The sequence below is a fragment of the Pseudoxanthomonas sp. genome, from assembly GCF_036845285.1.
Classification (GTDB): domain Bacteria; phylum Pseudomonadota; class Gammaproteobacteria; order Xanthomonadales; family Xanthomonadaceae; genus Pseudoxanthomonas_A.
The window spans coordinates 1-55467 of the sequence record NZ_DAIUEE010000012.1 but is presented as its reverse complement, the minus strand read 5'-3'; the positions used below and the strand labels follow the sequence as shown (position 1 = coordinate 55467).

The window sequence follows — 55467 nt, the reverse complement described above, 5'->3', positions numbered from 1 at the left end:
AGCGAACGCGTCCGCAGCTGGCTGAGAAACAATGGTGCCGGTTTGCTGGGAGGCGTAGTCCTTGGCCTGGGTGTCATCTTCGGCTGGCAGTGGTGGCAGAAGGATCAGGCGGGGAAGAAGGAACAGGCCTACCTGAGCTACCAGACAGCGGTCGAAGGCCTCGCCAGCGGCGACCTGAAGCAGACGCAGGGCGCGGTCGACGCGCTGGTGAAGGAGGACGAGCTTTACGCCGACGTCGCCGGCCTGCAGCTCGCCAAGGCGCAATTGCAGGCTGGAGAACGCGATGCCGCCATCGCCACACTGCGAGCGCTTACGCCCGATGACGCACTCCGGCCGCTGGTCAATCTCCGTCTGGCGCGCCTGTTGATCGATGCAGGCAAGCACGATGAAGCCCTGAAGGTGCTGGACAAGGCGACCGATGCGTCCAGCCTGGAGGTTCGTGGCGATGCGTTGCTCGCGACCGGCAAGGCCAAGGAAGCGCAGGAAGCCTACACCCGTGCACTGGCCACGCTGGATGCGGTGTCGCCGCAGCGCCGGCTGGTGGAATTGAAACTGATCGATGCGGGCGGAACTCCGCCGAAGGCCGGAGGTGCCGCATGACGCGTGCCATGACACCCGTTGTCCGCGTGGCCGCGACTGTCGCGATCATCGTTGCCCTTGGCGGTTGCAGCACCGTGAAAGGCTGGTTCTCCGGCAAGGGCAAGGAGGGCGAGAAGCCGGTCGATCCGGCCGAACTCGTCGACATAACGCCGTCGGCGTCCGTCGCCAAACTGTGGAGTGCCAACGTCGGCAAGGGCGAGAAGCGCCTTGGCCTGCAGCAGGTGCCGGTGGTCGAGGATGGCCGCGTCTATGCTGCAGCGGTCGAAGGTGGCGTGCGTGCATACGACCTGCAGACGGGCAAGCAGGTGTGGCAGTACAAGTCCGACCTGCGCCTTTCGGGTGGGCCGGGAGTGGGTCAGGGGCTGGTGGCCGTGGGTACGCTCGACGGGCTGGTCATCGTGCTGGACGCTGCAACCGGAGCGGAAAAGTGGCAGGCCAAGGTGCCCAACGAGGTCATCGCGGCGCCGGCCATCGGCCAGGGCATGGTCTATGTCCGCACCAACGATGGACGAGTGACGGCGTTGTCGTCGGACAACGGCGAGCGTCGCTGGTTCTGGAACAACGAACTCCCCAGCCTGACCGTGCGTGGCAACGCGCCGGTCGTCCTGGGTCCGGGTGTGGTGTTCGCCGGCAGCGACGACGGAACGGTCACCGCGCTGGCGGCCAACGACGGCCGTCCCATGTGGACGCAGGCGGTCGGCATGCCCGAGGGCCGGAGTGAGCTGGAGCGCATGGCCGACGTCGACGGCGCCCCCGTGCTCGAGGGGACGACGCTGTACGCCACGAGCTTCAAGAAGGAAACGGTCGCCCTCGAAGGTCCGTCCGGCCGTCCACTCTGGACGCGCGACAATGGCGGCGCGGGTGGCCTGGGCGTGACCAGCAGTGCCGTCATCGTGTCCGACCCGGCAGGTACGGTGTGGGGGCTGGACAAGTACAACGGCGGCGCACTGTGGTCGAACACCACGCTTGCCCGCCGCTCGCTGACTGCGCCGACGATCCATGGCGACTACGCCGTGGTGGGCGACTTCGATGGGTACCTGCACTGGCTGAAGACGGACAACGGCGAGGTGGCCGCCCGTGCACGCGTCGGCGGCAAGGCCATCCGTGGCAAGCCGGTCGTGGCCGACGGCATCCTGCTGGTCCAGGACGTGGAAGGCGGACTGACCGCATTCGGCTTCAAGTGACCTGACACGGAGGGCGTGGCCGCGCCACGCCTTCCTAGTCCCGGAAAGGGCCGCATTGCGGCCCTTTTTCGCGGAAGGGGGCGTATTCCGATACCATGGCGGCCCTTTCGGCCGACCGGAGCAGCCGCGCGAACCGCGTGGCGACCCGCCTCCGGCGACCCTCCTCTATACGGTTGCCCTCTGCATGCTGCCCCTCGTCGCCCTGGTGGGCCGTCCCAACGTCGGCAAGTCCACCCTGTTCAACGCACTGACCCGCAGTCGTGACGCCCTGGTGCACGACCAGCCGGGCGTGACCCGCGACCGCAATTACGGGGTCTGCCGCCTGGACGAGGAAGATCCGTTCCTGGTGGTCGATACCGGCGGCATCGCCGGTGAAGAGGAAGGACTCGCGGGCGCGACCGCGCGCCAGGCACGTGCCGCCGCCGAAGAGGCCGACCTGGTGCTGTTCATCGTGGACGGCCGCGAAGGCGCCTCCGCGCTCGACGACGAGATCCTGGCCTGGCTGCGCAAGGCCGCGCGCCCCACGCTGCTGGTGATCAACAAGATCGACGGCATCAACGAGACCACGGCGATCGCGGACTTCGCACGCTATGGTTTCGCGGACGTCATCACCATCTCGGCCTCGCATCGCCAGGGCATCGACGACCTGCTGGAAGAAGTGCACCAGCGCCTGCCGGAAGAGGGAGCGACCGCCGGCCTGGACAACGATCCCAACCGCATGCGCGTTGCGTTCGTCGGTCGCCCCAACGTGGGCAAGTCCACGCTGGTGAACCGCCTGCTGGGCGAGGAGCGCATGATCGCGTCCGAAGTACCCGGCACCACGCGCGACTCGATCGCCGTGGACATGGAGCGCGATGGCCGCCAGTACCGCCTGATCGATACCGCCGGCCTGCGCCGCAAGGGCAAGGTGGAAGAGGCGGTCGAGAAGTTCAGCGTGGTCAAGACGCTGCAGGCCATCGAGCAATGCCAGGTGGCCGTGTTGCTGCTGGACGCCACCGAGGGCGTGACCGACCAGGACGCGAGCGTGCTGGGTGCCGTGCTCGATGCCGGACGTGCGCTGGTGGTCGCGATCAACAAGTGGGACGGGCTGACCACCTACCAGCGCGAACAGGCCGAAGCCCTGCTGGCCCGAAAGCTGGGCTTCGTCGAGTGGGCCGAGGTCGTGCGCATTTCCGCGCTGCATGGCTCCGGCCTGCGCGAGCTGTTCAAGGCGATCCACCGCGCGCACGCCTCTGCAACCAGGGAATTCGGTACCAGCGAGGTCAACAAGGCGCTGGAGGTCGCGTACGAAACCAACCCGCCGCCGAGCATCCGCGGCCACGTCTCCAAGTTGCGTTACGTGCATCCAGGCGGCGCCAATCCGCCGACGTTCATCGTCCACGGCACGCGCCTGAAAGTGCTGCCGGAGTCGTACAAGCGCTACCTGGAAAACTTCTTCCGCAAGCGCTTCAAGCTGGTCGGTACGCCGGTACGTTTCATCTTCCGCGAGGGCGCCAATCCCTACGAAGGCAAGAAGAACGTGCTGACCGAGAAGCAGATCGCGAAGAAGCGCCGCCTGATCCGGCACGTCAAGCGCGGCAAGTGACGGGTTACCCGACCCGCATCGAATTCGCCACCGCCGCAGAGATCATCCGCGACGTCGCGGGCAAGCGGATGTTGAAGGCCGAGCGCGTGCCGGTCACCCGCGCCAGCGGTCGCGTGCTGGCCGAGGCGATCACCTCGCCGATCGCCCTGCCGCCCTTCGACAACAGCCGCATGGACGGCTTCGCCTTCGCGCATGGCAGTCTTTCGGCGGAGGGGCCGATGGCCCTGCGACTCGCGGGAGAACAGTTCGCCGGTCTCCTGCAGGACCTGGACGTGGCGCCGGGTGAATGCGTCCGCATCACCACCGGCGCACCGCTGCCGCGCGGTACGGACACGGTCGCCATCAAGGAGGACTGCGTCGAGGAGGGCGTCGTCGTCCGCGTACCGGCGGGTATCGCCGCCGGAGCGGATGTCCGCCGCCGTGGCGAGGATGTGCGTGCCGGCGTTCTGGTACTCGAGGAAGGTTGCCTGCTGACGCCGGCGCGCGCGTCGCTCGCCGCAGCCCTGGGGGTCGCATCGCTGGCCGTCACGCAGCGTCCGACCGTCGCCGTATTCACCACCGGTGACGAACTGGTGGAACCGGGGCTGCCACTGGCGCCTGGCCAGATCTACAACAGCAACCGCGAGTTGTTGATGGCGCTGCTGCGCGCGGAAGGCCTGGAGCCGACCGCGTGGCCCAGCCTGCCCGACGATCCGGAGCGCATGACGACCATGCTCACCGATGCCGCCACGGCGTTCGATGTGGTCATCACCTGCGGTGGCGTCTCGGCGGGAGAGAAGGACCATCTGCCCGGCCTGCTGGCGGAGCACGGCCGCATCCATTTCTGGAAGGTGCGGATGAAGCCCGGCATGCCGGTGCTGTTCGGCGAGATGGATCGTGCCCTGTTCCTGGGCCTGCCCGGCAATCCGGTCTCCGTGCTGGCGACCTTCCTGACGCTGGGACGTGAACTGCTGGACGGACTGCAGCGCCGGCGTGAGCCACGCCCGCAATGGAAGGCCGTGCTCGGCGCCCCGTGGAAGAAACAGCACGAGCGTCTTGAGTTCCTGCGTGGCCGGTTGGACAGCACGCCCGACGGACGACTTCAGGCGATGCCAAACACCGCCGATGCGTCGCACCAACTGCGTGCCGCGGCGGACAGCAATGCGCTGATCGTTTTTCCCGAAGGCGCGCACGACTACCGTGCCGGCGATGTGGTGGACGTGATCGGCTGCTGAGCCAGCTCGCGCCGCGACTTGCGCGATAATCGCCGCATGGCCATCCGCGAAATCGATCCCCGTGACGTTGCCGCGCTGCTCGCGCAGGGCAGCGTGTTCATCGACGTGCGCGAGGAGCACGAACGCGTCGGCGGTCAGGCCGAAGGTGCGCGCGGCATCGCCAAGGGCGAGCTGGAACGCGATCCGGTGACCCATCTGCCGGATCGAGACGCCAGCATCGTGCTGATCTGCCAGAAGGGCGGCCGGTCGATGGATGCGGCCCGCGTGCTGGAAGCCGCCGGCTACCGCCGCCTGGCGTCCGTCGCGGGCGGCACCTCGCGCTGGATCGAGGAGCAACGTCCGATCGTGATGCCGGCGATGTCTGACGACACCCGTGACTTCAACGAGCGTTACTCGCGCCACCTGCTGCTGCCCGAAGTGGGCGTCGCTGGCCAGCAACGCCTTCAGCAGTCCCGCGTATTGATGATCGGCGCGGGCGGACTGGGTTCGCCGGCCGGCTTCTACCTGGCGGCCGCCGGGGTAGGGCAGTTGCGCATCGCGGACGACGACATCGTCGATCGCAGCAACCTGCAGCGCCAGATCCTGCATACCGAAGCCCGCATCGGTACGCCGAAGGTGGCGTCGGCGCAGGCGACGCTGGCGGCGCTCAATCCACGCACGCAGGTGGAAGCGGTCGCCGAACGCGTCACGGCGGAGAATGTCGAGCGCCTGCTGGAAGGCGTGGACGTGGTGCTGGATGGCGCCGACAACTTTCCGGCCCGCTACCTGCTCAATGACGCCTGCGTGAAGCTCGGCACGCCGCTGGTGTACGGCGCCGTGCAACGTTTCGAAGGCCAGGTGAGTGTGTTCGATGCGGGACGCCATCGCGGCGTGCAGCCGTGCTACCGGTGCCTGTTCCCGGAGCCGCCGCCACCGGAATTCGCCCCCAACTGCGCCGAGGCCGGCGTACTCGGCGTGCTGCCCGGCGTGATCGGCCTGTTGCAGGCCACCGAAGTGATCAAACTGCTGCTGGGTGTCGGTGAAACGCTCGCCGGCCGCTTGCTGCATTTCGATGCGCTGGCCATGCGCTTCCGGGAAACGCGCCTGCGCCATGATCCGGACTGCCCGGTCTGCGCTGCCGGTCGGCCGTTCCCGGGCTACATCGACTACGCCGCGTTCTGCCGCCCGTCCTGATCAATACACCGCGCGCATGCGCAACCCCTCGCGGAACTGGCGCGGGGTGATGCCGGTGTCGCGCTTGAACGCGGCGCTGAGGTGGCTGTGGCTGGCGAAGCCGCAGTCGAACGCGATGTCCGCGATGTCGGCGTTGCCATTGAGCAGGTGCCAGCGGGCGCGGCGAAGGCGGTGCGCCAGGACGTACTGCGCCGGCGTGGTGCCGAAGTTGCGCCGGAAGGCGATCAGCAACTGGTGCACGCTCATGTCGACCAGGGCGGCCAGCTCCGCGAGGGTGATGCGCTGGTCCAGCCGGCTTTCGATGTGGTCGCACAAGCGACGCGCCGCGGACACCGTCAGCGAGGCCGACGCCGGCCGGGTCACCACGGGCAACCGGTAGCCGTCGTACAGATGCTGGCGCAGCACCCACTGCAGGCGCTCGGCCATCATCACCGACAGGTCGTCGCCGTTCCGGCTGAGCCGGCCCAGTCGCGCGACGCTGTAGTGCAGGAACTCGTCGCGGTGGCCGAGGCGGGGCATCAGGTCTTCCAGCGGAACGCATGCCTCCCGGCCCACATCCACGTCGGCGGCCGGCGACAGGCGCAGTTCGGCGTAGGTGATGATCTGTCCGCAGGCTTGGCTGGCGTAGCGACGCCTGGCGGGCACCAGCCAGATGTCGCCGGGGGAGGGCGGGGCATGGGTCGATCCCGCGCCGTCGATCTCGGTTTCCAGCTCGCGCATCGTGCCACCGAGATGGACGATGACGGTGTGGCGGGGCTGGTCGATGGCCCACAGCGTCCGCTGGCGGATGTCCTCGCGGCAGACCAGCAGTTCAACGCCCGGCCAGTTGGCCTGCGCCAGCACGGTATAGGGCGGCATTCCGGCGTCCGCCGCCGCGGTAGCCTCGCGCGAAGACTCCCATCCATCGTGCGCCGGAGAATTTGACAGCGGATCGGACATCGTGAAAGCCGGGCGGACTGCTTCGCACGCATCTTAGGACCGTTCCGCAGGGTTGCCTACACGCCGCCCGCACCGGAGCTTCCCCTTCCTGTCCCTGTAGGAGCGTTGCATGACCGACCATTCCATTCGCGGCAAAGTCGCACTGATCGCCGGAGGCGCCAAGAACCTGGGCGGCCTGATCGCCCGCGATCTGGCGCAGCAGGGCGCTGCCGCCATCGCGATCCACTACAACAGCGCCGCCAGCCAGGCCGACGCCGAGGCGACCGTCGCCGCCATCCAGGCCGCCGGTACGAAGGCGGTCGCGTTGCAGGGCGACCTGACCAGTGCCGCCGCGATGGAGCGCCTGTTTACCGACACCATCGCCGCGGTCGGCCGCCCCGACATCGCCATCAATACGGTCGGCAAGGTGCTGAAAAAGCCGATCACCGAGATCTCCGAAGCCGAGTACGACGAGATGTCCGCGGTCAATGCCAAGGCCGCGTTCTTCTTCCTCAAGGAGGCCGGCCGGCACGTCAACGACAACGGCAAGGTGGTCACGCTGGTCACCTCGCTGCTGGGCGCATTCACGCCGTTTTACGCCTCGTACGCCGGCACCAAGGCGCCGGTGGAGCACTTCACCCGCGCCGCGGCCAAGGAGTTCGGCGCGCGCGGCATTTCGGTGACCGCCATCGGTCCGGGCCCGATGGACACGTCCTTCTTCTATCCGGCCGAGGGCGCGGATGCCGTCGCGTACCACAGGACCGCCGCCGCGCTGTCGCCCCACAGCAAGACCGGCCTGACCGACATCGAGGACGTGGTGCCCTTCATCCGCCATCTGGTCAGCGATGGCTGGTGGATCACCGGGCAGACCATCCTGATCAATGGCGGTTACACCACCAAGTGATCCCTGCGGGTGGGAGGCGAAGCGCCGCCCGCCCCATGTCGCGCGACGCGCCCTTGCGATAACGTGGGGAGGTCGCACCACCACCATCGAAGAGGACTTCCATGCGTACCTTGATCTTCATCGCCGTCGGCCTGCTGCTGGTGGGTATCGCGATGTCGCTGGCCAGTCCCGGCAAGCGTCGCACCGTGATGGTGGTCCTCAGCGTCGGCTGGCTGGCGGCCGTGCTGTGGAACCTGCGCACGGGCATGTCGCACGGCTACTCGCTGCAGGAAGAGCTGCCCATCCAGGCGGGAATCTACCTGGTGCCGGTCGCGGCAGGGTGGTGGTGGGCGTGGAAGACGAGGCAGCGCTGACACCATCGGACCTTCCGGAGCCACCGTCGTGACGAACCCCGCACATCCGCTCCTGCGTCCCGCCGGGCAGCCCGCCCGCGTGGCCAATGTCGAGCTGTTCTTCGACCTGGTCTACGTCTTCGCCATCACCCAGCTGTCGCACCATCTGCTTGAGCACCTGACCTGGCTGGGCGTGGTGCAGACGGCGACGCTGTGGTTCGCGGTCTGGCTGGGCTGGCAGTACACGGCCTGGGTCAGCAACTGGTTCAATCCGGAGCACCTGGTCATCCGCACCATGCTGATGGTGCTGATGGGGTTGGCCCTGCTGGTGTCCGCCGCCATTCCAGAGGCGTTCGGCGAGCGCGGGCTGCTGTTCGCCTGCAGCTTCGCCGCCATCCAGGTGGGGCGGACGCTCTTCGTGCTGTACAGCCTCGGCCGCAGGCACCTGCTGACGCCCAACTTCCTGCGCATCCTGTGCTGGTTGCTGGTATCGGCCACGCTGTGGATCGCGGGCGGCCTGAACGAGGGAAGCACGCGCCTGGCGCTGTGGTTGCTGGCGGTGGGCTGCGAGTACCTGTCGCCGATGGCGGGCTTTCCGGTCCCGGGACTCGGGCGCTCGCAGACGTCCGACTGGACCATCGATGGGGGACACCTGGCGGAACGCTGCCAATTGTTCGTCATCATCGCGCTGGGCGAATCCGTGCTGGCGACCGGCGCGTCATTCGGGCATGCGGCGCACCCGGGTACGGCGGTGTGGGTCGCCTTCCTGGTGTCGTTCGTCGGTTGCGTCGCCATGTGGTGGATGTATTTCGACACTTCCAGCGGCGACGCGGCGCATGTGATCGAGCATTCGAAAGACCCTGGCCGGCTGGGCGCCTACTTCCATTACGTCCACGTGCTGCTGATCGCCGGCGTCATCGTCTGCGCCGTGGCCGACGACCTGGTGGTCGCCCACCCGCTGGACCCGGTGAAGGGCGCATACGCCGCAGTGCTCGTGAGTGGCCCGATGATCTACCTGCTGGGCAATGCGCTGTTCAAGCGCGTGGTGTACGGGCGCCTGCCGCTGTCGCATGTCATCGGCATCGCGGCACTGCTCGCGCTCTGGCCATGGCTGCCGCGGGTCAACCTGCTGGCTGCGGGCACACTGACCACGGGGGTGATGGTGCTGGTCACGGTGTGGGCTGCGTACTACCGGCGACGTGGGGACGCCGTCGCGCACGCGCATACCGCAGGCTAGGAGCGGCATCGCTGGACCATCCGGTAGACTGCCGGCATGAGTGCAGAATCCGGTGCCAGCCAGCTGGTCAGTGTCGTCGCCCTGCTGGGTGCCGCCGTCGTTGCCGTTCCGATCTTCCGGCGTCTGGGCCTGGGATCGGTCCTGGGTTACCTGGCCGCCGGCCTCGCGATCGGCCCCTTCGGCCTGAAATGGTTTTCCGATCCGCAGTCCATCCTGCACGTCGCCGAGCTCGGCGTGGTGATGTTCCTGTTCGTCATCGGCCTGGAGATGCGGCCCAGCCACCTGTGGAGCCTGCGCAAGCAGATCTTCGGGCTTGGGGCACTGCAGATCGCGGTGTGTACGCTGCTGTTGACCGGCGTCGGCCTGCTGTTCGGCTATCCGCTGCCGGTGTCGTTCGTCGGCGGCATGGGCTTCGTGCTGACCTCCACGGCAGTGGTGATGCAGTTGCTGGCCGAACGCGGCGACGTGGCCCTGCCGAACGGACAGAAGGTGGTCTCGATCCTGCTGTTCGAAGACCTGCTGATCGTGCCGCTGCTGGTGCTGGTGGCCTTCATGTCGCCACAGGTCGTGCAGCCGCAGGAAGGCTCGAGCTGGGCGGCGATCGGCATCGGCGTGGCGTCGCTGGCAGGCCTGATCGCGGCGGGCATCTGGCTGCTCAATCCATTCTTCCGCATTCTCGCCGCCGCCAAGGCACGCGAAGTGATGACCGCCGCCGCCCTGCTGGTGGTGCTGGGTGCAGCGCTGTTGATGCAGCTGGGCGGCCTGTCGATGGCGATGGGCGCCTTCCTGGCCGGCGTACTGCTGTCAGAGTCGACCTTCCGCCACCAGATCGAAGCCGATATCGAGCCGTTCCGCGGCATCCTGCTGGGCCTGTTCTTCCTCGGCGTCGGCATGGCGCTGGACCTGGCCGTGGTGGCCGCGAACTGGCCGCTGATCGTCAGCGCCGTACTGGCGATGATGGTGGTCAAGGCCGTCTGCATCTATGTGGTCGCGCGCATCACCCGCAGCGGACATGCCGAATCGCTCGACCGCGCGGTGCTGATGGCGCAGGGTGGCGAGTTCGCCTTCGTGCTGTTCGCCGCTGCCGCGTCGGCAGGCATCATCGACGCGACCGTCAACGCCAACCTGACCGCCATCGTCGTGCTGTCGATGGCGCTGACGCCGTTGTTCGTCCTGTTGCTGCGCCGCTTCACGCATCCCGAGAAGCCGTCGATGGAAGGCATCGAGGAGGCCAAGGGACTCAGCGGCAGCGTGCTGATCATCGGCTTCGGCCGTTTCGGCCAGGTGATGAGCCAGTCGCTGCTCGCCCGCGACGTGGACGTGACCATCATCGACACCGACATCGAGATGATCCGCAGCGCCGAAGAATTCGGCTTCAAGATCTACTATGGCGACGGCACCCGTCTGGATGTCCTGCGTGCCTGCGGCGCGCAGACCGCGCAGTCCATCGCCATCTGCATCGACGACAAGGACGCTGCCAGCCGTATCGTGGAACTGGTCAGGCACGAGTTTGCGCAGGCGCAGGTCCTGGTGCGCTCCTTCGACCGCGAGCACTCGCTCGCGCTGATCGCAGCGGGCGTGGATTTCCAGATCCGCGAGACATTCGAATCCGCCGTGGAGTTCGGACAGGCCGTGTTGATGAGCGTCGGCACGTCGCGCGAGGAGGCCGAAGCCATCGCGCTGGAGATCCGGCGCCGTGATGCGGAGCGCTTCGAACTCGAGATCGCAGGCGGCGGAGACCTCAAGTCCGGAATTCCCGCGCTCTACGGCAACAACCGGCCGGTCAAACCCACGCCGACACCGTTCACCAAGCCCAAGCGCGAAGCAAAGGCGCTGAACGAGGAAGCCGCCGAGATCATCGGTGAGGAAGAAGAGGAATAGTCCGCGGTATCAATCGGTATCGCGGGCCAGGAAGTTCCTGATCGCCGGCCAATAGGCCGGATCGGCCGACAGGTCGTCATGGCTCGCGTGCGGGAAATCGACCACCCGCGCCGGCCGTTTGAATACCGCCAGCAATCGGTCCGTATGCGGCGGCGGTACCACGGCATCCCGGCCTGACCGCAAGACCAGCAGCCTGCCGCGATGGTGCGGTAGCCGGGCGACGGAATCGTAGCGGTCCCGCAGCAGCAGGCGCACGGGGAACACCGGATAGTGCGACTGGGCGACCGCCGCCAGGCTGTCGAACGGCGTGATGAGCACCAGGTTCCCGACCTCTCGCTGCGCTGCCACGTGCGTCGCCACGCCGCTGCCCAGGCTGCGGCCGACGACGGCGATATCGCCTAGCGGATGACGTTTCGCGACTTCGTCGTACACCGCGAGCGCGTCGGCCAGCAGCGCCGCTTCGGAAGGTTCGCCATCGCTCGCACCGTATCCCCGGTATGCGACCAGGTACGCCGCGTGCGAGAGCAACCACTGCGCGAAGGCCTCACGATTGGCGTCCACGGATTCGGCATTGCCACCGAAATACAGCACGGCGTCCTGTTGCCCGGGATTGACGACCCAGCCGCGCAGCACGGCATCGGGGCGGGTGATCGCGAGGTCGGTGTGTTCCGGCGCTGCCTGCGTGAACTGCGGGTAATAGATCAGGCGGCGCTGCTGGACATAGAGCAGGGCGCACAGCGCCAGATAGACGGCCGCGACGGCGATGGCGGCCCAGGCAAGCATGCGACGGATGCGCCGCTCAGGCATGCCGCTCCTGCGCGGCCTTGAAGGCGGCCAGTTGCTGGGGCGTGGCCTCGCGCTGGTGCTGCGCCTTCCATTGCGCGAACGGCATGCCATAGACGTGCTCGCGTGCCTGCTCCTTGTCCATGGCAATGCCCGCGTCCTGCGCGGCATCCCTATACCAGTCCGCCAGGCAGTTGCGGCAGAAGCCCGCGAGGATCATCAGGTCGATGTTCTGCACATCGGTGCGGTCGTCGTTGAGGTGGTTAAGCAGGCGGCGGAACGCGGCGGCTTCGAGGGCAGTGGTGTCGGTCATCAGGGCGATCCGTAGAACGGTGGAGGCGTGGGTGGTGTCGGTCGCGGATCAGGGCGATGAAGCGGTCATGTCGTCGCGACTGACGTCGCTCCCACAGACACCCATGCCGGAATCGGGGACAATACGCACCGACTCTACACCGCACCTCCCCATGACTGCCCGAATCCTGGACGGCCGCCGCATCGCCGAGAACCTGCTGGACCAACTCAAGGTCCGGGTCGATGTGCGCCTGGCGGCGGGACAGGGCCGGCCGGGCCTGGCCGTGGTGCTGGTCGGCGGCGATCCGGCCTCGACGGTCTACGTGCGCAACAAGCGCCGCGCGGCCGAGAAGGTCGGCATCGAGGCCTTCGACCACGACCTGCCGGCCGGTACCACCGAGGCACAACTGCTGGCGCTGATCGACCAGCTGAATGCCGATCCGAAGATCCACGGCATCCTGGTGCAGTTGCCGTTGCCGGGCATCCCGGACGCGACGCGCCTGATCGAGCGCATCGACCCGCGCAAGGACGTCGATGGCTTCCATCCCGCCAACGTCGGCCATCTGGCGCTGCGGCAGTTCGGCCTGCGGCCGTGCACGCCGCGCGGCATCACCACGTTGCTGGGCTATACCGACCAGCCGGTGCGTGGCCGCAATGCCACCATCGTCGGTGTCAGCAACCACGTGGGCCGCCCGATGGCGCTGGAGCTGCTGATCGCGGGTTGCACGGTCACCAGTTGCCACAAATTCACGCCGCGGGATGTCCTGCAGGCCCGGGTCGGTGATGCCGACATCCTTGTGGTCGCGGCAGGCAAGCCGGGGCTGATCCCGGGCGAGTGGGTCAAGCCAGGCGCCGTGGTCATCGACGTCGGCATCAACCGGCTGGACGACGGACGACTGGTGGGCGATGTCGGCTTCGAGGCTGCGTTCGAGCGGGCGAGCTGGATTACCCCTGTCCCCGGCGGCGTCGGCCCGATGACCGTGGCCACGTTGATGCAGAACACCTTGGAAGCGGCGGAAGCCGCCGTCCCCTGATCCCGGCCGGGCTGTTGTGGGAGCGACGTAAGTCGCGATGGACTGCCGGGCAAGCCTCATCGCGACTTACGTCGCTCCCACAGACAGGGTCCGCAGCGACCCGCATCGGCAGCAGCGCCGGGAATGCATCGTTCCGCCTGAAGCACCCGCCGGAAGACCCACCAATCAGGCTATAATGCCGCGCTTCCCCAACTCTCCCGGGCCCGCCGATGCTGCGCATCCAGGCTGAAGCACTGACGTACGACGACGTCTCCCTCGTCCCCGCCCATTCCACCGTCCTGCCCAAGGATGTCAGCCTGGAAACGCGCCTGACGCGCGACCTGCGGCTGAAGCTGCCGATCGTCTCGGCCGCCATGGATACGGTCACCGAAGCCCGCCTCGCCATCGCCATGGCCCAGCTGGGCGGCATCGGCATCCTGCACAAGAACCTGACCGTCGAACAGCAGGCCGCCGAAGTGGCCAAGGTCAAGAAGTTCGAGGCCGGCGTCATCAAGGAACCCTTCACCGTCGGACCCGAGACGACGATTGCCGAGGTGCTCAAGCTGACCCGCGCGCGCAACATCTCCGGCGTGCCGGTGGTCGACGGCGGCCAGCTGGTCGGCATCGTCACCAGCCGCGACATGCGCTTCGAAACCAAGCTCGACGATCCGGTCCGCCACATCATGACCAAGAAGGATCGCCTGATCACCGTGCGCGAAGGCGCCAGCGACGGCGAAGTGCTGCAACTGCTGCACAAGCACCGCATCGAGAAGGTGCTGGTGGTCAACGACGCGTTCGACCTGCGCGGCCTGATCACCGTCAAGGACATCCAGAAGAAGACCGACAACCCCAACGCCGCCAAGGACAGCGCCAGCCGCCTGGTCGTCGGCGCCGCGGTGGGCGTGGGCGGCGATACCGACCAGCGCGTGGAAGCGCTGGTGGCCGCGGGCGTGGACGTCATCATCGTCGACACCGCGCACGGGCATTCGCAGGGCGTGCTGGACCGCGTCAGCTGGGTCAAGAAGCGCTTCCCGCAACTGCAGGTCATCGGTGGCAACATCGTCACCGGCGATGCCGCGCTGGCGCTGATGGACGCCGGGGCCGACGCGGTGAAGGTCGGTGTCGGCCCGGGTTCCATCTGCACCACGCGCATGGTCGCCGGCGTCGGCGTGCCGCAGATCACCGCGATCGACATGGTCGCCGAGGCGCTGCAGGACCGTATCCCGCTGATCGCCGATGGCGGCATCCGCTACTCGGGCGACATCGGCAAGGCGATCGCCGCCGGCGCTTCGACGGTGATGATCGGCGGCCTGTTCGCCGGCACCGAGGAAGCCCCGGGCGAAGTCGAGCTGTTCCAGGGCCGCAGCTACAAGAGCTACCGCGGCATGGGCAGCCTGGGTGCGATGGAGAAGGGGTCCAAGGACCGTTACTTCCAGGATGCCAGCGACGCCGACAAGCTGGTGCCGGAAGGCATCGAAGGCCGCGTGCCGTATCGCGGGTCGGTCGGCGGCATCATCCACCAGCTCGTCGGTGGCCTGCGCGCCACGATGGGCTACGTCGGCTGCGCGACCATCGAAGAGATGCGCAGCAAGCCGAAGTTCGTCGTCATCACCGGCGCCGGCCAGCGCGAGAGCCACGTGCACGACGTGCAGATCACCAAAGAGCCGCCGAACTACCGGATGGGCTGATGCCCATCCGGCGTGATGGGTGATGGGTGATTCGTTAGAGATCAAAGCGGAGCAGAGAACACATGTCGGGTGCCAACGAATCACGAATCACCAATCCCGAATCACGGCTTCACGACGACAAGATCCTCATCCTCGACTTCGGCGCGCAGTACACGCAGCTGATCGCCCGCCGCATCCGCGAGATCGGCGTCTACTGCGAAATCTGGGCGTGGGACCACGACCCGGAGGAGATCGCGAAGTTCGGCGCCAAGGGCATCATCCTGTCGGGCGGTCCGGAATCCACCACGCAGCATGGCGCCCCCGCCGCGCCGCAGCAGGTGTTCGACAGCGGCCTGCCGATCCTCGGCATCTGCTACGGCATGCAGACGCTGGCCGCGCAGCTGGGCGGTGCGACCGAAGCCGCCGACGCGCGCGAGTTCGGCCATGCCGAAGTGCAACTGGTCGCGCATGACGCGCTGCTGGGCGGCCTCAGTGATCACCAGGGCGAGCCGCGCATCGACGTGTGGATGAGCCATGGCGACCATGTCGCCAAAGCGCCGCCGGGCTGGACGGTCACCGCCACCACCGACCGCATTCCCGTCGCCGCGATGGCGCTGGAAGAGAAGCACTGGTACGGCGTGCAGTTCCATCCGGAAGTGACGCACACCAAGCAGGGCCAGACGCTGCTGCGCCGTTTCGTCGCGGACATCTGCGGCTGCAAGACGCTGTGGACCGCCGCCAACATCATTGATGACCAGATCGCGCGCGTGCGCGAGCAGGTTGGCACGGACGAGGTGATCCTCGGCCTGTCCGGCGGCGTGGATTCGTCGGTCGTCGCCGCGCTGCTGCACAAGGCCATCGGCGAGCAGCTGACCTGCGTGTTCGTCGACACCGGCCTGTTGCGCTGGCAGGAAGGCGACCAGGTGATGGCGATGTTCGCCAACGAAGCCGATAAGGGCGGCATGGGCGTCAAGGTCGTGCGCGTGAATGCCGCCGAACGTTACTTCAGGGCGTTGGAAGGGGTTGCCGATCCGGAAGCCAAGCGCAAGATCATCGGCAACCTGTTCGTCGAGATCTTCGAGGAAGAATCGAACAAGCTGAAGAACGCCAAGTGGCTGGCGCAGGGCACGATCTACCCGGACGTGATCGAGTCCGCCGGCAGCAAGACCGGCAAGGCGCACGTCATCAAGAGCCACCACAATGTCGGCGGCCTGCCCGAGCACATGAAGCTCGGCCTGGTCGAGCCGCTGCGCGAACTGTTCAAGGACGAGGTGCGCCGCCTCGGCGTCGAACTCGGCCTGCCGCGCACGATGGTCTATCGCCATCCGTTCCCGGGGCCTGGCCTGGGCGTGCGCATCCTCGGCGAAGTGAAGCCGGAGTACGCCGAACTGCTGGCCAAGGCCGATGCGATCTTCATCGACGAGCTGCGCAAGGCCGACCTGTACGACAAGACGTCGCAAGCGTTCGCGGTGTTCCTGCCGGTCAAGTCGGTCGGCGTGGTGGGCGATGCGCGCGCCTATGAATGGGTCATCGCACTGCGCGCGGTCGAGACGATCGACTTCATGACCGCGCATTGGGCGCATCTGCCGTACGATTTCCTCGGCACCGTGTCGAACCGCATCATCAACGAACTGCGCGGCGTTTCGCGCGTGGTCTACGACATCTCCGGCAAGCCGCCGGCGACGATCGAGTGGGAATAAGCCGACAGGCATAGCATCAGGCGCCCCTCCACCGGGCGGGACGCCAGTCCAGGAACCACGAGAAGGAAGCATGCCGATGTCCGAAGAGTCGTGGGATCGCGTGCCGATCGATCCCCAGAGCATCGATGCGCCGCTGTCGCAGGCGGCGGTGTTCCTGGTAGTGACCGTCGACGTGGAGGCGGCTGCGCTGGCGCAGGTTTGCACCGTGCTCGACGGACTGGACGATCTGGTCAAGACCGTCGGATTCCGCGACCTGTCCGCACGACTGTCCTGCATCGCCGGTATCGGGCGCGGCCTGTGGGATCGCCTGGACGATACGCAGAGGCCCGCGGAACTCAAGCCGTTCCAGCCGATCCAGGGCGCGGTACACCACGCGCCTTCCACGCCAGGCGATCTGCTGTTCCACATCCGGTCCGAGCGTCAGGACCTGTGCTTCGAGTTCGAGCGCCTGCTGCTGGATGCGCTGCGTGGCGCCGTGTCGGTGGTCGACGAAGTGAGCGGCTTCCGCTATTTCGACGCACGCGATCTGCTGGGCTTCGTGGATGGCACGGCCAACCCGACCGGGGTCGATCTGCCGGCCTCCTCACTGGTCGGCGCAGAGGACGCGGCGTATCGCGGTGGCAGCTATGTCGTGGTGCAGAAATATCTCCATGATCTGGGTGCCTGGTCCAAGGTGCCGACCGATGTGCAGGAGGCGATCATCGGACGTACCAAGGTGGACAACGTCGAGATCGACGATGACGACGCCCCGCGGAAGTCGCACAAGTCCCTGGCGACGATCGTCGATGCCGAGGGCAACGAACACGACATCCTGCGCGACAACATGCCGTTCGGACGTCCGGGCCAGGACGAGTTCGGGACATACTTCATCGGTTACTCCCGTCACCTGTGGGTGATCGAGAAGATGCTGCAGCGCATGTACGTGGGCGACCCGCCGGGGGCCTACGACCGGCTGCTGGATTTCTCGGTGGCCAGGACGGGGGCCACGTTCTTTGCGCCGACGCGCAGCACGCTGCAGGCGCTGGTGCGGCGCGTATCCGCTGGATGAGTTCGATGGTTGTCGATACCGTGCCTGCTGCACCCGACGATGCATCCTGGATGCGCCATGCTTTCGCGCTGGCCGACCGGGCCGAACGCGAGTTCGACGAGATCCCCGTCGGTGCGGTGCTGGTGGGCGCGGACGGCCAGGTGCTGGGCGAAGGCTGGAACCGCAACATCCTCGACCACGATCCCAGCGCGCATGCCGAGATCGTCGCGATGCGGGAGGCGGGCAGGGCACTCGGCAACCATCGGCTGGTCGGCTGCACCCTGTACGTCACGCTGGAGCCCTGCGCGATGTGCGCGATGGCGCTGGTGCACGCGCGCGTGGCCCGGGTCGTGTTTGGCGCCGCCGATCCGAAAACGGGCGCATGCGGCGGCGTGTTCGACCTGATCGCGGATCCGCGGCACAACCACCGCATCGAGGTGCAGAGTGGGGTGCTGGGCGACGAGGCCGGTCGCCGCCTCACCAACTACTTCCGCGCCAAGCGCGGAAGGCCGCTGGTCTAGGGCGTCGGGAACTTCCGCTTCACCTTGCGGTGGTCCATCTCTTCGTTGATGGCGGTGACGGCGAGCGTGGATTCGCGCGCGAGCAGCAGGCTGGCTGCCAGCATCGCGACTACGCCCAGGGCGGCGAGCCAGGTCGGCAGCGATCCCAGGCGATGGCCGGTGAACGTATCCACTGCGACCGCGAGACTGGTGCCGACGAAGCAGCTGATCGCGGCGTAAAGCAGTTGTCCAGCGCGCAGGATGATCAGGCTGCGCAGGCGCTGCAGGGCGATGCGCCTCTCCAGCAACGTCCGTTCCGCATCCTCTTCGGCTTCCGCCAGTTCGCGCAGCAACGTGCGGGCGCGATCGATGATGCGTGCGAGCCGGTTGTTGGCCGACAGCAGCAGCGATGCGGTCGCGGTCAGGAAGAACGCCGGCGCCAGCATCGCGGTGAGCACGGCATGGTCGGTGGAGGGGTTCATGGGCCGGTCGCCGGAGTGGTCTGCGTTATGATGACACGATGCGGCATGTCCGCATGTCCGCATGACCGGCGTGGACTGGCCGGACCTTCTTCCCGTCACGGACCGCCGATGGCCTCGAACAACGCGCACACCGACCGCCTGATCTGGATCGACCTGGAAATGACCGGGCTGGATACCGATCGCGATTCCATCCTGGAAATCGCCACGGTGGTCACCGATTCGAAGTTGAACCTGCTGGCGGAAGGCCCCGAGTTCGCGATCGCCCACCCGGTATCCGTGCTCGAGGCGATGGACGAGTGGAACCGCAACCAGCATGGCCGGTCGGGCCTGTGGAAGCGGGTGGTGGAGAGCCAGGTGTCGCTGGGCCAGGCCGAGGCGCAGACCGTGGCGTTCCTCAGCGAGTGGCTGCCTGCGGGCGCATCGCCGATGTGCGGCAACTCGATCTGCCAGGACCGCCGTTTCCTTCACCGGCTGATGCCGCGGCTGGAGAAATACTTCCACTACCGCAATCTCGACGTCAGCACGTTGAAGGAACTCGCGCGCCGCTGGGCGCCGCAGGTGCTGGAAGGCGTACGCAAGCAGTCCAGCCATACCGCGCTGAGCGATGTCCGCGATTCCATCGAAGAACTGCGCCACTACCGCAAGCACATGGCCGCGCTCGCCGAGTGACGTAGCGTGCGCCATGCGCACGACCCTTGGGAGTCATCATCTCGCGTCGTGCGCGCGGCGCACGCTACGCGGGCGGTTTCGCCATGTCGCCGTCGTCGGCGACGCCCTTGGTGATGATGTCCGTCAGCGGCGTGCCGTCGCTGTTGTGATGGTACACGTGCAGGTCGCGCTGCGGGTACGGGATGTTGAGGCCGTTGCCGATGATTTCGGTGCGCACCGCTTCGGTCAGGTCGCTCTTCGCTTCGCCGAAATCCCGGGTGTTCGACCAGGCGTGCAGGACGAGGTCGACGCTGCTCTCGCTCAGCTTCGACACGACCACGCTGGGTGCGGGATCGTGCAGGACAAGGGGGTGGTCCGCGGCGATCTGCAACAGGATCTGCTTGGCGCGCTTCAGGTCGTCGTCGTAGCCCACGCCGACGGCGATATCGATCCGCCGACGCGGCTTGGCGGTGAAATTGATGATCGGCGCCGTTGTGATCAAGCTGTTCGGCAGGACGATCAGGCGGTTGTCGGCCGTGCGCATGCGGGTCTGGAAGATGCGCACTTCCTCGATGGTCCCTTCCAGGCCGGCGGCAAGGACGACGTCGCCGTCGCGGAACGGGCGTAGCACGATCAGCATCACGCCGGAGGCGATGTTCGAAAGGGAATCCTTCAGTGCCAGACCGACGGCGAGGCCGGCGGCGCCGAGCACGGCGAGCATCGAGGTCGGGTTCACGCCCATGGAGGTGAGCGCAGTGATGATCACCAGCACCATCATCGCGGCGTAGCTGGCGCGGCGCAGGAAGCCACCGAGCGTGGCATCCGCATGCGTGCGGCCCAGGACGCGCTCCAGCCCCAGGCTCAACCGCCTGGCCAGCCACATGCCGATCAGGAAGATGAGGGCGGCGGCCAGCAGCTTCAGGCCCCAGGTTTCCAGCAATTGCAGCCAGTCGATGCCGCGCAGTTCGCGCATCAGCGCGGCCGGTTCGGTGGGAATGTCGGCGAGGGCGGGCGCGGTGGCCGTTGCGGCGTGGGTGGGCATGGGCATTCCTGAAATGCAGCACGCCCCATCAGGGGCGTGCCGGGTGTACAGGGTGATGGTAACCGCGTTTGCGTGAAGAACGCGGCGGCCGGCGTCAGCCGGCCTTGGTCTTCGCCAGCCGCAGCCAGGTGTCGACCACCGTGTCCGGATTCAGCGACACCGATTCGATGCCCTCGGCCATCAGCCACTCGGCCAGGTCCGGATGGTCGCTGGGACCCTGGCCGCAGATGCCGACGTACTTGCCCTTGGCGCGCGCGGCCTTGATCGCCATCGACAGCATCTTCTTGACCGCGGGATTCCGCTCGTCGAACAGGTTGGCGACGATGCTGGAATCGCGGTCCAGGCCCAGCGTCAGCTGGGTCAGGTCGTTCGAACCGATCGAGAAACCGTCGAAGATGTCGAGGAACTCCTCGGCGAGCAGTGCGTTCGACGGCACTTCGCACATCATGATGATCTTCAGTCCGTTCTCGCCCTGGCGCAGGCCGTGCTTCGACAGCACCTCGACGACCTTGCGCCCCTCTTCCAGCGTACGGACGAACGGGATCATCACCCACAGGTTGTCCAGGCCCATCTCGTCGCGAACGCGGCGGACCGCCTGGCATTCCAGCGCGAACGCCGGCTCGAACGACGGATCGACATAACGGCTGGCGCCGCGGAAGCCGATCATCGGATTCTCTTCGTGCGGCTCGTAGCGCGTGCCGCCGATGAGATTGGCGTACTCGTTGGACTTGAAGTCCGACAGGCGCACGATCACCGGATGCGGCGCGACCGAGGCGGTGATCGTCGCGATGCCCTCCGCCAACCGGTCCACGTAGAAGCTGACCGGGTCGGCATAGCCGGCGGTCTTGGCGTCGATCTTCCTGCGGACGTCGAGGTCCTGGCGGTCGTATTCCAGCAGCGCCAGCGGATGCACGCCGATGTGGCTGGCGATGATCATCTCCAGGCGCGCCAGGCCGATGCCGGCGTTCGGCAACTGGCCAAAATCGAACGCGCGCTCCGGGTTGGCGACGTTCATCATGATCTTCAGCGGTGCTGGCGGCATGGCGGCGAGGTCGGTCGTCGTGCGCTCGAAGGGCAGGGCGCCGGCATAGATGAAGCCGGTGTCGCCTTCGGCGCAGCTGACGGTGACTTCGACGCCGTCCGCGACCAGGTCCAGTGCGTTGCCGGTGCCGACCACGGCGGGTACGCCCAGCTCGCGCGCGATGATGGCGGCATGGCAGGTACGCCCACCACGGTTGGTGACGATGGCACTGGCGCGCTTCATCACCGGCTCCCAGTCGGGGTCGGTCATGTCGGCCACCAGCACGTCGCCGGGCTGCACGCGCGCCATGTCGTCCAGCGAGCGCACCACGCGGGCGACACCGCTGCCGATCTTCTGGCCGATCGCGCGACCTTCGGCAATCACCTCGCCGCGCTTCTCCAGCGCGTAGCGTTCGATCTGCGTGGCCTTGGCGCGCGACTTCACGGTTTCCGGGCGCGCCTGCACGATGAACAGCTTGCCGGTCACACCGTCCTTCGCCCACTCGATGTCCATCGGGCGACCGTAGTGCTGCTCGATGACCAGCGCCTGCTTCGACAGTTCCTGCACGTCGGCATCGCTGATCGAGAAGGTGTTGCGCAGCTCAACCGGCGTGTCCTCGGTCCGCACGCGCTCGCCGGGCACGTCCGAATACACCATGCGCAGCGCCTTGCTGCCGAGCGAGCGGCGCAGGATTGCCGGCTTGCCCTGCTTGAGCGTGGGCTTGTAGACGTAGAACTCGTCTGGATTGACCGCGCCCTGTACGACCATCTCGCCCAGGCCGAAGCTGGAGGTGACGAACACGACGTCCCGAAAGCCCGATTCGGTGTCCAGCGTGAACAGCACGCCCGAGGATCCGACGCCGGAGCGCACCATCAGCTGCACGCCCGCCGACAGGAACACATCCTCGTGCTTGAAGCCGTGGTGGACGCGGTAGGCAATGGCGCGGTCGTTGTAGAGGCTGGCGAAGACTTCCTTCACCTTGTGCACGACATCGTCGGCGCCGGTGACGTTGAGGAAGGTTTCCTGCTGGCCGGCGAACGAGGCGTCCGGCAGGTCCTCGGCGGTCGCCGAAGAGCGCACCGCCACCGCGATGTCACCGCCGCCGTTGTCGGCCGAGAGTTTCGCGTAGGCCGCACGGATGTCGGCATCCAGGTCAGGTTGCAGCGGGGCGTCGATCACCCAGCCGCGGATTTCCTTGCCGGCCACCGTCAGGGCGGCGACGTCCTCGACATCCAGCGTGGCCAGTTTGTCGAAGATGCGCTTGGAGAGGTCGTTGTGCGCGATGAAGGCCTTGAAGGCGTCCGCCGTGGTCGCATAGCCTCCCGGGACCGACACGCCCAGGTTGGCCAGATGGCCGATCATTTCGCCCAGCGACGAATTCTTGCCACCTACGCGGGCCAGGTCGGCCAGGCGCAGCTCGTGCAACCACAGGATGTTCTCGTTCAAGCGCAATGCTCCGAAGCAGGCCGCGCCATGCCGATGACCATCGGCGTGGGGGTGCCGTGTCCATGGGGAAAGAAGCGATATGATGCAGTGCATACCAATTGCAGACAAGCTTGATCTGACGGGGGTTTCCATGGTGAAGCGGGAGCGGGGTGGTCATGTCTGACTTGCGTCAGGTGTTCTACGTTTCGGATGGCACCGGTATCACGGCCGAGACCATCGGCCACAGCCTGCTGACCCAGTTCGCCGGCATGCGGTTCCAGACCGACCGGCTGTCCTTCGTCGACGACGAGGAAAAGGCCCGCGACGCCGCCGACCGCATCCGTCGCGCCGGCGCCAAGCTGGGCAGCCGGCCCATCGTCATCAATTCCTGCGTGGACCCGGGGCTGAGCGCAGTGATCGCGGAAAGCGGCGCATTGATGCTCGATGTGTTCGCGCCCTTCATCGAGCCGCTGGAACGGGAACTCGGCCAGCAGCGCCAGTCGCGCGTCGGCCAGGCGCATGGCCTGGTCGATTTCGAGACCTACCACCGGCGCATCAACGCGATGAATTTCGCGTTGACCCACGACGACGGCATGGCGGTGAATTACGACGAAGCCGACGTGATCCTGGTGGCGGTGTCGCGCGCCGGCAAGACGCCGACCTGCGTCTACCTGGCCCTGCATTACGGCATTCGCGCGGCCAACTACCCGCTGACCGATGGCGACCTGGAAACCGACCGCTTGCCGGCGCGGCTGCGACCCTACCGCCGCAAGCTGTTCGCGCTGACGATCGACCCGGACCGCCTGCACCAGATCCGCCAGGAGCGGCGCCCGAATTCGGGCTACGCGAAGATGGAAACCTGCAAGCGCGAGGTGGCGGCGGCCGAGGCGATGTTCCAGGTCGAGCGGCTGCCCACGCTGAGCACCACCAACAAGTCCATCGAAGAGATTTCCAGCAAGGTCCTCTCGACGCTGGGCCTGCAGCGCGACATGTACTGAGCAGGCCTTGCGGAGGCTCCGAAGACGATGTCCGGAGAACCCTTAACTTAGGCCGCACATCCCGGGGCGTCAATGCTGCCGCGACCGGGATTCCGCGTGTAGGATCGGCCCATGTCGCAAGCCCTCGCACGCACCGCACGCATCCCCCGGCTCAGCCGTTTCGGCTGGCTGATGGCGCTGTATGCCGAGAACCACGCGCGGCTGATACGCCTGTTCTCGCCGGAGCATCTGCAGCCGGGCATGTACGTCTCCAGCATCGGCGATGGCCTGGACCTGCGGCTGGAGGTCATCGAGACGCACCGCTACACGGTGGAACTTCGCCTGACCTACGACATCTGCGATCCGCTGACCGGTGAACCAGATCCATCCGCTTTTGTTCGCCTGTACCGCGACGCGCACCAGGCCGAGGCGACGCATTGCTACGTCGGCAAGCGCTGGCAGGACGTGATCGGTCTGTATCCGCCGCCGGCCGAGGTGATCAGCCATCGCATGCGCATGAACACCTTCCTCGGCAAATGGCTGGAGTATCTGGCCGAGCAGGGGCACGGCGTCGCAACCCTGCATCGGGTGCACGACGAGCACGACGTCGCCTGAGATCGTTCTTGGCGCAGGACCACGCGGCGCGCATGAACGATCGCGTCCAGTTGCTGCAACACGCGCTTCCCGTTCGGCGGACATTTTTCGTGCAGTGACGATGGAACGACATGTCCATGCGCGCTGCGCGGACAAAAAAAGAGGCCCGGTTTCCCGGGCCTTCTGAAAAATTGGCGTCCCCACGGGGATTCGAACCCCGGTCGCTACCGTGAAAGGGTAATGTCCTAGGCCTCTAGACGATGGGGACGCACGAAAGTGTTGCCAGTTGTCTTTCCGGACGGCCTATTGCCCGGAAGTGGTGGAGCCAGGCGGGATCGAACCGCCGACCTCCTGCATGCCATGCAGGCGCTCTCCCAGCTGAGCTATGGCCCCACGTGCTGGCAGGAGCGGAATAATATCCAGCCTCTTGCGGATGCGCAAGCATCCGTCACGAAAAATTTAACGACTGGCGAACATCGGGGCATGCGGGTGAAATAGGGCGATTCGGAATCGATGGACGTCGCAGCGCGGATGATCGGCTTTTCAATAAAGGAATGGGCGGCGTGGGCGCCAGGACTGGTGGACCACGATGCGTGGCGCGCATGGGCCACTGCACCATGGCTGCCTGCGGGTGACGACATGCCTGCGCTCGCCGAAGTTCCCGCCATGCAGCGGCGCCGTATCGAGCGTCTCGGCCGCATGGCCATCCAGACGGCGTGCTGGTGCCAGCAGGCGCAGGACAGCGGCATGCCGCTGGTGTTCGCATCGCGGCATGGCGACGTGGCGCGCTCGATGGAACTGCTGGAGTCGCTCGCTGCCGAACAGCCGCCGTCGCCGACCACGTTCGGCCTGTCGGTACACAACGCCATCGCAGCGCTGTACTCGATCCTCCGTCGCGAACGCGGCAACTACATCGCGCTTGCCGGTGGCATGGCCACCGTCGAGGCCGCGTGCGTGGAGGCCGCCGGCCTGCTGGCGGACGGCGCCGCGGAGGTGCTGCTGGTGGTCTACGACGCGCCGCTGCCAGCGGTCTATGCCGACTTCGCCGATGAACCGGACGCGGGTTTCGCGTGGTGCTGGCGCCTCGCGGCCGCAGACGCGGGAGGACCGGTATACCGGTTGGCGTGGGAACCCGATCGACCAGGCCCGGACGTTGCCACGGTGCTGCCGCACGGTCTGGAGGTGCTGCGGTTCTTCCTGTCGGGCGAGCCGGAACTGAGGCTTGCGGGCGAAGGCTCCGTGTGGCGCTGGCGACGCGATGATTGATCGCCTGGCCCGCGCCTGGCGCGTCTTCGGCACGGGGCTGAGTTTCCTTGCGTTCGGCGTCGGCGGCCTGTTCCTGGGCGTGGTCGTGTTGCCGGTCATGCTCCTGGTGGTGCGGGACGAAGCGCGGCGGCGTCGCTGGGCGCGTGGCGCGGTACAGGCCAGTTTTGCCGCCCATGTTGAACTGATGCGTTGCCTGGGCCTGATGACGTATGAAATCCGCGGCCGCGAACGGTTGCGGCGCGATGGCCTGCTGATCCTGGCCAACCATCCCACCCTGATCGACGTGGTGCTGTTGGTGTCGTTGCTGCCGAACGCGGACTGCGTGGTGAAGTCGGCGGTGGCCCGCAACGCGTTCATGAAGGGGCCGGTCCGTGCAGCCGGTTACGTCGCCAACGACGACGGCGCGGGACTGGTCGAGGACTGTATCGCCGCCGTGAAGGCGGGGGGAAACCTGGTCATTTTCCCCGAGGGCACGCGCACGCGTCCTGGCGAGCCCATCAAGCTGCAGCGGGGCGCCGCGAACATCGCCGTGCGTGGCGCGCTGGACATCACGCCGGTGCGGATCACGTGCTCGCCGCTGACGCTTGGGAAAGGGGAGAAGTGGTATCGTGTGCCGCCGGTGCGGTTTCACATGGTGATCGATGTTCAGGAAGACCTGCCGATCGCCCCATTCCTGAACGGAATGGAGGGGGCGGACCCGTCGGCAGGAGGAGAGGCGCTGGCAGCCCGGCGGCTCACGGAACATCTGGCCAACTACTTTGCGGGAGATCCATCGCGTGCAGGCACTTGAGCACGAGATCAAGGAATTGATCATTTCGTCGCTGTCGCTGGAGGACATCTCGCCGGACGACATCGATACCAGCGCACCGCTGTTCGTGGAAGGCCTTGGCCTTGATTCGATCGATGCGCTCGAGCTGGGACTGGCGCTGCAGAAGCGGTATGGCGTCGCACTCTCCGCAGACTCGCAGGAAACCCGGCGGCATTTCGCCAGCGTCCGTGCGTTGGCGGATTTCGTCGCCTCGCAGGGCAAGGCCTGAGCGGGGACGGCAGGACAGGCAAGATGACCAAGAACGAACTTTTCGACCGGATCGTCACGATCCTGCATGACAGCTTCGAGATCGAGCCGGCGCGCATCACGCCCGAGGCCCGCCTGTACGACGACCTGGACATCGACAGCATCGACGCCGTCGATTTGATCGTGCAGCTCAAGCCGTTGCTCGGGCGCAGCCTGCAGCCGGACGCCTTCAAGGCGGTGCGCACGGTGCAGGACATCGTGGACGTGCTGTACGGCCTGATCCGCGACCAAGCCGCCTGAGCCCAGGCCGCTCTCCCGTGTCCCGGATAGGCGCGGCCATCTTCGTGGCGTTGTCGGTGGCGTACCCGTTGGTGGTGTACTGGGCCATGGGCCGTTTCGAACCCCGCTGGCTGGCGGTGCTGCTTCTCGTGCTCGCGTTGTTGCGTGCGGTCGCGACACGGCAGGCCGTCTGGCTGGTCGCCGCCGCCGGCGCCGCGATGCTGGCCGCGCTGGCCACGGCGTTCAACGAGGCGTTGCCGCTGAAGCTGTATCCGGCCCTGATCAATGCGGTGATGCTGGTCGTGTTCGCGACCAGCCTGGTGTTCCCGCCGTCGGCGGTCGAACGCATCGCGCGACTGAGCGAACCCGACCTGCCGCCGGCCGGCGTGGCGTACACGCGCCGCGTCACCCAGGTCTGGTGCGTCTTCTTCGTGTGCAACGGCGCGCTTGCACTGGTGACGGCGCTGTGGATGTCCGATCGTGCCTGGGCGCTCTACAACGGGCTGATTGCGTATGGCCTGATCGGTGGGCTGTTCGGTATCGAATGGCTGGTGCGCCAGCGCGTGAAGGCAGGGTATCGGCATGGCTGAGTGGCGTGCGCTCGCCGAGGTCGCCGTGCAGCCGATGCCGTGCCGTGTCTTCGCCGCTTACGGTGGCGACGCGCGCGACCATGCGTGGTTCCGGCAGGAGGTGATGCGCTGGTGCGCCGGCTTCCGCGCGCAGCCGGGCGAGACCTGGGCGCTGCATTTCGATGATGCGACACGGTTTGCCGCGGCGCTCTACGGTGCGTGGCACGCGGGCAAGGCGGTATTGCTGCCGGGCGATGCGCTGGCCGGCACGCAGGCGCGGCTGCGGCATCGCGTGGACGGCTTCGCCGGCGACTGGGCCGACGCGGCGATGGCAGCGCCGGAGGGTGTCGACGGAACGCAGACGCTGCGACCGCTCGACGCGGAGGCGACGCGCCTCATCGTGTTCACCTCGGGCAGCACCGGCGAACCGGTCGCGATCGAGAAGCGGCTTCGTCAGCTTGATGCGGAGGTGCATGCGCTGGAGACCGCGCTCGGCGGTGGCCTCGATGGCGTGGCGGTGCACGGCACGGTGTCGCACCAGCACATCTATGGCCTGCTGTTCCGGGTGCTGTGGCCGCTTGCGGCGGGCCGCGCGATCGTGCCGCGCGCGTTCTTTCCCGAAGACCTGCTGGCCGCGATGGAAGGAGGGGATGCGGTACTGGTGGCGAGTCCGGCGCATCTGAAGCGCTTGCCGGCGCAACTGCCATGGACATCGCTGCACGGTCGGCTGCGCGCGGTGTTCTCGTCCGGTGGCGCCTTGCCGGCCGAGGCTGCGCACGAGGCCGCGCGCCTGCTCGGCGTGCCGCCCACGGAGATCCTCGGCAGCAGCGAGACCGGCGGCATGGCGTGGCGCCGCTGGGACCAGGAACAACCCGCGTGGCGTCCATTGCCCGGCGTCGACTGGCGCGTGCAGGAGGGCGCATTGGAAGTGCGCTCGCCGCACCTGTCCGACGCCGCCTGGTGGCGCAGCCAGGATCGTGCCGAATCCGACGGAGCTGGCGGATTCCGCCTGATGGGCCGGGCGGACCGCATCGTCAAGGTGGAGGAACGGCGCGTCTCGCTGGAGGCGCTCGAACGCCAGATCCTTGTGCATCCCGCGGTAAAAGACGTGCGCGTGCTGGTGATCGGCGGCGCGCGCAGCACCCTGGCCGCCGTCGTCGCGATGGCCGATGGCACAGCGGTGCCCGACGATGCCGCCGCGCGCCGTGCGTTGTCGCAGGCGCTCTCGCGCCATCTCGCCGGCACGCAGGATGCCGTGACGCGCCCCCGGCGCTGGCGCTTCGTACCCGCACTTCCCCTCAATGCGCAGGGCAAGGTGACCGAAGCCGCGCTTACGGCCTTGTTCCGCCCGGAACGTCCTGCGGCCACGTGGACCCTGCGCGAGGCGGCCCGTGCGCAGGTCGAACTGCCGCTGGATCCGTCATTGGCCGTATTCGACGGCCACTTCACGCAGGCGGCGGTCCTGCCGGGCGTGGCACAACTCGACTGGGCGGTACAGCTGGCGCGCGAGGCATTCGCGATACCCCCATGCTTCCTGCGCATGGAGGCCCTGAAGTTCCAGCGCATCGCACGACCGGGCGACCTGATCCGGCTCGACCTCGAATGGCAGGCCGAACGCTGCACGCTGACGTTCCGGTACACCTCCGTGCACGGACCGCATGCGAGCGGTCGCGTGGTGTTCGCCGATGGCGAATGAGTCCGTGCCCGCGTCGCCCGCGTTCCGTCCGCTGGTGGTGATCCCGGTGTTCGACCACGAGCACGCCATCGCCACGATGGTCGATGGGGTGCTGGCGTCGGGCGCGCCGTGCCTGCTGGTGGACGATGGTTCCGGCGACGCGTGCGCGCGCGAACTCGATCGGCTCACGGCGCTGCATGCGCCGCAGGTGCGGCTGCTGCGGTTGCCGGCGAACCAGGGCAAGGGCGGCGCGGTACTGGCGGGGTTCCGCGATGCCGGCCTCCGGGGCCATTCGCACGTGCTGCAGATCGATGCGGACGGCCAGCACGATCCGGCCGACATTCCCCGCTTCCTTGCCGACGCGCAGGCGAATCCGGATGCGGTCGTCTGCGGCGTGCCGCTGTACGACGACAGCGTGCCGAAGGGGCGGCTCTACGGCCGTTACCTGACCCACGTGTGGGTGTGGATCAACACGCTGTCCTTCGCCATCCGTGATTCGATGTGCGGCTTCCGCGTTTACCCGTTGGCGCCCGTGCTGCGGTTGATCGACGAAGAGACCATCGGGCGACGCATGGATTTCGACGTCGAGGTGCTGGTGCGGCTGTTCTGGCGCGGTATCCGGGTACGCAACCTATCCACGCGCGTGACCTATCCGCTCGACGGCGTGTCCCACTTCGACGTGTGGCGCGACAACGTGCGCATCAGCCGCATGCATACGCGCCTGTTCTTCGGCATGTTGCTGCGCCTGCCAAGGCTGCTGGCCCGGCGCGCTGCGGCAGCCACCGCATGAACCGTCGCAGCGAGCACTGGGCCGATATCGGCGAATCCACTTCGGTGCGCGGCATCCTGCTGCTGTGCGCGATCCACCGCTGGCTGGGCCGTTGGCCGTTCCGCGCGTGCGTGTATCCGGTGGTATTCGTCCACTGGCTGCTCAACGGCACTGCGCGCCGCGCGTCGTTGCAATACCTCCGGCGCGCGCATGCGTTCCAGGGACAGCCCGCAGCGTGGCCGGGCATGTGGCAGAGCCTGCATCACTTCGCGATGTTCGCCGAAACGATGCTGGACAAGATCCTCGCGCTGGGCCAGCGCTATCCGGTCGACAAGGTGCGGATGGAGCGGCAGGACGTGCTGGCGCGCGTGCAGGCAGGCGAGGGGGGGCTGATCGTCACCGCGCACCTCGGCTGCCTGGAGCTGTGCCAGGTGATGGCCGACCAGGTGCCCGGTTTCCGGTTGACGGCGCTGGTGCATACCGCGCATGCGGAGCGCTTCAACCGGCTGATCCGGCGTCTCGATGCCGGAAGCCGCGTGGAACTGCTGCAGGTGACCGACCTGGGGCCTGCGGATGCGGTGAAGCTGGCCGAGCGCGTCGCGCGGGGCGAGTTCGTCGCCATTGCCGGCGATCGCGTTCCGCTGCGGGGCGGGCGCGCCGTCACGGCTTCCTTCCTCGGCCACGACGCGCCGTTCCCCATCGGCGCCTACGTGCTTGGCGCGGCATTGAAATGCCCGGTGTTCACCATGGCATGCACCCACGACGGCGACGGCTACCATGTTCGCCTGGAGGCATTCGCCGGACGCATCACGCTGCCACGCGGCTCGCGCGATGCCGCCCTGGCCGGCTACGCTGCGCAGTTCGCGGGCTGGATGGAGCGGCAGGTCCGCCTGTCGCCGTACGACTGGTTCAACTTCTACCCCTTCTGGGATCAGGTAACGCATGACGCCCGCAATGAATGAAACCGTGGCGCCCGTGTTCGGCGACGCACCGCTGCGCATCGAGGATGTGGTCGCGCTGGCGCATCGCCGGGTGCCCGCCGTGCTGTCCACCGATGCCGCATTCCGTGCGCGGATCGCGCGCGGCGCCGATTTCCTCAGCCGGCTGCTGGAGGAAGAAGGCGTCATCTACGGCGTCACCACGGGCTATGGCGACTCCTGCACGGTCAACATCCCGCCGGCCCTGGTGGCCGAGTTGCCGCACCACCTCTACACCTACCACGGCTGCGGCCTGGGTCGTTTCCTGGATGAAACCGAGACGCGCGCCGTGCTGGCCGCGCGCCTGGCATCGCTGGTGCGCGGCATGTCCGGCGTCAGCGTGCCGCTGCTGGAGGGCCTGGAAGCGCTGCTGCGCCACGATGTGCTGCCGCTGATCCCGGCGGAGGGTTCGGTCGGCGCCAGCGGCGACCTGACCCCGCTGTCCTACGTGGCGGCGGTGCTCTGCGGCGAGCGCGACGTGATGCACGCCGGGCGCCGGCGTCCCGCGCGCGATGCGCTGGCCGAGATCGGCATGGTGCCGCTGACGCTGCGACCCAAGGAAGGGCTGGCGATCATGAACGGCACCGCGGTGATGACGGCGCTTGCCTGCCTGGCGTTCCATCGCGCGGAGTACCTGTCGCGCCTGGCCACGCGCCTGACTGCCTTCAATGTGTTGGCGGCCGATGGCAACGCGCACCACTTCGACGCCGTGCTGTTCGCCGCCAAGCCGCATCCCGGCCAGTCGCGCGTCGCGCAGCGGTTGCGCGAGGACCTGCACAGCGACCGTCCGCCACGCAACGAGCAGCGCCTGCAGGACCGCTATTCGCTGCGCTGCGCGCCGCACGTGATCGGCGTGCTGGAGGATGCGTTGCCGTTCCTGCGCCAGCTGATCGAGACCGAACTCAACAGCGCCAACGACAATCCGCTGATCGATCCCGAACGCGAGCAGATCCTGCATGGCGGCCACTTCTACGGCGGCCACATCGCGTTCGCGATGGATTCGCTGAAGAACACCGTCGCCAATGTCGCCGACCTGCTGGACCGCCAGCTCGCGCTGATCGTCGATGCGCGCTACAGCCATGGCCTGCCGGCGAACCTGTCCGGCGCGACCGGGCCGCGCGCCGCGATCAACCACGGCCTTAAGGCGCTGCAGATCAGCGTGTCGGCGTGGACGGCGGAGGCGCTGAAACTGACGATGCCGGCTTCGGTATTTTCGCGTTCCACCGAATGCCACAACCAGGACAAGGTCAGCATGGGCACGATCGCCGCGCGCGACTGCCTGCGCGTGATCGAACTGACCGAACAGGTGGTGGCGGGCATGCTGATCGCGGCGCGCCAGGCCCTGGCGCTGCGCGAGCGCGTCGGCCTGCAGTCCACGCTGGGCGATGGCCCTGCCGGCATGTATGCCGACCTGCGCGAACGCATCGCGCTGGTCGAGGAAGACCGGGCACTGGACGGCGAACTGCGCCAGTTGCTCGTCGACATCCGGGAAGAGCGCTGGGATGTCTATGCCGGCTGACCTGCGCGACGACCTGGCGATCGAAGTCCGGCTCAGCCCGGCCTTCCACGATTGCGACGCCATGCAGGTGGTCTGGCACGGGCACTACTTCAAGTACCTGGAGATCGCCCGCTGCGCGCTGCTGGAGCGGTTCGACTACGACTACCCGCAGATGCAGGCTTCCGGCTACCTGTGGCCGGTCGTGGACGCACGCATCAAGTACATCCGGCCACTGCGGTACGCGCAGCCGCTGGTGGTCGCGGCCCGCATCAGCGAGTGGGAGAACCGGTTGAAGCTGGACTACGAGATCCGCGATGCGGGCAGCGGTGACGTACTGACGCGCGCGCATACGATCCAGGTGGCGGTTGATGCCGCTTCAGGCGAGATGCGGTATCTGTGCCCGCCTGTGCTCTGGGAGCGGTTGGGAGTCGAATCACCATGAACACCTTTTTCAGGCTGCTGTCCGCCGGCATGCTGGCGGTCGGCACGGTCGGGACTGGTCTGCCGGCCGTTGCGGCCGAACCGCTGGCCCAGGTGCGCGCGCAGGTGGCGCAGGTGCCGGTGCTGCGGGGCGAGTTCACCCAGGAAAAGAACGTCGCCGGCTTCAAGAACCCGCTGCGTTCGAACGGCCGCTTCCTGCTGGCGCGCGACAAGGGGGTGGTCTGGACCACGACGACGCCGTTCCCGTCCGAAATCATCATCACGCAGGACCGCATCCTCAGCCGCCAGCGCGACGGCAGCAGGCGGGTGGAAGTGGATGGCAAACAGCAGCCCGGCCTGCGCAGCGTCAACGCGATGATGTTCGCGTTGATAAGTGGCGACATGAAGGCGCTGACCTCGAGTTTCGAGGTGAAGGAAGAACAGGCCGGAAACGGATGGCGGATGACGCTGGTGCCGCGCTCGCGGCAGCTCGCGCAGGCGTTCACGTCGGTGCGGCTGTCGGGCGATCGCTATGTCCGCGACGTGGAACTGCGCGAAGCCAACGGCGACCTGACGCACCTCCGCTTCAGCGGCATGAGCGAAACCCCTGCCACGCTGTCGCGCGACGAGGCCACCCGGTTTGAGTGAATCGATGATGTCCCGGGACGCAGGCAGGCCGCTGCGCGGCTGGCGCTGGCTGGCGCTGGCGTGGCTGCTGGTGCTCGCCGCCGTTGCCGTTCACCAGTGGACGTTCTGGCAATCGCCGCCCATCGACAGCGACGTGCTGGCCCTGCTGCCACGGGAGGCCGGCGACCCGACGGTCGCGGACGCGACGCGGCGCATCGCCGAAAACAGCGCACGCGACGTCGTGGTGATGCTGGGTGGAAAGGATGCGGAGGCCGTGCTCCGCGCGCGGCAGGCGTTCGAGGCCTTCGTGCAGGGGGCGGGGACGCCCGCCGGCACCCTGCTGGTCGCGCAGCGGTCGCCGGAAGACTGGTTCGCCCAGGCCAGCGGCTTCCTGGCACCGCACCGCGACCGCCTGCTGACGCAGGCACAGCGCGAGATGCTCGCGCAGACCTCGACGGACGCGCTGGCCGAATCCGCGCTGGCCGCGCTCTACGGCCCGATGGGTGCGCCGCGCCTGACCGAATGGCGCAACGATCCACTGGGCCTGTGGCCGCAGTGGTGGCAGGCGCAGGCCGCGGCTGCCGGCATGGCCCTGGATGGCGATGGACTGCTGCAGGCGGAAGACCGCCACTGGGCGGTGCTGCAGTTCACGCTGCGCGGCTCGGCCTTCAGGCTGGATGGTGAACGTCACCTGCAGGACCTGCTGGACGGCGCCTCGGCCGCCGCGACGGCGGCTGCCCCCGACCTTCGCGTGCTGAAGGCCGGCGTGCCGCTGCATGCCGAATCCGCCGCCGTGCAGGCCAACCGCGAGGTCAACACGATCGGTTGGGGCTCGCTGGCGGCAGTGCTGCTGCTGGTCTGGCTGGCGTTCCGTTCACTGCGTCCGCTGCTGCTGGTCGCGTTGTCGCTGCTGGTCGGTTGCGCGGTGGCGCTGACGGTGACGGTGCTGGTCTTCGGCAAGGTGCACCTGCTGACGCTGATCTTCGGCGCCAGCCTGGTCGGCGTGGCGGAGGACTACGGCATCCACTGGTTCGCGTCGCGCCAGGGCGTCGCCGGCGAACGTCGCTGGTCGCTGCTGCGCCACCTGCTGCCCGGCTTGTGGCTGGCACTGCTGACCAGCGCGACGGCGTACCTCGCGCTGGGACTGGCACCGTTCCCGGGACTGCGGCAGATGGCGCTGTTCTCGGTGGTCGGCCTGTCGGCGGCGTTCCTGACGGTCATCTTCGCGTTCCCCTGGCTGGACGGCGGACAGGTACGCACGACCGGTTTCTCGCGCTGGCTCGGCGGCACGCTGGCGCGCTGGCCGCGCCTGGCCAGCCGTCGCGGGTTCGTGGCGCTGGCGATCGTGGTGACGGCGATCGCGGTGCCGGGCCTGGCCAGGGTGCAGGGCAACGACGACCTGCGCAGCCTGCAGTCGTCGCCGCCCGCGATGATCGCGCAGCAACGCGACGTCGGCCGGTTGCTGGGCATGCCCAGTCCCGCGCAGTTCTATCTCGTCCAGGGCCGCGACACGGAACAGGTGCTGCGGCGCGAAGAGCAACTCGTCGCCCGCCTGCGCCGCGCCGAGGCACAAGGATCGGTGGGCGGGCATCGTGCCCTCAGCGACTGGCTGCCGTCGCAACACCGGCAGGACGAAGACGCGGCGCTCACTGCGCGCGTGGAGCGCGACGTACTCCAGCGCCTGTCCGCCGCGACCGGCGAAACGCTGTCGCGCGGCGGTCTGGCGACGACCGCCCTCGACCTCCCGACCTTCCTCGCATCACCGGCGGCCCTGCCAGTGCGGCACCTGTGGCTGGGACAGGTGGGGCAGGGCGTGGCCTCGGTGGTGATGGTCAATGACCTGTCCCGGCCGGATGCGCTGGCCACCTTCGCCGCGCAGGCCGCAGGACTCGACGGCGTGCGCTGGGTCGACCGGACCGCCGACATTTCACGCCTGCTCACGCACTACCGACGGATGATGACGGGCCTGCTGCTGGCTGGCGTGGTCGTGGTGTTCGGTGTGCTGGCTTTCCGCTACCGCGGCGAGACCTGGCGCGTGATCACGCCGACGCTGCTGGCGGGTGTGCTGACGGTGGCGCTGCTGGGCTGGCTCGGCCAGCCGCTGCAACTGTTCAACGTACTGGCGCTGATGCTGTTGCTGGGCATGGGCATCGATTACGGCATCTTCCTGCTCGAACACCGCGGCGACGCCAGCGCATGGCTGGCGGTCTGCGTCGGTGCCGCCAGTACCTGGTTGTCGTTCGGCCTGCTGGCTCTGTCGGCGACGCCGGCCCTGCGGGCGTTCGGACTCACGCTGTTGTTCGGCATCGGCCTGGTCTGGCTGCTGTCGCCGCTGTTCCGGCCGCCGCCGGATGGCTCCTCCCCGCATGGAAACACCGCTGCATGAAAACGGAACGTACCGACATCCTGATCATCGGCGCCGGCCCGGCCGGCTCCGTGGCTGCGGCAATGCTGCGCCAGCAGGGCCGCAAGGTCCTGATCGTCGAGCGCGAGCAGTTCCCGCGCTTCTCCATCGGCGAGAGCCTGCTGCCGCAAAGCATGGAATACATCGAAGCCGCCGGCCTGCTGCAGGACGTGGTGGAAGCGGGCTTCCAGTACAAGAACGGCGCCGCGTTCGTCCGTGGCGAGCGCACGACGGAGTTCGATTTCCGCGACAAGTTTTCCGCAGGCTGGGGCACGACCTACCAGGTGCAGCGCGCCGACTTCGACCACGTGCTGGCGAAAGGCGCCGAAAGGATGGGCGCCGAGGTCCGCTACCGGCACGAGGTGCTGTCCGCCGAGCCGGGCGAGACGCCGCGCGTGACCGTGCGGTCGCCGGAAGGCGAGGAGTACGTGATCGAAGCCGATTTCATGCTCGACGCCAGCGGCTTCGGTCGCCTGCTGCCCCGCCTGCTGAAGCTGGAGTCGCCGTCGAACTTCCCGGTGCGGGGCGCCATCTTCACCCACGTGCGCGACCACATCGCGCACGATGCCGGCTTCGACCGCAACAAGATCCTGATCACCACGCATCCCGAGCACGTCGATGTCTGGTACTGGACCATCCCGTTCTCCAACGGCTGCTGTTCGCTGGGCGTGGTGGCGGAAATGGAGTTCCTCGAGCGCTACCAGGGCACCGACCTGGAACGGCTGCAGGCCATCGTCGGCGAGGATCCCAACCTCACGCGGCTGCTGAAGAACGCGGAATGGGCGGTGCTGCCGGTGCGGCAGATCACCGGCTACTCGGCCAACGTGTCGTCGCTGTGGGGACCGGGCTATGCACTGCTCGGCAACGCGGGCGAGTTCCTCGATCCGGTGTTCTCTTCCGGCGTGACCATCGCGTTCAAGTCGGCGCAGCTGGCCAGCGAATGCCTGCGCCGCCATTACGCGGGCGATACCGTGGATTGGGAAGCCGACTACTCGGTGCCGTTGCGCGGCGGGGTCCAGACGTTCCGCCGCTTCGTCGAGTCATGGTATGCCGGCGGTTTCCAGAAGATCATCTTCCATCCGGACGCGCAGCCCGACATCCGCCGGATGATCTGTTCGATCCTGGCCGGCTACGCATGGGACAAGAAGAATCCGTACGTGGCCGACACGCAGCGTCGCCTGCAGGTGCTGGAGCAGTTGTGCGGCGGCTGATCGCCCTGCTGGTGGCGTGCCTGTTGCTGGCGGCGTGCGCGACGCGGCCACCCGGGCCGGCAGTCGTGCTGCCCGCCTTGCGGCTGGCGCCCTCGGCGCTGGGCCATGACCTGGCCGTGCAGCAGCGCTTGGTGTTCCGGTTCGGTTCGCACGTACGCGAGCTGGACGCGTTGCTGGAAGTCGATGCCTCGGATGTCCGGCTCGCCGTGCAGGCGATGGGCCGGACCGGCGTGCGCCTGCAATGGGATGGCAAGGAACTGGTCGAACAGCGTGCGGCGTGGTTGCCCTCGGCGGTGCGCGGCGAACGCGTGCTCGACGATGTGCAGTTCAGCCTGTGGCCGGCCGACGCGATCAGGGCCGTGCTTCCTGCGGGCTGGGAGCTGGTCGAGCGCGATGGCTTCCGCGAGTTGCGCAGGAACGGGCAGGTCTGGTTGCAGCGCGAACAGGTGGATGCCACGACGCTGCGCGTGCGCAATGGCGTCGATGATTATGAGTTGATGATCGAATCGGTGGCGGGTGGAGTCCACGACCCGTGAGCGGCGATGCCATCTTCCTCAATCACCTCGGCATCGTCTGTGCCCTGGGCACGGGACCGCAGGCCGTGCGCGAGGCCCTGTTCCGCGATGACGCCCCCGCCGGTGTCGCCGCCAACGACACGCTGCTACCCGGACAGCGGCTCGCACTGGGCGGTGTCGCCGGAGCGCTGCCATCGCTCGACCATCATCCCGCCCAGTTGCATGGCCGCAACAACGCGCTGCTGCGGGCGGCCTACCTGCAGATCGAGGACCAGGTGCAGCACGCCATCGAACGGCATGGGCCGTCGCGGGTCGCCATCGTGGTCGGCACCAGCACCTCGGGCATCGGCGAGTCGGAGCAGGCGACGAAGCACTGGCACCGGCATGCGCAGTGGCCGGCCGGCTTCCATTATGTGCAGCAGGAAATCGGCGCACCGTCGCGCTTCCTCGCAGCCGAATCCGGCGCGCGCGGTCCGGCGTGGACCATCTCCACCGCATGCTCGTCCAGCGCGAAGGCGATGGCGTCGGCGGCACGCCTGCTGCACACCGGGCTGGTCGATGCGGTCATCACTGGCGGCGCGGATTCGCTGTGCCAGTTCACCGTGCGTGGCTTCATGTCGCTGGAATCGGTATCGGCCGAGCGCTGCAATCCGTTTTCCACGCATCGCCGCGGCATCAACATCGGCGAGGGCGCGGCATTGTTCCTGATGACACGCGCAGCCGGACCGGTGCGCCTGGCGGGCTGGGGCGAAACCTCCGATGCGCACCACATTTCGGCGCCGGAACCGCAGGGCATCGGCGCCATCGAGGCGATCGCCCAGGCGCTCGCGCGTGCGCAACTGGCGCCGTCGCAGATCGACTACGTGAACCTGCACGGCACCGCCACGCCACAGAACGATGCGATGGAAAGCCGCGCCGTCGCCACCGCGCTGGGCAGCGACGTGCCGGTGAGTTCCACCAAGCCGCTCACCGGCCATACGCTGGGCGCGGCCGGCGCGGTCGAGGCCGGGCTGTGCTGGCTGGCGATGGTCGACAATCCGCATCATCGCCTGCCGCCGCACTGGTGGGACGGCCACACGGACCCGGCATTGCCACCGCTGGCGTTCGTGGCGCCGGGCGCGACGGCAAGGGCGCCGCTGCGCCATGTGCTGAGCCAGTCGTTCGCGTTCGGGGGCAGCAACGCCGTGCTGGTGTTCGGAGGGGAATGATGCGCGAGTTGTACGACATCGAACGCGTGGTGCCGCATCGCGGAACGATGCGCCTGGTCGACCGCCTGGTCGAGTGGGACGAGGACGCCGTGGTCGTCGAGCTGCGCGTGCCCGACGAAGGCCCTTTCAGCCACGGTGAAGGCGTACCCGCCTGGGTCGGCGTGGAGTACATGGCGCAGACCATCGCCGCCTGGGCCGGTTGCCACGCGCGGGCGGCCGGACGCGAACCGTCGATTGGTTTCCTGCTCGGCACCCGGCGCTACGAGAGCCGCACGTCATGGTTCCGGGCCGGGGCAGTGCTTCGGGTGGAGGCGACGCGCGAGCTGCTGGGCGACAATGGGCTGGGCATGTTCAGCTGCCGCATCCTGGGGGACGGCGAAGAACTGGCAACCGCCAACGTGTCGGTGTTCGAACCACCGGACGCGATGGCCTATCTGGAGAGTACGGCGCAATGAGGGGAGAACATTCGGCCGGTGACGGTACGTCTGGGGAGCGTACGGTCCTGGTCACGGGAGGAAGCCGGGGCATCGGCCGTGCCATCGCATTGCGGTTGGCGCAGGACGGGTTCGATGTCGTCGTGCATTGCCGCAGCCGCGTGGACGAAGCGGAGGCGGTCGCCCGCCTTGTCCGCGAACTGGGCCGCCAGGCGCGGGTGCTCGCGTTCGACGTAGCCGATCGCGATGCCGCCGCGCAGGCGCTCGACGCCGATATCAACGCGCACGGCACCTACCACGGCGTGGTCTGCAATGCAGGCATCGCACGCGACACCGCCTTCCCGGCGATGAGTGGCGAGGAATGGGACACCGTGCTGCGGACCAACCTGGACGGGTTCTACAACATCCTCAATCCGCTGGTCATGCCGATGGTGCGCAGGCGCAAGCCCGGCCGCATCGTCACGCTGTCGTCGGTGTCCGGCCTGGTCGGCAATCGCGGGCAAGTGAACTACAGCGCCGCCAAGGCCGGCATCATCGGTGCCACCAAGGCGCTGGCACTGGAACTGGCCAGCCGCGAGATCACCGTCAACTGCGTGGCGCCTGGCCTGATCGACACCGAGATGGTCAGTGGCGAGGTGGTGGATGAGGCCTTGAAGATGATTCCGATGAAGCGCGTCGGCAGGCCGGAGGAGGTCGCCGCCGTGGTGGCGTTCCTGATGTCGCCGCAGGCGTCGTACGTCACGCGGCAAGTGATCTCGGTCAATGGAGGACTGGTGGGATGAATCGTATGGAACGACGCGTGGTCGTCACCGGTGCCGGCACCATCAGCCCGCTCGGCCACGACTGGGCCAGTGTGCACCTGCGCCTGCGCGAGTGTCGCAATGCCGTGCGCCACATGCAGGACTGGGCGAAGTACGAGGGCCTGAACACGCGACTGGCGGCGCCGGCCGAAGACTTCGAACTGCCGGCGCACTACAACCGCAAGACCACGCGCAGCATGGGACGCGTGGCGGTGATGTCCGTGCGTGCCACCGAACTGGCGCTCGAACAGGCCGGGTTGCTCGGACATCCGCTGCTGAAAAGCGGCAGGGTGGGGGTGTCGTATGGTTCATCCGCCGGCAGCCACGAAGCGGTCGGGGATTTCGGCCGGATGCTCAACGAGCTCACGACCGAAGGCATCAGCGCGACCACCTACCTGAAGATGATGAGCCACACCGCGCCGGTGAACATCGGCGTGTTCTTCGGCCTGACCGGCCGCGTCTACACCACGTCCAGTGCCTGCACCTCGGGCAGCCAGGGCGTCGGTTGCGCCTACGAGGCCATACGCAGCGGCAAGCAGGTCGCGATGATCGCCGGTGGGGCGGAACAGCTCGACGCTACCGCCGCCGCAGTGTTCGACACGCTGTTCGCCACCAGCGTGCGCAACCACGAACCCGAGCGCACGCCGCGCCCGTTCGACGCCAATCGCGACGGACTGGTGCTGGGCGAAGGCGCGTGCACGCTGATACTCGAAGAACTTGAGCATGCGCAGGCGCGCGGCGCGAACATCCTGGCGGAAGTGGTGGGCTACGGCACCAACAGCGATGGCCAGCACGTCACCCAGCCCAGCGCCGACACCATGGCGCAGGCGATGCGCCTGGCACTCGAAGACGCAGGACTGACGCCGGATGCCATCGGATACGTCAACGCCCACGGCACTGCCACCGAGCACGGCGACATCGCGGAAACCGCGGCGACGGCGCAGGTATTCGGCAACCGGATGCCGATCAGCTCGTTGAAGAGTTACGTCGGCCACACGCTGGGGGCCTGTGGCGCCTACGAATCCTGGATCACGGTGGAAATGATGCGCGAGGGCTGGTTCGCTCCCACGCTGAATCTCGAAGCGCGCGATCCTCGCTGCGCCGACCTGGACTACATCACCGGTGAAGGCCGGGAACTGCAGATCGACTACGCGATGAACAACAATTTTGCGTTCGGCGGCATCAATACGTCGCTGATCTTCAAGCGCTGGTGATCGAACGGGCAGGGGTTCCCGGCGAAGGATTTCAACGACGACAGGGAGAGAATGGACTACGAGTTCAAGCGTGGCGTCGTCGAAATCCATCGCAACAACAGTCGCTGAATCCTGCGGACGCTTCCCGAGCGATCCGTCTGCATGTGCGGCGATGCCCGTCGCTTCCGTGCACATGCCGCGAACATCCGGCTTGGCACCCTGTTTTCCACCGCGGCGTGGCCGCATTACCCCAAGGAGCTGAACCTTGAAACGATTTCTGACTACCGGTGTGACCTGCCTGTTGCTGGCCGCCGCCCCGGCCTTTGCCGCCGACACGCGTCTCGAACTGCCGCTGCAGGAACTGATCGATTCGCCCGAGGCGAAGGCGGCAGGCATCGACGGCAGCGTGCGCTTCTACCTCGCCGGCCAGAAGACGCCGGCCGTGGTGTCCCGTTTCGGCGAGGACGTCACCAACAAGAAGACCAATGGCGTGGGCAAGTCCGACGCCACCTCCTGCCGCTGGGTGGCACTGTCGGCGCTCAAGGCGCTGCAGGAAGGCGCCAAGGACCGCGGCGCCAATGCGGTCATCGACATCGTCAGCTACTTCAAGAAGAAGGAATTCCGCAGCGCCACCAACTACGAATGCCATGCGGGCGGCATCATGAGCGGCGTCGCGTTCAAGGCGACCTACGCCAAGGTCAAGTAAACGGCCCGGAGTCCGGTGCGGCCGCCCGAGGGCGGCCGCATGCGTTCAAGAGGCTCACGGCCCGTGCTGCGCATGGGCGGACGTCGTGCCGTCGTGGCCGACCGCGAGCACCGTATACGCCTCCGCATCGACACCCATGGCCGTGGAGGCCACCGGCATGCCGGACAGGACGAGGCCATGGGTGCCGGCGCCGCCCATCAGAACCAGATCCTGACGCCCGCCACGACACGGGTATCGCGCACCGATTCGCCTGCGGCCCGTCGATGGTCGGCGGTATCGCCGAACGCACGTTCATGCACCACGCCGACATACGGCGCAAAGCGACGGTTCATTTCGTAACGAAGACGAAGTCCCGTCTCGACACCGGAGATGCCACGCCCGATGCCGTACTCCGGATCGTCCTTCGCCGCGATGTCCACCTCCACCAGCGGTTGCAGGACCAGACGGTTGGTGATGCGCAACGTGTACTCCGCCTCGATGTTCGCGGCGACCTGGCCGTCTTCGCCGAGGTAGGCGGTGGCCGACACTTCGAACCGGTACGGCGCCATGCCCTGCACGCCGATGGCGGCCCAGGTGCGCGCATCGCCGGGCTTGAAGTCGTGCTTCACGCCAGCCACCACATCCCACCAGGGCGAGACGCTGCGGCCGTACAGCACTTCCAGGTCGGCGTTTTCGGTATGGCCTCCGACGCGTTCGCCCTCGCTGCGCAGCCACAGGCGATCGGTATCGGTGCCGAACCAGGCAATGCCTTCCCAGGCCTCGCCGGCGCCTTCGTCGGTATCCCAGGCTTCCAGCCGGTTGAAGGTCACCTTGTGGTTGAACGCCGGTGCGTGCTGCATGGCGTGGTGGTCGATGGCGGGGAACGCTGCTGCCAGGTCATCCGCCGTGATGGCGGGAATCGGCTCGCGTGGGGACGTCGGTGGTACCTCGTTTCCGGCGGCCATCATGGCGGCATGGTCGTGTGTCGCGTGGACGTCTTGCGCGGGCGCTTCGCTTGCGACCGGCACCGGTGCCGTGTGTTGTGCGTGGTCGTGATGCTGCGCAAAGGCGGGCGTCGCCATGCCAAGCGATAACGCGATGGCCGACACAAGACGGAGCGGAGCAGGGGAGAAGCAGGTCTTCATGCCTCGATCCTCACTTCCCGCATCATCCCGGCTTCCATGTGGTACAGCAGATGGCAATGGAAGGCCCAGCGCCCCAGCGCATCGGCGCGCACGCGATAGCTGCGTCGCGTGCTGGGTGGCATGTCGATGGTGTGCTTGCGCAGGTGGAAGCCACCGCCGGCGTCCTCCAGGTCGCTCCACACGCCATGCAGATGGATCGGATGCTGCATCATCGTGTCGTTGACCAGCACGATGCGCATGCGCTCGCCGTATTTCAGTTTCAACGGCTCGGCGCTGGCGAACGGAATGCCATCGAACGACCAGGCGAACTTTTCCATGTGCCCGGTCAGGTGAAGTTCGACGGTGCGGCCGGGTTCCCGGCCATCGGGATCGTCGAACAGGCTGCGCATCGCGCCGTAGGTCAGCACCTGGCGGCCGTTGCCGCGCAGGCCGATGCCGGGGTCGTCGAGTTTCGGTTCGCTGGCTGAAGACTGCATGTCGACCAGCGGATTGCCGGCCTCGCTGGCGGGATGGTGCGGCGCGGTCGATGCCGCTGCCTGCGCGCCGTGGTCCATCGCACCCATGTTCGCGCCGCAGCCACCTTCGCCCATCATCGCGCCGCAACCGCCTTCCATGCCCTTGTGCGCGCCATGACCTTCCATGTCGTGGCCCATGTCGGCCATCGTCAGCAACGGACGCGGATCGCGTGCGGGAATCGGCGCTTCCAGTCCATCGCGCACCGCCAGCGTGCCGCGGGCGTAGCCGGTGCGTCCCATGTCCTGCGCGAAGATCGTGAAGGCATCCTGTCCAACGGGCTCGACGATCACGTCGAACGTCTCCGCGACCGCGATCCGGAATTCGTCGATGCTGACCGGGTGGATGTACTGTCCGTCGGCGGCGACGACGGTCATCTTCAGGCCGGGGATGCGCACGTCGAAGTACGTCATCGCGCTGCCGTTGATGAAGCGCAGCAGCACCTTCTCGCCGGGCTTGAACAGGCCCGTCCAGTTGCCGTCCGGCGCGGCGCCGTTCACCAGGTAGGTGTAGGTGTGCGCGTTGATGTCGGAGATGTCGGTGGGCGTCATCCGCATGCGCCCCCACATGCCGCGGTCTTCGATGGTCTTCGCCAGCCCGTCGCGGCGCGCATCGCGCACCAAGTCCACCAGCGTGCGCTGGTAGTAGTTGTCGTGCTCCGGCATCTTCTTCGTCCGCCGGTACAGTGCGGCCGGGTCGAGGTCGGTCCAGTCCGACAGCAGCACGACGTGTTCGCGGTCGTGGTGGTACGGCGCCGGTTCGCGCGGGTCGATGATCAGCGCGCCATAGAGGCCGGCCTGTTCCTGGAACAGCGAATGGCTGTGGTACCAGTAGGTGCCCGATTGCTTCAGCTGGAAGCGGTACTGGAACGTTTCGCCCGGCGCGATGCCGTTGAAGCTCAGGCCCGGCACGCCGTCCATGTTCGACGGCAGCAGGATGCCGTGCCAGTGGATCGAGGTCATGTCGCGCAGCCGGTTGTTGACGCGGACGGTGACGGTGTCGCCCTCGCGCCAGCGCAGCGTGGGCGCGGGCAGGCTGTTGTTGACGGTGATCGCGGGCCGCGTGCGGCCAGTGATGTCGACCGGCATCGCACCGATGCTCAATGCGAAGTCGGTGCCCGTGGCCACCGCCGCGCCACCGCGCCGCGCGGGCGTACCGGCGGAGGCGGGCATGCGTGCCAGGCCGAGGCCCAGCGCGATGCTGCTGCTGGCGAGTCCGGTGACGAACTGGCGCCGCGAAGGCCGGAACGCGCCCAAGCGCCCCGGAGAGGATTCATCGTGTTTCATTCAAGACCATCCTGGATAACCGTCGACATCGCCGTCCGCCGGGCGGACATGGCAACGTCATGATCGTGGTCCGGCACGCACGCGGTGCGTCCGGTCCTGCGGAATGCCGCGGCGCGGCGTCAGGCGGCCAGGATGGGAGGTCGGTGTCGGTGCGACAGACGCGCCGATACGTGTACGTCGGCCCGGTAAGCGGGCGCATCGGCCTGCAGCTGGGGAAGCGGTGGCAGCATCGGCTGCCACGCAAGCACTGGCGCATGCTGGGTGCAGAAACCATCGCAAGCACCGGCCTTGCAGCAATCGGGCAGGCCCGCGGCATGATCGTCGCTGCCCGCATCGGTTGCGACGTCGCCGGTCGAGGCATGCGTCGCCATGTCTTCGTGGCATGGTGGCGCACCGTGCGGCGTGCCGGTGCCGTCCGATGCCACATCGCCCATGGCCATCCGGGTCGCCGCATGCACATACGCGGTGCCGTTGACCAGTAGGGTCAGGCAGAGCAGGGCACGCAGCAGGGTGGCAAGACGGAACATGGGGCCATCATACGCCATGCCCCCGGACGTACCGGGCCGTAGGGATTCGAAACGACGTGAGCGCGCAGGCTACGACGCCATCGCAGGCCGGACACGATATCCTTGCCGGGTTCTCGAAGACTTTGGACTGCGTGGCGATCGCATGGCGGGCACGGTAATGATCAGCAAGGTGCCGGCGGGCATTCCCACCGATTCCTCTCCGGATGTTTCGACATCCGCCCGCATCATCGTGGCGGACGTGGGCGGCACGTACGCGCGACTCGGCTGGATCGAGTCCGACGGCAGCAACGAGATCCACGACTACCGTCGCTATGCCTGCTCGGAACATCCGGATCTCGCCTCCATCCTGCGCGATTACGCCGACGGCATGCCATGCCATGGCGCTGTCGTCGCGATCGCCGGCGTGCTGGAAGGCGACCGGCTGATCAATTCGAACCTCCCGTGGGCCGTGTCGGTGGAACAGACGCGCGCCGGTGCCGGGCTGGCATGGGTGCAGCTGATCAATGATTTCGAAGCGGTCGCCAACGCGGTCCCCACGCTGGCCCCCGACACGCTGTCCTCACTGACGCCCTCGACCGCATCGACCACCTCGTCGCCCGCACTGGTGATCGGCCCCGGTACCGGTCTCGGTGCCGCCGTCTGGATCGAAGGCCAGCCGCCGCGCGTGCTGCCGACGGAAGTCGGCCAGGCATCGCTGGCGGCGGGCAACGCGCTGGAACTGGACATCGTGCGCCGGCTGCTGAAAGACCGTCCGTACCTGCACAACGAACACGTGCTGTCCGGACCCGGCCTGATGAACCTGTACCGATGCCTGTGCGAACTGCGCGATGCGAAACCCGTGCATGCGGATGCCGGCGCACTGGTGGCGGCCGCCGCGACCGACGTGCTGGCCCGGGAAACACTGGAAACGTTCTGCGGCTGGCTGGGCAGCGTGGTCGGCGATTTGGCCATCATCTTCGGCGCCCGCGTCGTCTACCTGGCCGGCGGCGTCACCGCACACATCCCGCAGTTCCTGCACGACGGCCGTTTCCTGCAGCGCTACCTCAACAAGGGCGTGATGACCGAGCAACTGGAGCGGGTGCCAGTCTGGCGCGTGGAGCACGGGCAATTGGGGCTGCTGGGGGCGGTGGCGTGGTATCGGCAGAACCGGAAGGAATGAGTCTTTCGGTGGATGCCATATCCGGCGAACAGCGTTACGTCGCGCAGCTGAAAGACCTTGGACGCGTTCGGCTCGCCGCACGCGCTGAAATCAGCGGCCGCACGCGCGGCTGGGTAGAGTGGGTTAACAGCTCTGGCGAGACCGTCGAACAGATGTGGGCTACACCGCCACCTGGGCGAGCTTCGGCGTCAAGCTCAACGCCGCTCGCCAAGGCTCCACGATTGATTAAGCGTTGGGACACGGAGCAGCGAAACTACACGTGGGATGACCACTACAAGCGTCGGGCGGCTGAGGCGTCTATCCAGCGTGATCGACGCGAGGTTCAGAAGCGCAACGCGGAACGGCAACCGGTGGCCGTGGGTATTGGCGCGGGTGGCCGACGGCCGTCTGGTTCCAGCATTCCTGCGGTGACCACGTCGTGCCAGTCGGCGCGTCAGCATCGTGACGCGCATTACGAGCGTTCTGGCGTCAATCGCACGCTCGCCGGTTCTCGGGCTTTCGATCAGGCCGTGTGGGATGCTTGCAAGTAATTGGGGTGTAGGGGCAGCGCCCCTACGGTGAAAGCGACTGGAAGGAGCGGGCTTTTACCCGGCGCGGCTTCCGAAGTGGCGAGCCTGCCAGGCTGCAAGCTCCATCACGACGACTTTCACGCATCCCTGCAAATCCTTCGCTTTGGCGTTCCGCGCTCGGGCGGCGTCACGACGGGCCTCGGCGTCCAGCCGCCACATGATGCCGCGCATGCGTTCCTGGCTGATCCGCTGGCCGTCTGGTGCGACCAGGTATCGGCCGCGTTGCTTCCAGCCTAGCCAGTCCGCGCGCAGTTCGGTGTGCCCGTGTACAACGCGGTCGTAGTGCGCCAGCGCGCACGGGTTCTGCTTTCGGTCGTCCTGCCAGCACGGGGGTCGATCCATCAACATGCAAATGCCTCCAAGGTTCTCTTTGAAGGGTTATCGGCACGGGCAGGGCCTTTCAGGAACAGGAACCGGGCTCGGTAAAGTTGTGACTGTGCCTCCATCATCCAGCTCGATATGAGTCAACAACTTATCGATTCGTTAGGGTCGGCGTTGGATCTGATATCACTGTAACAACGACACCGGTAAAGCTGTGACTATTCTGGGGTGACCAGCAAAGCTGTGACCTCCCCGATCCCCTGAATTCTCAGGGAAAAAGATCAAGAATCTCCCCAAGTCGTGCTTGGAGATGAGTCTTGAGCGAAGAGTTGGTCGAGCCATACATACCTTGGGTACGTGATGCCTTGCTGCCCGGAGAGTCGACCTACGCCCTGCTCAACAAGCTGGGTTGGTTCGCGGGAAGAGGGCCGTTGCAGCTGATGCGTGATCTTCGCATCACAGACAAAAATCAATATCCCGTCAAACCGGATAGGATTGACTACGCCAACGTGGTGAATGAATGGAGTAGCAAGACGCATAGGCATCTGTGGCCGATCAATCACGGGAGGCTTGGCGAGTACTTCAGTGAGTCGAATTTCTTGACGCTGAAGGACTACCCAACTGGGGCGTGGGAAGAGAAGCACCTACGCTTCTGCACAGAATGCGTCGCGTTTGGCATGCACTTCACGGTGTGCCAACTGCGGTTTGTTGAGTTCTGTCCTTACCACAAACGGCGATTGCTCTCGAACTGCTCGACCTGCGGGGAGCAAATTAACTACACCGCCACCGTGTCAAGCCCAGCATTTGGCTGCGACGGCTGTGGCAGCTCTCTCTTGGCTGCCGACATGACAGATATATGTGCGAATCGGGGAATCCGATGGAAGATCTCACGCACCTATCAAGAACTGCTTGCTGCGATGGTTTCTTGCACTCCTATTCATTACATGGTGACTGGGTCGCTCGGGAGGCAAGACAAGTTCCCAGGCATCAAGGAAGCTACAACAGCGATATTGGAGCCGAATGAACGACGTTCCAAGGAGCATTCTTTTTTACCGAGCTTTGCCGCTATCAAGGTCGTTTCCAATCATCGAGGACTGCCCTCCATCCATAGGATCTCGAGAACAACCCGGCCCGAAGACTCCTGCTCGATCGACATTAAAAGCCGTGCCGTCATCCATCAAAGTTCCCAATTGCGTGCGGGTGCTTGGCTGCTTCAACGGTATTCCGACCACCTTGCGTGCATCGCAACCTCACGCGAGGTGATCAGACGCAAGAAGGTGGGACAGTTTCCCGCTCAGACCGCATATAAGCTTTGTTGCATAGGAAACGGGTTTGCGGCGTGGGAGATGTGCCGAATTACCCGCACATTCGAAAAGCTTCCCTACGAACTCTGGGACGCGTGGGGGCTGAAGAGCACGGCCGAGCGCTCCTTCGGCTCTTACGTCCTTGAGAAGGTCTGCCTGATGAGTTCCATTTCGATCTTCCTGAGAAATGATCGGAATGAACTGTCAGGGTGGTTAGCAAAAGAAAGGCCCACGAGCTTTCAGAGTTGGGAAGCATCCAGGACAACCGGGGACACGCCGGCGATACTCTGGCAAGACATAAGTGACGTCGACTTTTCCGAGGTGTGTGAAGCTTCACGCCTTAACGAGGAAGCGAGATGGAAGTGGGTTTCGGCTCACTGCACGGAAAGTAATGAAGCATTGCAAGACCCGGCCCTTGCAAGAATACGTGCGGGGTATGAAGCTAAGTATCTGAAGAGCGAGTACGGTGCGCGCGAGCGTGCTGCGATCTCTATGCCGATCTTGCACGCGAGGATAAACGCCGCGAACGGGTGTCCCCACTAACTCGGGAACCTCTAGACGGCATTGCATGGGCTCCGGTGGTAGGGGTCGACGTGAGCAATAGGGACTGGTCGTACTCTCGCGAGATATCGCCGTGCGTCTTGAGCAATCCCCGTCGCAGCGCAACGAGCGCCGCTTCGATGCTCGCCTGGGCGGGCGTATAAGAGATCAAGCCCTCTACTGTGGCCTCAACGGCGCCATGGCTATAGCACTCAGGCAAGGGATGGTCTATGCGCTCATACCATGCTTCGCCCGCTGCATGCAGGCAAGCGCAGGCGTCGAGCATTCTTTGATTCTTCTCTACGAGGAAGGGCAGTATCGAAAAATCCTTCAGTGCCGGCGGGAGCTTTGAAGGCGCACATCGATCGCCCCACACAGAGACATTGGCCACGGCGTCGTGCAGGTGAGGATGAAGCTGATCGGCCAGTTGTTGGCCTTCTTCGAAGTCGCGCTCGTGCATCGAGGCGGTGTACGCAGCAACCGCGCTGTAAGCCAACTCTTTGGCCGCATCTTTACCCCAGTGCCTGCGCCAGGTCATCTCGTGAAGAAAGGCGATGACAAAGAGCACCGTGTCGGGAGTAGCCGCTTTGATCAGCGCGCTGGTGCAGCGGTGTTCGAGATCGGCATACAGCGCTGGATCAAGATACTCCACGGCGGCCATGACGCGCCCGGGCACCAGCATAAGACCCCGAGTGTTGGTGTAATCCAGTATGTCCTCGCGTGACTTCAGCAACGAGGGTGGATCTGCCTGAGTGTAGTGGTTGAAATCGCGCAGCAACCAGGCGCGTGACGCAGGCACACGCTCGCATACCCGCTCAAGCAGGTTGAACTTCTTGGTCTTGTCCTTGATCTCTTTCCAGTAGGCGCCGTCAGGGTTCTTTCCCGCGTGATGGATCTCTTCGAAGACCCGAGGCGTCAGCCCCTCATAAATCACTTCCGTGAAGCCCTCACACGGCAGAAGCAGGGTTCGGTTCAACCATTCGACGTCACAGTCCAGCGCCTTCAGCAGGTATCGGGTCCACACCCGTGCGCCTATCTGACGAAATCCGCTAGCACAGTTCAGCACCATGATCGGGGTTCTTCGGGCGAGGATTGAAAATCAAACCACGGCAGGAGGTTGGATCTGACAACCTCCCAGTCAGGTAGCCTGTAGCCAGTACCACCGGAATTAACAATTTGCTCATAAAAAAGAGCCCGCCACGGCAATGGTCGGACTCTTGAGGCCAGGTCGTTGGAGGACCTGTTAATGCCAAAGACACTATACACCCCTTCCCGCCACGCGGGTCAAGGTCGTACCTGTCTGGCTGCCGCCACCGGTCTGCGTGGGCAAGCCGATGGGTAAGACACCGGCTCAGAAGAAGCGCAACCAGTACCTGGCCTCCGTGCGCGCCAGGGGAGCCAGCGGTCACAACCTGTGGTTCGTCAGACCCCCGCAGGACACGCAGGGGCTCTCGCTGACGCTGAGTTCGGACATCGAGCTGGAAGCCTTCTTCTATCTGGAAGGCTCGCCGGACGTGGCGTCCGTCGACTATTCCCCCCTGCGCCATGGGCAAGCCCGCTCGCAGCCGGGCAGACGCCATTTCGCCACCGTCACCACGCTGGAGGGTACCGAGCTAGACGTCGAACTGGCACCTGAGGCTGACAAGGCGTCGGTGGCGGGCCGGCGGCTAATCAGCCTGGCGGTGCTCAATGCAGCCAAGGTACGTATTCAAAGCTGGCGGGCCATCGTGCCCACGATCAACCGGTGCCGATCGCAGTCCTTGGACCCGCTGTTAATTCGTTGCCGGCACCTGCTGGAAGAACATGGTGAGCTCGCGATTCGGGATCTGTGCCAGCAGCTAGCCTCGGAAGGTACCGCGCTGGTCACGGGCGCTGCGGCCACGCTGCTGCGCTCACGAGAGATCGAAAGCGACGTGGACACCCACCTGTGGGGGCCTGGCACCAGGCTGCAGGTACGTCGCCATGGGTAAGCGTCTGACGCTGAAGACGACGCCTCCCGAACGGTTGGTGCTCGCCAGTTGGGCCATGCCTTCACTGGAAGGCCTCGAGGCGGCCCAGAAGAAGCGGTTCCACTCGCTTAAAAGAGCCATCACTGACTATGTGGGGGGCGCACGGATCACGCCCTTGCTGCAGGATCTGTCGATCTGGAAGGAGGTGTTCTATCGCGCCTATGACAAGTGTGTCGCACTTGATGAGCGAGGCTCGCCGATCGGCTGGGTAGGGCTGCTGCCCTACTTGGAGATCCAGCCACGACAGCGGCGGAAGCCGCTGCCGAAGCATCAAAGCAAAGGCCTCGCCGGTGCGTTTGGGCAACTCCTACGCCAGCACAGAGACATTGCCGAAGCGTTGGAGTCGTACCTGCTGCTCAATGCCAAACGAAAGCCGGGTGGTGAGGCCGGCGTCAGGCACAAGTCGGTCCATATGGAATTCCTCCGCCTGTGCGAGGCCAAGGATCCTGACAAGCAGTCCTGGCCGTTCACCTCCCGTCGGCATGGGGCAGGGGCCGTGCGGGCGTTCACCGAGACCTTTCTGAGCCAGCACTACGACGCGATCGTCGCCACCCAATATGGCGACAAAGCGGCGACCAAGGCCAAATCCGGCAACGGCCACGTCTCGCGTCTGGTGGCCTGCATGCCCATGGATATCGTCGAGATGGACGAGCATGCCATGGGCTGCATCGGCACCGTCAGGATCGAGACGCCCGAGGGCTTTCGGTTCCTGGATGCTGGTCGGATGACGCTCTTGCTGCTGGTCGATCGCCACAAGGGCTGGATCATGGCCTTCAAGGTGATCTTCCGCGAGGCAGCCAACGCCGGCGATGCGATGGACGTGTTGCACGCGGGCATGGTCGGCGAACCAGACTGGGCCCACCGCAAGGGGGACCAACTCGCCACGCGCCCCTTGGCCGAGCTGGACGAGCGCTTCGGCTGGTGTGGATTCAACTGCCTGCTGCTGGACAACGCGCTCATCCATCTGGCTGATGAGCTGGTCTCGCGCGTGATGTCACTGAGCGGATGCGCGGTGAACTTTGGCCCGGTGAAGACACCGGCCAGGCGCCAGTTGGTAGAGCGCGTCTTCAACGAACTCGAGCGCGCCGGCTTCAAACGGCTTCCCCAGACCACCGGTGCCGGACCGCAGGATCCTAAGCGGCAAGAAGCGGAAAAGGCCGCCCGCGCCTGTGTGCTGTCAGAGCGCGAGATCGTGGCCCTGGTGGCGAACCTGGTGCGCAAGTTCAACGCGAATCAGGGCAAAGCCAACCTGGCGGCCAGTCCCGCCCAGCGCATGCACGCGCTCATCTGCGGGCCCGAACGTGATCAGTACCTATTTCCTTTCCTGCCACCGCTGCGGGAAGGCGAGGCGGATCTGTCCAAGTCAATTGTCAAAGTGCCGATTCGGGGCAACAAGGCTACAGGGCGTCGTCCCCACTTCTCTTTTCTGGAGGTCGACTACACGAGTCCGGCCATGGCAAAGGATTGGACGCTGTTGGATGAGCAGGTTGACCTGGAACTACACGTTGCGCGCAACAACATCCGATTCATTGATGTTTTCTGCCGCCAGCGCCCTTTGGGTACCTCTCAGGCCGGTGGCCGTTGGCGATGGAGCGATCACTCGATTGATCTTCGGCGCCAGATCAATCAACTCCTGCGTGAGGGGTACATCGAGAACGACAGGAACGACGATGTCGTGGCCGCTTTCTTGAAGAAGGTCGCGGACGAATATGCCAAAGCCAAGGGCAAATCCAAGCCTTCCAAGACAGCCGCGCGACACATGGGCGATCACAACGCCCGCCGTGATGTGTCCGATGACGCCCCCACCACTGCCACTCAGGTGCAAGAAGCCGAGGTCGCTGTGAATGACCTACTGGATCGGGCCAGCGAGTCAACAAGTTCCCACTACATGGAGTGGGATGACATAGGTGCCTTCAACGGAGATCGTCATGACTATTGAGGAAATTCTGCGTTTGCGTGATCAGGTGTGGGATGAGCATCCGCTGATCATTGAGCGGGCGGTACTGCCCACGCTCGCGGCCAAGGACGCTTTAGGCCGTGTTTGGGCGCTTGGCCGGAAGGGCAGGGGCTCCATTGCCTTCTTCGCCCAGCCGCTGTCGGGCAAGAGCTCATGTGCCGAACTGCTGCTGGTGGAGATGAAGCGAAAGAAGCCCGGCTGCGGCGTGCTGATCTTTGAGGTGGTCGAAGACACCAATCCGGCAGAAGGTCGGCTGCTCTCGGAAATCCTCAACCAGATCGACTACGCACCGAAGATTGCCAGGGACCTGGCCGGCAAGCGTACCCAGGTGCACCGCGCGCTCCTGGCCCTGTCAGGCGAAGCCCGGCACCTGTTCTTGATCTTCGATGAGGCCCAGGAACTAAGCTGTGACGAGTTCGCCTGGCTCAAGTCGGTCATCAATCGCTTGGTGCGTGACCGCGTGAAAGTCACTGTCGTCCTGTTCGGACAGGTCGAGCTTAAGGAGAAGCGGCAGCAATTGAAGGCGGCACGCTCGGATCTTGAAAAGCGCTTCATGTCTACGTTGAACGAATTCAAGGGAATCCAGAACGCCGCGGAACTGGAACCGCTGCTCGCGGCGATTGACGCCGGTTCCGAGTTTCCGGCCGGCTCGGGCCTCAGCTACCTGCAATTGCTGCTGCCCCGGTTCTACGAGAGCGGCGGACGGCTTGCCGGCAGCAGCGCGCTGTTCTGGCGCGAGCTCAAACAGCAGCGCTTGCCTGGCGTGGGTACGGTCGTGGCCATGTCCAGTGTGGCCGGGTTCCTGGCTTCGTTCTTCATCCACCTGCGTGGCGAAGACGGTCCGGATCTGAAAGTTACGCCGGAACTGCTCCAGAAGGTTCATGTCATCTGACGCATCGGAACCGGTGGGCTTTGTCGCCTATCTTCCAGAGCATTGGGAGAACAACTCCCTTTTTGGTGCATACGCGGCGATCGGTCGATTCAATCTGTGCCGTGCCTACGATATTGCCAAGCTCGTCGAACGGCCCTTACGCACGCTCCAGCCGCGGCGTCCACCCTCGACAACTCATCTGCTCGAGTTCATGAGCTGGGTAAGGCGTCTGGAGGTGGCGACCGACGAGATCGAACATCCGCTCCTTCGTCGCGTAGTCTCCAAGGCGCGGCAAGACGAAGAGGAAGTGCCTTCGGAATGGCGCCGACCTCAGGTCTTCTGGTGCCCTGAATGCATGAAACTCGATCAGCATAAGGCTATTCATCAGCATCGCGCTCTATGGTTCTGCCCTGAGCATCAGGTGCGCCTCGAGCAGTTCTGCGGCTATTGCGGCCAGCACAATGGCTATCGCATCTTCTTTGATCGAGAGCCATTGCGTTGTCATGGGTGCGGCTGTCGTCTAGATGGCGTGGATGACGGTACCTGCTCGCGGATTGCCGTTCCTGGCGTGGTTAGGTACGAGGATGAACTGACCTGCCGGGTGGCTGAGCGGGTCTGGATTGCCGGCTTGCCATGGTCATCCGGGCTACCCCGACCATTGGGCATTTCACCCCACGATGTCCGTATTTATGTGGCTGAGAGGATGCGCAAAGTAGACCCCTCTCCACAGAGCAGGGTGCTCAGCCAATACTTCCGTTTCCGTCCGCAGCAGCAGGTGACCAACTTCCCTGTTCGTAGCCGCAACGAGGCCATTTCTCGCATTGCGGCGCAGGCACACAGTTTGGCGCGACGGTCTGGTCATGCGTGCATGCAAGATACGCACGAGGGACTAGGCGAGCACTCGCTTCCGTGCCCTTGCCGCATGGGCTTCTCCTTGTGGGTATCGCGCACTCGGACCAGGCAGGTCGAAACGGCGCCGTGGTCGGACGACGTCAACCTGTTGGCCTACGAGGGGTCCCATCTGGGTCTGTGCTTGTCGGTAAGCTGGATGGCCCATGCGCAGGCACAGCTGATGGGGAAGACCTCGGCCAACGGAATGATGCTCGCGTTCTGGAATCTCCCCGCAGAGGTGAGGTCGCCGAGCCTGCGAAAAGAAGAAATACCCGATACGTGTGCGTTTGCCTCCCACACCTTTCAATGGTCAGCAGTACGCTGCTCCTACGTAGGCGGGCAGGTTACACGCCTGGGAGAGGCACTTTCCGCACTCGAAGACCGAACATTACGTCATGTCGAAGGTGATGCGATAGCTGACGCGAGCTGGATCATGAATCAGATAACTGCAGCAGACCGGCGCTAGTGGATCGGCTGACACAAGCTGACTCCAATTCTTCAATCGGCGAGCCTTCAATGTCCGCTTCTGGCCGAGGCTGTGTGAAAACCCTGCGTCCACTGGCATGATCTGAGCACCGGCCGATGGGTGCTCTGCATGAAGCGATTCGTGGATGGCGTTGATCGTTCCCAAG

Annotated in this window: 55 protein-coding genes and 2 tRNA genes (1 of these 57 only partly in view); 43 read left to right on the top strand and 14 right to left on the bottom strand. The window is 66.1% G+C overall.

What is annotated here, in order from left to right; genetic code table 11:
* From V7060_RS14320 to moeB, 5 genes are all read left to right on the top strand, one after another.
* Positions 1 to 600 carry the 3' portion of a tetratricopeptide repeat protein gene (locus tag V7060_RS14320; RefSeq protein ID WP_334179929.1) on the top strand. Its footprint begins 36 nt before the window's first position, so the window shows 600 of its 636 coding nt (coding positions 37-636); the start codon falls outside the window, past its left edge; its stop codon occupies positions 598 to 600.
* Between the two features lie 8 nt (positions 601 to 608).
* Positions 609 to 1784 carry an outer membrane protein assembly factor BamB gene (gene bamB, locus V7060_RS14315; RefSeq protein ID WP_334180005.1) on the top strand — a complete coding sequence of 392 codons (1176 nt, stop codon included), beginning with the start codon at positions 609 to 611 and terminating at the stop codon, positions 1782 to 1784.
* A 184-nt stretch (positions 1785 to 1968) separates the two neighbouring features.
* Positions 1969 to 3369, top strand: a complete 1401-nt coding sequence (gene der, locus V7060_RS14310) for a ribosome biogenesis GTPase Der (RefSeq protein ID WP_334179928.1) — start codon at positions 1969 to 1971, stop codon at positions 3367 to 3369.
* Positions 3366 to 4583, top strand: a complete 1218-nt coding sequence (glp, locus tag V7060_RS14305; protein WP_334179927.1) for a gephyrin-like molybdotransferase Glp — start codon at positions 3366 to 3368, stop codon at positions 4581 to 4583. Before der ends, glp begins: the two co-directional genes overlap by 4 nt.
* 18 nt (positions 4584 to 4601) lie before the next feature.
* Positions 4602 to 5756: a molybdopterin-synthase adenylyltransferase MoeB gene (gene moeB, locus V7060_RS14300; RefSeq protein WP_334179926.1), complete on the top strand. Its 1155-nt coding sequence runs from the start codon at positions 4602 to 4604 to the stop codon at positions 5754 to 5756.
* On the opposite strand, the gene V7060_RS14295 is transcribed toward moeB, so the two are convergent.
* Positions 5757 to 6614, bottom strand: coding sequence for an AraC family transcriptional regulator (locus V7060_RS14295; protein WP_334179925.1), 858 nt, complete (start codon positions 6612 to 6614; stop codon positions 5757 to 5759).
* Between the two features lie 190 nt (positions 6615 to 6804).
* Here V7060_RS14295 and V7060_RS14290 point away from each other — a divergent pair, with 190 nt between their 5' ends.
* The 4 genes from V7060_RS14290 to V7060_RS14275 all read left to right on the top strand — a co-directional run bounded on the left by V7060_RS14290 (position 6805) and on the right by V7060_RS14275 (position 11028).
* Positions 6805 to 7578: an SDR family oxidoreductase gene (locus V7060_RS14290; RefSeq protein ID WP_334179924.1), complete on the top strand. Its 774-nt coding sequence runs from the start codon at positions 6805 to 6807 to the stop codon at positions 7576 to 7578.
* Positions 7579 to 7679: 101 nt separating this feature from the next.
* Complete coding sequence (locus V7060_RS14285) at positions 7680 to 7931, top strand: hypothetical protein (RefSeq protein ID WP_334179923.1); 252 nt, start codon at positions 7680 to 7682, stop codon at positions 7929 to 7931.
* A 28-nt stretch (positions 7932 to 7959) separates the two neighbouring features.
* The gene (locus tag V7060_RS14280; protein ID WP_334179922.1) at positions 7960 to 9147 is read left to right on the top strand and encodes a low temperature requirement protein A; all 1188 of its coding nucleotides are present in this window, start codon (positions 7960 to 7962) and stop codon (positions 9145 to 9147) included.
* A 36-nt stretch (positions 9148 to 9183) separates the two neighbouring features.
* The gene (locus V7060_RS14275; protein WP_334179921.1) at positions 9184 to 11028 is read left to right on the top strand and encodes a monovalent cation:proton antiporter-2 (CPA2) family protein; all 1845 of its coding nucleotides are present in this window, start codon (positions 9184 to 9186) and stop codon (positions 11026 to 11028) included.
* Between the two features lie 9 nt (positions 11029 to 11037).
* On the opposite strand, the gene V7060_RS14270 is transcribed toward V7060_RS14275, so the two are convergent.
* Entirely contained in the window at positions 11038 to 11811 is a 774-nt protein-coding gene (locus V7060_RS14270; protein ID WP_334179920.1) for an alpha/beta hydrolase, read from the bottom strand.
* A gap of 16 nt (positions 11812 to 11827) precedes the next feature.
* On the bottom strand, positions 11828 to 12124 hold the full coding sequence (locus tag V7060_RS14265) for a DUF1244 domain-containing protein (protein ID WP_334179919.1): 297 nt from the start codon (positions 12122 to 12124) through the stop codon (positions 11828 to 11830).
* Between the two features lie 151 nt (positions 12125 to 12275).
* Between V7060_RS14265 and folD the strand changes: the two genes are divergently transcribed.
* The 5 genes from folD (at position 12276) to tadA (ending at position 18030) form a co-directional block, all read left to right on the top strand.
* A complete protein-coding gene (folD, locus tag V7060_RS14260) occupies positions 12276 to 13136 on the top strand; it encodes a bifunctional methylenetetrahydrofolate dehydrogenase/methenyltetrahydrofolate cyclohydrolase FolD (protein WP_334179918.1) in 861 nt (286 codons plus the stop codon).
* A 209-nt stretch (positions 13137 to 13345) separates the two neighbouring features.
* Positions 13346 to 14803, top strand: coding sequence for an IMP dehydrogenase (guaB, locus tag V7060_RS14255; protein WP_334179917.1), 1458 nt, complete (start codon positions 13346 to 13348; stop codon positions 14801 to 14803).
* A gap of 62 nt (positions 14804 to 14865) precedes the next feature.
* A complete protein-coding gene (gene guaA / locus V7060_RS14250; protein ID WP_334179916.1) occupies positions 14866 to 16482 on the top strand; it encodes a glutamine-hydrolyzing GMP synthase in 1617 nt (538 codons plus the stop codon).
* Positions 16483 to 16558: 76 nt separating this feature from the next.
* On the top strand, positions 16559 to 17530 hold the full coding sequence (locus V7060_RS14245) for a Dyp-type peroxidase (RefSeq protein WP_334179915.1): 972 nt from the start codon (positions 16559 to 16561) through the stop codon (positions 17528 to 17530).
* 5 nt (positions 17531 to 17535) lie between these two features.
* Positions 17536 to 18030, top strand: coding sequence for a tRNA adenosine(34) deaminase TadA (gene tadA / locus V7060_RS14240; protein WP_334179914.1), 495 nt, complete (start codon positions 17536 to 17538; stop codon positions 18028 to 18030).
* Here the strand turns inward: tadA and V7060_RS14235 are convergent.
* Entirely contained in the window at positions 18027 to 18491 is a 465-nt protein-coding gene (locus V7060_RS14235; protein ID WP_334179913.1) for a DUF2721 domain-containing protein, read from the bottom strand. The two genes, tadA and V7060_RS14235, sit on opposite strands and share 4 nt — an antisense overlap.
* Positions 18492 to 18599: 108 nt before the next feature.
* Here V7060_RS14235 and orn point away from each other — a divergent pair, with 108 nt between their 5' ends.
* Positions 18600 to 19160: an oligoribonuclease gene (orn, locus tag V7060_RS14230; RefSeq protein WP_334179912.1), complete on the top strand. Its 561-nt coding sequence runs from the start codon at positions 18600 to 18602 to the stop codon at positions 19158 to 19160.
* Positions 19161 to 19224: 64 nt separating this feature from the next.
* On the opposite strand, the gene V7060_RS14225 is transcribed toward orn, so the two are convergent.
* Both V7060_RS14225 and ppsA read right to left on the bottom strand, forming a co-directional pair.
* On the bottom strand, positions 19225 to 20181 hold the full coding sequence (locus tag V7060_RS14225; RefSeq protein WP_334179911.1) for a mechanosensitive ion channel domain-containing protein: 957 nt from the start codon (positions 20179 to 20181) through the stop codon (positions 19225 to 19227).
* Between the two features lie 94 nt (positions 20182 to 20275).
* Entirely contained in the window at positions 20276 to 22648 is a 2373-nt protein-coding gene (gene ppsA / locus V7060_RS14220; protein ID WP_334179910.1) for a phosphoenolpyruvate synthase, read from the bottom strand.
* 155 nt (positions 22649 to 22803) lie between these two features.
* On the opposite strand from ppsA, the gene V7060_RS14215 reads away from it, so the two are divergent.
* Both V7060_RS14215 and V7060_RS14210 read left to right on the top strand, forming a co-directional pair.
* Positions 22804 to 23625, top strand: a complete 822-nt coding sequence (locus V7060_RS14215; protein WP_334179909.1) for a pyruvate, water dikinase regulatory protein — start codon at positions 22804 to 22806, stop codon at positions 23623 to 23625.
* 111 nt (positions 23626 to 23736) lie between these two features.
* Positions 23737 to 24219: a DUF1249 domain-containing protein gene (locus V7060_RS14210; protein ID WP_334179908.1), complete on the top strand. Its 483-nt coding sequence runs from the start codon at positions 23737 to 23739 to the stop codon at positions 24217 to 24219.
* Positions 24220 to 24390: 171 nt separating this feature from the next.
* On the opposite strand, the gene V7060_RS14205 is transcribed toward V7060_RS14210, so the two are convergent.
* Together V7060_RS14205 and V7060_RS14200 are read right to left on the bottom strand one after the other, a co-directional pair.
* Positions 24391 to 24466: transfer RNA gene (locus V7060_RS14205), tRNA-Glu, on the bottom strand.
* A gap of 49 nt (positions 24467 to 24515) precedes the next feature.
* Positions 24516 to 24591: transfer RNA gene (locus V7060_RS14200), tRNA-Ala, on the bottom strand.
* Between the two features lie 138 nt (positions 24592 to 24729).
* On the opposite strand from V7060_RS14200, the gene V7060_RS14195 reads away from it, so the two are divergent.
* The 19 genes from V7060_RS14195 (at position 24730) to V7060_RS14105 (ending at position 41764) form a co-directional block, all read left to right on the top strand.
* Positions 24730 to 25464, top strand: a complete 735-nt coding sequence (locus V7060_RS14195; RefSeq protein WP_334180004.1) for a beta-ketoacyl synthase chain length factor — start codon at positions 24730 to 24732, stop codon at positions 25462 to 25464.
* Entirely contained in the window at positions 25457 to 26254 is a 798-nt protein-coding gene (locus V7060_RS14190; protein ID WP_334179907.1) for a lysophospholipid acyltransferase family protein, read from the top strand. The genes V7060_RS14195 and V7060_RS14190 overlap by 8 nt, the downstream gene beginning before the upstream one ends.
* On the top strand, positions 26241 to 26501 hold the full coding sequence (locus V7060_RS14185; protein WP_142124726.1) for a phosphopantetheine-binding protein: 261 nt from the start codon (positions 26241 to 26243) through the stop codon (positions 26499 to 26501). The genes V7060_RS14190 and V7060_RS14185 overlap by 14 nt, the downstream gene beginning before the upstream one ends.
* 23 nt (positions 26502 to 26524) lie before the next feature.
* Positions 26525 to 26779, top strand: coding sequence for an acyl carrier protein (locus V7060_RS14180; RefSeq protein ID WP_334179906.1), 255 nt, complete (start codon positions 26525 to 26527; stop codon positions 26777 to 26779).
* 17 nt (positions 26780 to 26796) lie between these two features.
* On the top strand, positions 26797 to 27348 hold the full coding sequence (locus V7060_RS14175) for a hypothetical protein (protein WP_334179905.1): 552 nt from the start codon (positions 26797 to 26799) through the stop codon (positions 27346 to 27348).
* Entirely contained in the window at positions 27341 to 29023 is a 1683-nt protein-coding gene (locus V7060_RS14170) for an AMP-binding protein (RefSeq protein ID WP_334179904.1), read from the top strand. Before V7060_RS14175 ends, V7060_RS14170 begins: the two co-directional genes overlap by 8 nt.
* Positions 29013 to 29792, top strand: coding sequence for a glycosyltransferase family 2 protein (locus tag V7060_RS14165; protein WP_334179903.1), 780 nt, complete (start codon positions 29013 to 29015; stop codon positions 29790 to 29792). The genes V7060_RS14170 and V7060_RS14165 overlap by 11 nt, the downstream gene beginning before the upstream one ends.
* Entirely contained in the window at positions 29789 to 30733 is a 945-nt protein-coding gene (locus tag V7060_RS14160) for an acyltransferase (RefSeq protein WP_334179902.1), read from the top strand. Before V7060_RS14165 ends, V7060_RS14160 begins: the two co-directional genes overlap by 4 nt.
* Positions 30726 to 32267 carry an aromatic amino acid ammonia-lyase gene (locus V7060_RS14155; RefSeq protein ID WP_334179901.1) on the top strand — a complete coding sequence of 514 codons (1542 nt, stop codon included), beginning with the start codon at positions 30726 to 30728 and terminating at the stop codon, positions 32265 to 32267. The genes V7060_RS14160 and V7060_RS14155 overlap by 8 nt, the downstream gene beginning before the upstream one ends.
* Complete coding sequence (locus tag V7060_RS14150; protein WP_334180003.1) at positions 32257 to 32688, top strand: acyl-CoA thioesterase; 432 nt, start codon at positions 32257 to 32259, stop codon at positions 32686 to 32688. Before V7060_RS14155 ends, V7060_RS14150 begins: the two co-directional genes overlap by 11 nt.
* Entirely contained in the window at positions 32685 to 33314 is a 630-nt protein-coding gene (locus V7060_RS14145) for an outer membrane lipoprotein carrier protein LolA (protein WP_334179900.1), read from the top strand. Before V7060_RS14150 ends, V7060_RS14145 begins: the two co-directional genes overlap by 4 nt.
* 4 nt (positions 33315 to 33318) lie before the next feature.
* On the top strand, positions 33319 to 35679 hold the full coding sequence (locus V7060_RS14140) for an MMPL family transporter (protein WP_334179899.1): 2361 nt from the start codon (positions 33319 to 33321) through the stop codon (positions 35677 to 35679).
* Entirely contained in the window at positions 35676 to 36908 is a 1233-nt protein-coding gene (locus V7060_RS14135) for an NAD(P)/FAD-dependent oxidoreductase (RefSeq protein WP_334179898.1), read from the top strand. Before V7060_RS14140 ends, V7060_RS14135 begins: the two co-directional genes overlap by 4 nt.
* Positions 36896 to 37444 carry a DUF3261 domain-containing protein gene (locus tag V7060_RS14130; RefSeq protein ID WP_334179897.1) on the top strand — a complete coding sequence of 183 codons (549 nt, stop codon included), beginning with the start codon at positions 36896 to 36898 and terminating at the stop codon, positions 37442 to 37444. Before V7060_RS14135 ends, V7060_RS14130 begins: the two co-directional genes overlap by 13 nt.
* A complete protein-coding gene (locus V7060_RS14125; RefSeq protein WP_334179896.1) occupies positions 37441 to 38631 on the top strand; it encodes a beta-ketoacyl-ACP synthase in 1191 nt (396 codons plus the stop codon). Before V7060_RS14130 ends, V7060_RS14125 begins: the two co-directional genes overlap by 4 nt.
* The gene (locus tag V7060_RS14120) at positions 38631 to 39086 is read left to right on the top strand and encodes a hotdog family protein (protein ID WP_334179895.1); all 456 of its coding nucleotides are present in this window, start codon (positions 38631 to 38633) and stop codon (positions 39084 to 39086) included. The genes V7060_RS14125 and V7060_RS14120 overlap by 1 nt, the downstream gene beginning before the upstream one ends.
* Entirely contained in the window at positions 39083 to 39847 is a 765-nt protein-coding gene (gene fabG / locus V7060_RS14115) for a 3-oxoacyl-ACP reductase FabG (RefSeq protein WP_334179894.1), read from the top strand. The genes V7060_RS14120 and fabG overlap by 4 nt, the downstream gene beginning before the upstream one ends.
* Complete coding sequence (locus tag V7060_RS14110; RefSeq protein WP_334179893.1) at positions 39844 to 41079, top strand: beta-ketoacyl-ACP synthase; 1236 nt, start codon at positions 39844 to 39846, stop codon at positions 41077 to 41079. The genes fabG and V7060_RS14110 overlap by 4 nt, the downstream gene beginning before the upstream one ends.
* Before the next feature lie 244 nt (positions 41080 to 41323).
* Entirely contained in the window at positions 41324 to 41764 is a 441-nt protein-coding gene (locus tag V7060_RS14105) for an excinuclease ATPase subunit (RefSeq protein WP_334179892.1), read from the top strand.
* Positions 41765 to 41818: 54 nt separating this feature from the next.
* Here V7060_RS14105 and V7060_RS14100 read toward each other — a convergent pair whose 3' ends face one another.
* From V7060_RS14100 to V7060_RS14085, 4 genes are all read right to left on the bottom strand, one after another.
* Positions 41819 to 41962 carry a hypothetical protein gene (locus tag V7060_RS14100; RefSeq protein ID WP_334179891.1) on the bottom strand — a complete coding sequence of 48 codons (144 nt, stop codon included), beginning with the start codon at positions 41960 to 41962 and terminating at the stop codon, positions 41819 to 41821.
* Complete coding sequence (locus tag V7060_RS14095) at positions 41962 to 42711, bottom strand: copper resistance protein B (protein ID WP_334179890.1); 750 nt, start codon at positions 42709 to 42711, stop codon at positions 41962 to 41964. Before V7060_RS14095 ends, V7060_RS14100 begins: the two co-directional genes overlap by 1 nt.
* Before the next feature lie 173 nt (positions 42712 to 42884).
* Complete coding sequence (locus V7060_RS14090) at positions 42885 to 44687, bottom strand: copper resistance system multicopper oxidase (protein WP_334179889.1); 1803 nt, start codon at positions 44685 to 44687, stop codon at positions 42885 to 42887.
* 119 nt (positions 44688 to 44806) lie between these two features.
* The gene (locus tag V7060_RS14085) at positions 44807 to 45214 is read right to left on the bottom strand and encodes a CopL family metal-binding regulatory protein (RefSeq protein ID WP_334179888.1); all 408 of its coding nucleotides are present in this window, start codon (positions 45212 to 45214) and stop codon (positions 44807 to 44809) included.
* A gap of 142 nt (positions 45215 to 45356) precedes the next feature.
* Between V7060_RS14085 and V7060_RS14080 the strand changes: the two genes are divergently transcribed.
* Positions 45357 to 46373: a glucokinase gene (locus V7060_RS14080; protein WP_334179887.1), complete on the top strand. Its 1017-nt coding sequence runs from the start codon at positions 45357 to 45359 to the stop codon at positions 46371 to 46373.
* Positions 46370 to 46903, top strand: coding sequence for a hypothetical protein (locus V7060_RS14075; RefSeq protein ID WP_334179886.1), 534 nt, complete (start codon positions 46370 to 46372; stop codon positions 46901 to 46903). Before V7060_RS14080 ends, V7060_RS14075 begins: the two co-directional genes overlap by 4 nt.
* A 54-nt stretch (positions 46904 to 46957) precedes the next feature.
* Here V7060_RS14075 and V7060_RS14070 read toward each other — a convergent pair whose 3' ends face one another.
* Complete coding sequence (locus V7060_RS14070; protein ID WP_334179885.1) at positions 46958 to 47290, bottom strand: hypothetical protein; 333 nt, start codon at positions 47288 to 47290, stop codon at positions 46958 to 46960.
* A 290-nt stretch (positions 47291 to 47580) separates the two neighbouring features.
* On the opposite strand from V7060_RS14070, the gene V7060_RS14065 reads away from it, so the two are divergent.
* Positions 47581 to 49110 (top strand): hypothetical protein, encoded by a 1530-nt coding sequence (locus V7060_RS14065; RefSeq protein WP_334179884.1) that lies wholly within the window; start codon positions 47581 to 47583, stop codon positions 49108 to 49110.
* Here the strand turns inward: V7060_RS14065 and V7060_RS14060 are convergent.
* Positions 49058 to 50176, bottom strand: coding sequence for a hypothetical protein (locus tag V7060_RS14060; RefSeq protein ID WP_334179883.1), 1119 nt, complete (start codon positions 50174 to 50176; stop codon positions 49058 to 49060). The genes V7060_RS14065 and V7060_RS14060 overlap by 53 nt on opposite strands.
* Positions 50177 to 50441: 265 nt before the next feature.
* On the opposite strand from V7060_RS14060, the gene V7060_RS14055 reads away from it, so the two are divergent.
* The 4 genes from V7060_RS14055 to V7060_RS14040 are packed head-to-tail and all read left to right on the top strand — an operon-like array spanning position 50442 to position 55301.
* Positions 50442 to 51077, top strand: coding sequence for a hypothetical protein (locus V7060_RS14055; RefSeq protein ID WP_334179882.1), 636 nt, complete (start codon positions 50442 to 50444; stop codon positions 51075 to 51077).
* Entirely contained in the window at positions 51070 to 53055 is a 1986-nt protein-coding gene (locus tag V7060_RS14050) for a hypothetical protein (protein ID WP_334179881.1), read from the top strand. Before V7060_RS14055 ends, V7060_RS14050 begins: the two co-directional genes overlap by 8 nt.
* Entirely contained in the window at positions 53045 to 53965 is a 921-nt protein-coding gene (locus V7060_RS14045) for an ATP-binding protein (protein WP_334179880.1), read from the top strand. Before V7060_RS14050 ends, V7060_RS14045 begins: the two co-directional genes overlap by 11 nt.
* Positions 53955 to 55301: a hypothetical protein gene (locus V7060_RS14040; RefSeq protein WP_334179879.1), complete on the top strand. Its 1347-nt coding sequence runs from the start codon at positions 53955 to 53957 to the stop codon at positions 55299 to 55301. The genes V7060_RS14045 and V7060_RS14040 overlap by 11 nt, the downstream gene beginning before the upstream one ends.
* Positions 55302 to 55467: the final 166 nt, after the last annotated feature.

What these genes read in the sequence shown, in the direction of transcription:
- V7060_RS14055 (WP_334179882.1), top strand. Translation starts at nt 50,442, where the DNA reads ATGGGTAAGACACCGGCTCAGAAGAAGCGCAACCAGTACCTGGCCTCC.
- V7060_RS14040 (WP_334179879.1), top strand. Translation starts at nt 53,955, where the DNA reads ATGTCATCTGACGCATCGGAACCGGTGGGCTTTGTCGCCTATCTTCCA.
- V7060_RS14085 (WP_334179888.1), bottom strand. Translation starts at nt 45,214, where the DNA reads ATGTTCCGTCTTGCCACCCTGCTGCGTGCCCTGCTCTGCCTGACCCTA.
- V7060_RS14050 (WP_334179881.1), top strand. Translation starts at nt 51,070, where the DNA reads ATGGGTAAGCGTCTGACGCTGAAGACGACGCCTCCCGAACGGTTGGTG.
- V7060_RS14090 (WP_334179889.1), bottom strand. Translation starts at nt 44,687, where the DNA reads ATGAAACACGATGAATCCTCTCCGGGGCGCTTGGGCGCGTTCCGGCCT.
- V7060_RS14295 (WP_334179925.1), bottom strand. Translation starts at nt 6,614, where the DNA reads ATGCCGCCCTATACCGTGCTGGCGCAGGCCAACTGGCCGGGCGTTGAA.
- V7060_RS14290 (WP_334179924.1), top strand. Translation starts at nt 6,805, where the DNA reads ATGACCGACCATTCCATTCGCGGCAAAGTCGCACTGATCGCCGGAGGC.
- V7060_RS14270 (WP_334179920.1), bottom strand. Translation starts at nt 11,811, where the DNA reads ATGCTTGCCTGGGCCGCCATCGCCGTCGCGGCCGTCTATCTGGCGCTG.
- V7060_RS14215 (WP_334179909.1), top strand. Translation starts at nt 22,804, where the DNA reads ATGTCTGACTTGCGTCAGGTGTTCTACGTTTCGGATGGCACCGGTATC.
- der (WP_334179928.1), top strand. Translation starts at nt 1,969, where the DNA reads ATGCTGCCCCTCGTCGCCCTGGTGGGCCGTCCCAACGTCGGCAAGTCC.
- V7060_RS14075 (WP_334179886.1), top strand. Translation starts at nt 46,370, where the DNA reads ATGAGTCTTTCGGTGGATGCCATATCCGGCGAACAGCGTTACGTCGCG.
- V7060_RS14245 (WP_334179915.1), top strand. Translation starts at nt 16,559, where the DNA reads ATGTCCGAAGAGTCGTGGGATCGCGTGCCGATCGATCCCCAGAGCATC.
- V7060_RS14045 (WP_334179880.1), top strand. Translation starts at nt 53,045, where the DNA reads ATGACTATTGAGGAAATTCTGCGTTTGCGTGATCAGGTGTGGGATGAG.
- V7060_RS14110 (WP_334179893.1), top strand. Translation starts at nt 39,844, where the DNA reads ATGAATCGTATGGAACGACGCGTGGTCGTCACCGGTGCCGGCACCATC.
- V7060_RS14070 (WP_334179885.1), bottom strand. Translation starts at nt 47,290, where the DNA reads ATGTTGATGGATCGACCCCCGTGCTGGCAGGACGACCGAAAGCAGAAC.
- V7060_RS14120 (WP_334179895.1), top strand. Translation starts at nt 38,631, where the DNA reads ATGCGCGAGTTGTACGACATCGAACGCGTGGTGCCGCATCGCGGAACG.
- folD (WP_334179918.1), top strand. Translation starts at nt 12,276, where the DNA reads ATGACTGCCCGAATCCTGGACGGCCGCCGCATCGCCGAGAACCTGCTG.
- V7060_RS14145 (WP_334179900.1), top strand. Translation starts at nt 32,685, where the DNA reads ATGAACACCTTTTTCAGGCTGCTGTCCGCCGGCATGCTGGCGGTCGGC.
- V7060_RS14095 (WP_334179890.1), bottom strand. Translation starts at nt 42,711, where the DNA reads ATGATGGCCGCCGGAAACGAGGTACCACCGACGTCCCCACGCGAGCCG.
- V7060_RS14180 (WP_334179906.1), top strand. Translation starts at nt 26,525, where the DNA reads ATGACCAAGAACGAACTTTTCGACCGGATCGTCACGATCCTGCATGAC.
- guaA (WP_334179916.1), top strand. Translation starts at nt 14,866, where the DNA reads ATGTCGGGTGCCAACGAATCACGAATCACCAATCCCGAATCACGGCTT.
- V7060_RS14265 (WP_334179919.1), bottom strand. Translation starts at nt 12,124, where the DNA reads ATGACCGACACCACTGCCCTCGAAGCCGCCGCGTTCCGCCGCCTGCTT.
- V7060_RS14080 (WP_334179887.1), top strand. Translation starts at nt 45,357, where the DNA reads ATGGCGGGCACGGTAATGATCAGCAAGGTGCCGGCGGGCATTCCCACC.
- V7060_RS14170 (WP_334179904.1), top strand. Translation starts at nt 27,341, where the DNA reads ATGGCTGAGTGGCGTGCGCTCGCCGAGGTCGCCGTGCAGCCGATGCCG.
- fabG (WP_334179894.1), top strand. Translation starts at nt 39,083, where the DNA reads ATGAGGGGAGAACATTCGGCCGGTGACGGTACGTCTGGGGAGCGTACG.
- guaB (WP_334179917.1), top strand. Translation starts at nt 13,346, where the DNA reads ATGCTGCGCATCCAGGCTGAAGCACTGACGTACGACGACGTCTCCCTC.
- V7060_RS14210 (WP_334179908.1), top strand. Translation starts at nt 23,737, where the DNA reads ATGTCGCAAGCCCTCGCACGCACCGCACGCATCCCCCGGCTCAGCCGT.
- tadA (WP_334179914.1), top strand. Translation starts at nt 17,536, where the DNA reads ATGGTTGTCGATACCGTGCCTGCTGCACCCGACGATGCATCCTGGATG.
- V7060_RS14165 (WP_334179903.1), top strand. Translation starts at nt 29,013, where the DNA reads ATGGCGAATGAGTCCGTGCCCGCGTCGCCCGCGTTCCGTCCGCTGGTG.
- V7060_RS14285 (WP_334179923.1), top strand. Translation starts at nt 7,680, where the DNA reads ATGCGTACCTTGATCTTCATCGCCGTCGGCCTGCTGCTGGTGGGTATC.
- V7060_RS14135 (WP_334179898.1), top strand. Translation starts at nt 35,676, where the DNA reads ATGAAAACGGAACGTACCGACATCCTGATCATCGGCGCCGGCCCGGCC.
- V7060_RS14150 (WP_334180003.1), top strand. Translation starts at nt 32,257, where the DNA reads ATGCCGGCTGACCTGCGCGACGACCTGGCGATCGAAGTCCGGCTCAGC.
- V7060_RS14275 (WP_334179921.1), top strand. Translation starts at nt 9,184, where the DNA reads ATGAGTGCAGAATCCGGTGCCAGCCAGCTGGTCAGTGTCGTCGCCCTG.
- V7060_RS14155 (WP_334179901.1), top strand. Translation starts at nt 30,726, where the DNA reads ATGAATGAAACCGTGGCGCCCGTGTTCGGCGACGCACCGCTGCGCATC.
- V7060_RS14100 (WP_334179891.1), bottom strand. Translation starts at nt 41,962, where the DNA reads ATGGGCGGCGCCGGCACCCATGGCCTCGTCCTGTCCGGCATGCCGGTG.
- V7060_RS14140 (WP_334179899.1), top strand. Translation starts at nt 33,319, where the DNA reads ATGATGTCCCGGGACGCAGGCAGGCCGCTGCGCGGCTGGCGCTGGCTG.
- V7060_RS14195 (WP_334180004.1), top strand. Translation starts at nt 24,730, where the DNA reads ATGATCGGCTTTTCAATAAAGGAATGGGCGGCGTGGGCGCCAGGACTG.
- V7060_RS14225 (WP_334179911.1), bottom strand. Translation starts at nt 20,181, where the DNA reads ATGCCCACCCACGCCGCAACGGCCACCGCGCCCGCCCTCGCCGACATT.
- V7060_RS14060 (WP_334179883.1), bottom strand. Translation starts at nt 50,176, where the DNA reads ATGGTGCTGAACTGTGCTAGCGGATTTCGTCAGATAGGCGCACGGGTG.
- V7060_RS14190 (WP_334179907.1), top strand. Translation starts at nt 25,457, where the DNA reads ATGATTGATCGCCTGGCCCGCGCCTGGCGCGTCTTCGGCACGGGGCTG.
- orn (WP_334179912.1), top strand. Translation starts at nt 18,600, where the DNA reads ATGGCCTCGAACAACGCGCACACCGACCGCCTGATCTGGATCGACCTG.
- V7060_RS14160 (WP_334179902.1), top strand. Translation starts at nt 29,789, where the DNA reads ATGAACCGTCGCAGCGAGCACTGGGCCGATATCGGCGAATCCACTTCG.
- bamB (WP_334180005.1), top strand. Translation starts at nt 609, where the DNA reads ATGACACCCGTTGTCCGCGTGGCCGCGACTGTCGCGATCATCGTTGCC.
- V7060_RS14235 (WP_334179913.1), bottom strand. Translation starts at nt 18,491, where the DNA reads ATGAACCCCTCCACCGACCATGCCGTGCTCACCGCGATGCTGGCGCCG.